This window comes from Paenibacillus artemisiicola (assembly GCF_017652985.1).
Classification (GTDB): Bacteria; Bacillota; Bacilli; order Paenibacillales; family Paenibacillaceae; genus Paenibacillus_Z; species Paenibacillus_Z artemisiicola.
On record NZ_JAGGDJ010000017.1, the window covers coordinates 1 to 57,671 of the forward strand.

Consider the following 57,671-nt stretch of genomic DNA (forward strand, 5'->3'; position numbering starts at 1 on the left):
CCAGCGCCGCATCCGGCGCTGGCCGCGACGGTGGGCGGCATGCGCGAGAAGGCGGAGCGCCTGCGCAGCAGCCGCTTCACGATCGCGCTGTTCGGCGCGTTCAGCGCGGGCAAGTCGTCGCTCGCCAACGCCCTGCTCGGCGAGTCGGTCCTGCCGGTGTCGCCGAATCCGACGACCGCCGCGGTCAACCGGATCGTGCCGCCGGCGGAGGACCGTCCGCACGGCACGGCCAGCGTCGTGATGAAAGCGCGCGACGCCATGCTGGACGATCTGCGCTACTCGCTCGGCCTGCTCGGCGAAGAAACCGCGAAGCTGAGCGAAGAGGGGCTGCTGCAGGCGATCCGGAAGCTGTCCCCGGACGGCGTCCATGCCGGCGGGCGGCCGCATTACAGCTTCTTGAAGGCGGCGGCCAAAGGCTGGGCCGAGCACGAATCGCTGCTCGGGCAGCGGCTCGCCGTGACCGGCGAGGATTACCGCCGCTACGTGGCGGAGGAATCGCGTTCCTGCTTCGTCAGCGAGATCGAGCTGCATCACGCGAATCCGCTGACCGCGCAGGGCATCGTGCTCGTCGACACGCCGGGCGCCGACTCCGTCAACGCGCGCCATACGGGCGTCGCGTTCAACTACATCAAGAACGCGGACGCGATCTTGTTCGTAACCTACTACAACCATGCCTTCTCGCAGGCCGACCGGCAGTTCCTGATGCAGCTCGGCCGCGTGAAGGATCAATTCGAGCTCGATAAAATGTTCTTCATCGTCAACGCCGCCGACCTGGCCGCGAACCGGGAGGAGCTGGAGGGCGTGCTCGCGCATGTCGAGCGCAACCTGCAGCAGCACGGCATCCGCTTCCCGCGGATGTTCCCCGTCTCGAGCCTGCAGGCGCTCGACGGCAAGCGGACCGGCGTCGCTCGGCTGGTCAAGGAATCCGGCATCGCCGCGTTCGAGGAAGCGTTCCTCGGCTTCACGCGCGGCGACCTCGGCAACCTGGCCGTCGCCTCGGCCGAGCAGGAGCTGGAACGCGCCCGCCGGACGATCGCGAACTGGCTGGAGGCCGCTTCCGGCGACGAAGCGACGCGCGCGCGCGTCCGCGAAGCGCTGGCCGCGAGCAAGGAGCAGGCGCTCCGGATCGCCGCGGCGCTAGCGGAGCCGAAGCCGCACGCGCAGCTGCAGCAGGAATTGAAGGAGCTGCTCTTCTACGTGCTGCAGCGGGTGCAGTTCCGATTCGGCGACCATTTCAATTTCGCCTTCAACCCGGCCGCGCTGCAGGACGACGGCAGAGACTTGAAGAAAGCGATGTGGACGTCGTGGCTGGAGCTGCAGCGGCTGCTGCAGATCGAGCTGGCCCAGGAGCTCGAGGCGACGTCGCTCCGGCTTGACAATACGCTTAACCGGCTCGCGGCGAAGCTGTACGCGGATGCGGCGGAAGAAGCGGCAGGCCGCTTGGAAGGCTTCGCGCCGTCGCCGTATAAGCCGGCGGAGCTGCCGGATCCAGAGGAGCGGCCGGCCTGGACGGCGCCGGAAGTCGACCTGAAGCTGCTGTGGGGCAAGTTCAAATCGCCGAAGCATTTCTTCGAGGGCGAAGGGAAGGCCGCGCTGCGCGCCGTGCTGGAGCAGGAGCTCGCGGCCCCGCTGCAGGCTTGGATCCAGGAAGCGGAGCAGGAATGGAGCGGCCGGTACGACGGCTTCATGCGGCAGGCGTCCGCCGACGGCGCCGCCGCGCTGCGGGACGATATCGCGGCGTTTGCCGAAGGCAAGCTGGCTTCGCTGACCGGCGGCGCGGATCTTGCCGGGCTGCGGCGGCTGCAGGCGGAGCTGCTCGCGATCTGATCGCTTGCTTCGCGAACCGCCCTTATCCCCGATCATCGCATACGGCCCGAAGAAGCTTGCCGGGCGCCTCCGCGAGGCGTTCGGCAAGCTTTTTTGCCGCGGGCGGGAAGAGGCTCGTCCGAGGTCCGCCCGGCCGGCTGCGAACGGCCGGGAAGCCGCGCCGCTGCGGGCTTTTTTGAAAGCCCTTACAGGTTGTGAAAAATAAATCATGCAAAAACGGAGGCAAATGTGCAAAAACCGAGGAATATGGCCCTATTTGCCATGATTTCCGACGATTTCGAAGAAACCCCCCTTACTTTCGGTCGAGATGGAAGCGGAAGCGAATATTGTCACTAATATGCCCCCGCACCCTGTTTGCCGTGCCGCAATCATGCTGTTAATATTCAGTCATATCTAGAAGAAACGGCGAAGACGCCTGCTGCGGCGCGGCTTGTTTCTCCCGGATGACGCCTTGCGATGGCCGGATGGGACCGATGCCCGTACCTGGACGCGAGGCCGATAAACAAAAGCGTCACAAAACAGCACAGGGAGAGGGTTACCCAATTGGAAGTCTTCAGGCAGCTTAAACCGTTTTACTGGGTCGAACGCAAGAGCTTGTTTGCTTCGATCATCTTCATGATGTTCGCCACCGCGCTCGGCCTCGTTTATCCGAACTTGCTTCGCGTCCTCATCGACGATGTCATCGTTCCCAAAAACTTCACGTGGGTGCCCGGGCTGTCGCTCGCCGTTGTCGGGGTCGTGTTCATTAAAGGCAGCATGTCGTTTCTGTCGGGCCTCTTCGGCGGCCGCCTGGGCAACCGGGTCGCGTTCCGCCTGCGCAACGCGTGCTACGAGAAACTGCAATCGCTGTCGTTCCAATACTACGACACCGCGAAGACCGGGGACCTCATGTCCCGCCTGACGGCGGACCTGGAGGCGGTCCGGAACTTCATCGGCTTCGGCTTCACGCAAATGCTGAACATGTTCTTGATGGTGATCTTCGGGGCGATCATGATGTTCTCGATCCATTGGCAGCTGACGCTGATCACGCTCTGCACGATGCCGTTCCTGGCGTTCACCGCCATGCGCTTCGAGAAGAAGATCCACCCGGCGTTCCGGGAAATGCGCCAAGCGATGAGCAACCTGACCACGGCGGTTCAGGAGAACATCACGGGCGTCCGCACCGTCAAATCGTTCGCGCGCGAATCGTTCGAGATGGAGAAGTTCTCGAACCGCAGCGGCATGTACAAGAGCAACCAGATCAACGCGTCGGGGCTGTGGGGCCGGTACTTCCCGGTCATGGAGCTGCTCGGCAGCCTGTGCGTCGTCATTCTGCTCGTCGCCGGCGGCCGGCTGGTCATCAACCACTCCATCACGCTGGGGCAGATGGTCGCCTTCTACTCCATGCTCTGGTACATTATCGGCCCGATGTGGAGCATCGGCTTCCAAATCAACAACTATACGCAGTCCAAGGCATCCGGCGAACGGCTCGTCGGCCTGCTGAACGAATACATTCACGTGAAGGACAACGACCATCCGGTCGATCTGGACGAACGGACCGCGCAAGGCCGCGTCGAGTTCCGGAACGTGACCTTCAATTACGCCGACAAATCGCCGGCCCTGACGAACGTCGACATCGACGCGAAGCCGGGCATGGTCATCGGGCTGCTCGGCGCGACGGGCGCCGGCAAATCGACGATCATCCAATTGTTGATGCGCGCCTACAACGTCAAAACGGGCCAAATCCTGATCGACGGCATCGACATCCGCGATCTCTCGCTCGAAAGCCTGCGCAAGCAAATCGCGATCGTATTCCAGGAAACGTTCCTGTTCTCCTGCTCGATTCGCGACAACATCGCGTACGGCATCGAGGGCGTCACGATGGAGCAGATCATTCACGCCGCCAAGCTGTCAAAAGCGCATGATTTCATCATGGAGCTGCCGGAAGGCTACGACACGGTCGTCGGCGAACGCGGCATGGGCCTCTCCGGCGGCCAGAAACAGCGGATCGCCATCGCGCGGGCGCTCATCAAGAATCCGCGGATTCTCATTCTCGACGACGCGACGAGCGCCGTCGATATGGAGACCGAGCACGAGATTCAAGCCGGCTTCAAGGAAGTCATGGCCGGCCGCACGACCTTCATCATCGCGCACCGCATCTCGTCCCTCCGCCATGCCGACGAAATCATCGTCCTCGAGGAAGGGCACGTGGCGCAGCGCGGCACGCACGATCAGCTGGTGAACGTTCCGGGACGTTACCGGGACACGTACGACATTCAATATGCCGACCGTCCTTTGACCGCTGACGAAATCATCGCAAGAGTGGAAAGAGGGGTCGTATAGTGAGCGAGCAAGAAACGAAGAAGCCCCGCGGCGCGCACGAGCGCTTCGTCTACAAGGACGACGACGCGATCGAGAAGCCGTTCAACTGGGCGCAGGTGAGACGCCTGTTTACCTACATGAAGCCGTACCGCAAGCAGCTGCTGCCGGTCATCCTCGTGACGATGGTGCTCGGCACGGCGACCCGGCTGGCCATTCCCGCGCTGTTCATCCAGGCGATCGACGAAGCGATCCAGCCGAAGGACGGCGGCGCGCCGAGCATGACGAAGCTGTACCTGTACGCCGCGGCGATGCTGGCCCTTTATCTTATTCAGTGGGCCGCTAACACGTACCGGATCCGCTACACGAACATGATCGGCCAGCAGGTCATTTACGATCTGCGCCACGATTTGTTCCGCCACATCCAGAAGCTGTCGTTCCGCTTCTTCGATAAACGGCCGGCGGGCTCCGTGCTCGTGCGGGTCACGAACGATGTCAACGCCTTGCAGGACTTATTCACGAACGGCGTCGTCAACCTGCTGATGGACTGCATCCAGCTCGTCGGCATCGTCCTCATCCTGCTGATCTGGAACTTCCAGCTCGGCATCGCGATCATGATTACGGTGCCGCTCATGTTCGTCGTCTCGACGGCGCTGCGCCGCCGGATCCGCTTCGCCTGGCAGGACGTGCGGATGAAGCAGTCGCGGATCAACGCGCACTTGAACGAGAGCATCCAGGGGATGCGCGTGACGCAGTCGTACACGCAGGAGAAGTCGAACTTCAAGTTCTTCCAGAGCATCAACGAAACGAACATCAAAGCATGGAACAAAGCTTCCGCGCTGAACCAGGCGTTCGGCCCGATCATCGAGATCACCTCCGCGATCGGCACGCTCATTCTGTTCTGGTTCGGCTCGCATCTGATCATGACCGGCGCGATCACCGTCGGCGTGCTCGTCGGCTTCGCCAACTACGTCGGCAACTTCTGGGATCCGATCAACCGGCTCGGCCAAATGTACGCGCAGCTGCTCATCGCGATGGCGTCCTCGGAGCGGATCTTCGAGTTCATCGACGAGGAGCCGACGGTCGGGGAGCTGGGCGAGGCGCGCGAGCTGCCGCGGATCTTCGGCGACGTGCAGTTCGAGAACATCGTCTTCGAATACGAGAAAGGCCGTCCGGCGCTGAAGGGCATCGATCTCCACGTCCGGGCGGGCGAGACGATCGCGCTCGTCGGCCATACGGGCTCCGGCAAGAGCACGATCATGAACCTGCTCTGCCGGTTCTACGATCCCGTGCAGGGCGCCGTGAAGGTCGACGGCGTCGACATCCGCACCGTGACGCTGGAGAGCCTTCGCTCGCAAGTCGGCGTCGTGCTGCAGGATACGTTCATCTTCTCGGGCACGATTCGCGAGAACATCCGGTTCGGCCGGTTGGACGCGACCGACGACGAGATCGTGAAAGCCGCGACCGCCGTCGACGCGCACGACTTCATCATGAATCTTCCGGACGGTTACGACACGGAGGTTCAGGAACGCGGCAACATCCTGTCCATGGGTCAGCGGCAGCTGCTGTCGTTCGCCCGCGCGCTGCTGGCCGATCCGCGCGTCCTCATTCTCGACGAGGCGACGGCGAGCATCGACACCGAGACCGAGCTGAAGATCCAGGAAGCGCTCAAGAAGCTGCTTCAGGGCCGGACCTCGTTCATCGTCGCGCACCGGCTCTCGACGATCCGCAACGCCGACCGCATCGTGGTCCTCGACCATGGCCGGATCGTCGAAATCGGCAGCCACGACGAGCTCGTTCGCCACAAGGGCACGTACAACGGGTTGATCGAAGCGCAGTATCGCTTTTTATCGGCATAATTCTTGCAATTTCGGTACGGAACCTCCACAATGGAAGAAAAAACGCGCGCCGGCGGACGTTGGAAACCGTTCGTTTCTCCTCCGCCGGCGCGCGATCTTCCCGGGAGGTTCTTTTTGTCTTATGTATGGATCGCCTTATTCCGCCAACGCCTGTAAAATCATGCTGCTCGGCTCCGGCGAGCTCGGCAAGGAAGTCGTCATCGAAGCCCAGCGGCTCGGCATCGAGACGATCGCCGTCGACCGCTACGCGAACGCGCCCGCGATGCAGGTCGCTCACCGGTCCTACGTGATCGACATGCTGGACGCCGACGCGCTCCGCGAGCTTATTCTGAAAGAAACGCCGGACCTTATCGTCCCCGAGATCGAAGCGATCGCGACGGGCGCGCTCGTCGAGCTGGAGCAGGAAGGCTGGGGCGTCATCCCGACGGCGCGCGCCGCGCTCCTCACGATGGACCGCGAAGGCATCCGCCGGCTGGCGGCGGAGACGCTCGGCCTGCCGACGGCGCCGTACAGGTTCGCCGACACGCTCGAAGAAATGAAGGCGGCCGTCGCCGAGCTGGGAACGCCGTGCGTCGTCAAGCCGATCATGAGCTCTTCCGGCAAAGGCCAGAGCGTGTGCAAAACCGAGGCGGACGCCGAAGCCTGCTGGCAGTACGCGATGGACGGCGGTCGCGCGAAGAAGCAGCGCGTCATCGTCGAAGGCTTCGTCACCTTCGAGTCCGAAATCACGCTGCTCACGGTCCGTTCCGCATCCGGCACGTCGTTCTGCGCGCCGATCGGCCACGTGCAGAAGGACGGCGACTACATCGAATCGTGGCAGCCGCACGAGATGCCGCCGCACCAGATCGCGCAAGCCGAGGAGATCGCCCGCAAAGTGACGGACGAGCTCGGCGGCTACGGCATCTACGGCGTCGAGCTGTTTCTGACGAAGGACGGCGTGCTGTTCAGCGAAGTGTCCCCGCGTCCGCACGACACCGGCATGGTCACGATGGCGACGCAGGACCTGTCGGAGTTCGCGCTGCACGCGCGCGCCATTCTGGGCTTCCCGATTCCGTCGATCCGGCTGCTGACGCCCGGCGCGACGTACACGCTGAAGGCGGACCGCGACGCCGATGCGTTCCGCATCGACGGCCTGCAGCACGCGCTCGCCGTCCCGAACACGCAGGTGCGCGTGTTCGGCAAGCCCGTCACGAAGCCGGGCCGCCGCATGGCCGTCGCGCTCAGCACGGCGGCCGACGCGGAGCAGGCGCGAGCGCTCGCGAAGCAGGCCGCGCAGTCGCTGGTCATCCGTTATGACGCCTAATCCGTTTTGATCCTTATCCGCGCATGTCCTTGATGCGGCCGCAACCCGGAAACTCCGGGCGATCGGCCGCGGGCATGCACGGATTTTTTTGTCGTCGAACGCCGTCGCGGTTTTTCCTAGAAATGGGTGGAATTTGCAAATTGACTTCGAAAGCATTACTTTAAAAAGACTAACCGTTTGTGAAAGCCATTGATTTCAAACAATCGAGGAGAGACCCCCCTGATGAGACCGTTATCCTCCGGAAGCTTATGGAAAATCATCGGCGTTTCCGCCGTTTTGTCGACCCTGCTCTTGCTTGCGGGGTTCGGGTACGCCGTCAAGGACATGCTGTATCCGAAGGGCGAGGCGTTCGCGGGAAGCGCGAACGTGCCGGCGCTGCCGGCGGGCGGCAAGCTGAGCGAAGGCAAGGACATCTCGATCACCGCCATCGGCGACTCGCTGACGAAAGGAACCGGCGACGGGTCGGGCGAAGGCTACGTCAAGCAGGTCGTCGCGCTGCTGAAGAAGAAGTACCCGGACACGTCCGTCCGGCTCAACAATAATTTGGCCGTCAACGGCTTGAAGGCCGACCGGCTGGAGCAGCTGCTGGAAACGGACAAGGGCTACGGCTTCGCGCTCCGGCAAGCGAACGTGATCCTCTTCACCATCGGCGGGAACGATCTGTTCCAAATCGCCTCGGGCACGAGTCCGGGCAAGGCGCCGGGCGAACTGAACCTGGATCAGCTGAAGGCCGAGCTGCCGCAGGGGTTGAACCGGCTCGCGCAGGTCGTGAAGCGGCTGCATGCGATCAACCCCCAAGCGCAGATCGTGTACGTCGGCTTGTACAATCCGTTTTACGATATACCGGAATACCGCGACGGCTCGCTCCAGATTCAACAGTGGAACGATCGGGCGTACGCGCTGCTTCACCGCTACCCCAACATGACGATGGTCCCGACGTTCGATCTGTTCGAGAACGCGATCGGCCGATACTTGTCGTCGGACCATTTTCATCCCAACCACGACGGGTACGCGCAGATCGCCGCCCGCATCGTGCAGTCATTGGAATAGGAGGGAACGCGCATGCAACACGCGAGGCAGGAGACCGGGCGAACGCCGAACGAGGAAGTCGTGCTGTCCGTCCGCAGCGTCAAGAAACAAATCGGCGGCAAGCCGATCATCAAGGACGTCACGTTCGAGGTGAAAGCCGGCGAAATCTTCGGGTTTCTCGGACCGAACGGGGCCGGCAAAACGACCACGATCCGCATGCTCGTGGATCTGATCAAGCCGTCTTCGGGCGAGATCCTGATCTGCGGCGAAGACATCGGCCGCCATCCGGAAGCCGCGCTCCGGCACGTCGGCTGCATCGTCGAAAATCCCGAAGCCTATTCCTACCTGACGGGCTGGGAAAATCTCGAGCATTTCGCGCGCATGCAGCGCGGCATCGACGACGCCCGCATTCGCGAGGTCGCCGCCATCGTCGGCCTCGACGCGCGCATCCACGATAAAGTGAAAACCTATTCGCTCGGCATGCGCCAGCGGCTCGGCATCGCGCAGGCGCTGCTCGGCCGGCCGAAGCTGCTCATCCTGGACGAGCCGACGAACGGGCTTGATCCGAAAGGCATCAAGGAGCTGCGGGAATTCGTCCGCATGCTGGCGGATCAGGGCATGAGCCTGTTCATTTCGAGCCATCTGCTGAGCGAGATCCAGCTGATGTGCGACCGCGTTGCCATTATCAGCCGCGGCGAGGTGCTGGCCGTCGGCACGGTGGACGAGCTGATCCACGGCGCGGACAATTACGTGGTGTGGCAGTTCGAACAGCCGGAAGCGGGGCGGCGGCTGCTTGCGGGCGAGCGCGGCGTCGAGCTCGTGCCGGAGCACGAGCACCGGATCGACGAGAGCGTGCTCGCGGGGATGAAGGAAGCGCTCATCACGGCGATGAACCCGGAGCGGATCTCGTCTCTCGTCGAGAAGGCGGTGCGCGCCGGCATCGGCATCGTGTCGGTGCAGAGCATCGCGCCGACGCTCGAGCAGTTATTTTTACGGATGACGGAAGGTGAAAGCATTGGATAGATTGCTCCCGCTCATACAAAACGAGACGCTCAAGATCTGGAAGAAGAAGCGGTTTTTCGTCATCGTGCTCGTGCTGCTGATCCTCATTCCGATCTTCACGTACGCGCAGCTTCGCATCGCCGAGACGAACAAGAAGAACTTCAAGGATTGGCGCAACCAGCTCGTGCAGCAAATCAGCGAATACCAGAACATGCTCTCGAGCGACCGGATCCCGGACGAATGGAAACGTTCGCGGCGGATCGCCGTGCAGCAGCTCCAATATTACCTGGATCACGACGTCAACCCGAATTCCCCGGACGGCGTCACGTTCACCCGCAGTTTCCTGTCGAACGCGGTTACGCTGTTCTTCCCGCTGCTCGTGCTCGCGCTCGCTTCCGACCTCGTGTCGGGCGAACGCACGTCGGGCACCATCAAGATGCTGCTGACGCGGCCCGTGCGCCGATGGAAGATCCTGTTCAGCAAACTCGTGGCGCTCAGCCTCTACGTGTCATTGACCGTTGTGGTCAGCGCCGTTCTCTGTTATCTTATATCAGGCGCGGTATTCGGCTACGCTGGATGGGACATGCCTGTGTTTACGGGTTTTGTCATTAACGGCTCCTCGGTGGAAAGCGGCTTCGTGCACGCGATTCCGCAATGGCTCTATTTGCTGATGGAGGCCGGGCTGATCTGGGTGTCGGCCATGACGGTGGCCTTGCTCGCGCTGATGGTGTCCGTGCTCGTGCGGAGCACGGCCGCGAGCATCGTGACGATGATGGCGGCCGTCATCTCCGGGACGATCTTATCGAACATGGCTTCCTCGTGGCACAGCGCGAAATTCATCTTCTCCGTCAATCTGCAGCTGACGGATTACCTGGCGGGCTCGCCGCCGCCGATCACGGGCATGACGCTCGGCTTCTCGCTTGTCATTTTGGCCTGCTGGGGGATCGCTTCCCTGGCCGTTTCGTTCTCCGTCTTTACGAAACAGGACATCTTGAATTAGAATAGCTTGAAGCGAGCGGCGATCGGATGACGCAAGATTTCGAAGCGAATCGCGGGAACGGAGCAGGATTATATGGATTCCCCGATGAAGTTATATCGCAATTCTCCAAGCAGCATCGCAAGCAACGTAAGCAGATGCTTCCGAAGCGGGTTTTTTGCTCGTAAAGAAGCGTTCCATGCAGTATTGGGAAAAAACGAAGCCTAAGCTTCCGAAGCGAGTTAATTGCTCGCAAAGCAGCAACGCAAAGCAGCAACGCAATTAAATAAGCCTAAGCTTCCGAAGCAAGTTTTTTACTTACATTGAAGCGGGGCCAGGTAGCATGCGTAAAAAACTTTTAGGAGGCTCTCTATGACTGATCAGCTGGATCTGTTTGCGGGCGGGAACAATACGGCAGCCGGCAACTACGACGCGGACGACATTCAGGTGCTGGAAGGGTTGACCGCCGTTCGCAAACGCCCTGGGATGTATATCGGGAGCACGAGCACCTCGGGTTTGCACCACCTCGTCTGGGAGATCGTCGACAACGCGGTGGACGAGCATTTGGCGAAATTTTGCAGCGCGATCGACGTCACGATCAACGGCGACGGCTCGGTCACGGTGCGCGACAACGGCCGGGGCATCCCGACCGGCATGCACAAGACCGGCATTCCGACGCCGCAGGTCGTCTTCACGATGCTGCACGCGGGCGGCAAGTTCGGCGGCGGGGGATACAAGAAATCCGGCGGCCTGCACGGCGTCGGCGCGTCCGTCACGAACGCGCTGTCGGAATGGCTGGAGGTCGAAATCTTCCGGGACGGCAAAATACATAAGCAGCGCTTCGAATATTGGGTCGACAAGAACGGCAAGGAGCATGTCGGCGAACCGGTGACCGGCCTCGAAATCATCGGCAACACGAACCGGACCGGCACGAAAATCACGTTCAAGCCCGACGGCCGGGTCTTCCACGGCAATACGTCGATCAACTACGAGACGCTGTCGGAGCGGCTGCAGGAGATCGCGTTCCTCAATTCCGGCCTGAAGGTGAACGTGAAGGACAACCGCAGCGGCAAGGAAGAACAGTTTTATTACGAGGGCGGCGCGAGCCAGTTCGTGCAGTTTTTGAACGAGGACAAGACGGTGCTGCACGACGTCATCCATTTCGCCGGCGAGAAGGACGACATCGAGGTCGAGGTGGCGCTGCAGTATAACGACGGCTACACGGAAACGATGGCCTCCTTCGTCAACGCCATCCCGACGCGGGGCGGCGGCACGCACGAGACCGGCTTCAAAACGGCGTATACGCGCGTCATGAACGATTATGCCCGCAAGAACGGCCTGCTGAAGGAGAAGGACAAGAATCTCGACGGCAACGACTTGCGCGAAGGCATGATGGCCGTCATCAACATCAAAATGGCGGACGTGGAATTCGTCGGCCAGACGAAGGACCAGCTCGGCAGCTCGTCGGCCCGCGGCGCCGTCGACGCGATCGTGTCCGAGAAAATGCAGGTCTTCCTCGAAGAAAACCCGCAGGTCGCCCAGCTGCTGCTGAAGAAAGCGGTGCAGGCGGCCAGAGCCCGCGAAGCGGCGCGCAAGGCGCGCGACGAAATCCGCAGCGGCAAGAAGAAGAGCGAAAGCTCCAACCTGAACGGCAAGCTCTCGCCGGCGCAGTCGAAGGACGTGTCGCGGACCGAGCTCTTCATCGTGGAAGGCGACTCCGCCGGCGGTTCCGCCAAGCAGGGCCGCGACTCCAAGTACCAGGCTATTCTCCCGCTCAAAGGCAAGCCGATGAACCCGGAGAAGGCGAAGCTGCTCGACATTCTCAAAAACGACGAATACAAGGCGGTCATCGCGGCGATCGGCGCCGGCATCGGGCCCGAGTTCGACGCGGAATCGTGTAATTATAGCAAAATCATCATTATGACCGACGCCGATACGGACGGCGCGCACATTCAAGTGCTGCTGCTGACGTTCTTCTACCGCTACATGAAGCCGTTGATCGACTCCGGGCGCGTCTTCATCGCCCAGCCGCCGCTCTACAAGATCACCCGCAAGTCCGGCAAGCTGGAGACGGTCCGCTACGCCTGGTCGGACGAGCAATTGCAGAACTACTTGAAGGAATTCGGCAAAAACTTCGAGCTGCAGCGGTACAAAGGACTCGGCGAAATGAACCCGGAGCAGCTGTGGGAGACGACGATGAACCAGGAATCCCGGACCTTGCTGCAGGTGCAGATCGAGGACGCCGCGAAGGCGGAACGCCGCGTCTCCACGCTGATGGGCGACAAGGTCGATCCGCGCAAGCGCTGGATCGTGGAGAACGTCGACTTTACGGAGTTTGAGGAATAACCAATGAGGAGAGGTTCGGCATGAGTACGCTCGAACAGTTTTTACCGGCGTTTCTGGAAGAGGTCGTCGGCGACCGCTTCGGACGCTATTCCAAATACATCATTCAGGACCGCGCGATTCCCGACGTCCGCGACGGGCTGAAGCCGGTGCAGCGGCGGATCCTGTACGCCATGTACGACGCGGGCAACACGCCGGACAAGGGCTACCGCAAGTCGGCCAAAACGGTCGGCGACGTCATGGGCAACTACCACCCGCACGGCGACTCGTCGATCTACGAGGGCATGGTGCGCATGGCGCAGCCGTGGAAGATGGCCCATCCGCTCATCGACGGCCACGGCAACTGGGGTTCGATCGACGACGACCCGGCCGCGGCGATGCGGTATACGGAGGCGCGCCTGTCGCCGATCGCGATGGAGCTGCTGCGCGACATCGAGAAGCGGACGGTGCTGTTCAAGGATAATTTCGACAACACGACGAAGGAACCGGTCGTGCTGCCGTCCCGTTACCCGAACCTGCTGGTCAACGGCGTCAGCGGCATTTCGTCCGGCTTCGCGACGGAAATTCCGCCGCATAACCTGCGGGAAGTCATTAACGCGTGCATGGCCATGATGGACCGGCCGGACATCGAGCTGGCGCAGCTCATGACGATCGTGAAGGGACCGGATTTCCCGACCGGCGGCCTGATCATGGGCGAGGACGGCATCCGCGACGCGTACCAGACCGGCAAGGGCCGCATTTACCACCGGTCCAAGACGGAGATCGAAGAGCTCAAAGGCGGACGCCAGCAGATCGTCATTACCGAGATTCCGTTCCAGGTCGTCAAATCCCGGCTCGTCACCGCGATGGAGAACATCCGGATCGAGAAGCGGGTGGAAGGCATCGCGGAGGTGCGCGACGAGAGCGGGCGGGGCGGTCTTCGCATCGTCGTGGAGCTGAAGAAGGAAGCCGACGCGCAGGGGATTCTGGCGTACCTGCTGAAGAAGACCGACCTGCAGGTCGCGTACAACTTCAACATGGTCGCGATCGTCAACAAGACGCCGCAGCAGCTGGGCCTCAAGGCGATGCTGAGCGCGTACATCGATCACCAGAAGGAAGTCGTCACGTTCCGTTCGCGCTACGAGCTCGAGAAGGCGGAGGACCGCGCGCACGTGCTGGAAGGATTGGCCAAGGCGCTCAACCTGCTGGACGAGGTCATCGCCACGATCAAGGCGTCGAAGAACCGCCAGGACGCGCAGAACAACCTGGTCGCCAAGTTCGCGTTCTCGGAGCGCCAGGCGGACGCTATTCTGACGCTGCAATTGTACCGTCTGACCAACCTCGAGATCACGTCGATCGAGAAAGAGCTGAAGGACATCCAGAAGCGGATCGCGTACCTGCGTTCGATTCTCGACAGCGAGAAGAAGCTGCTCGGCGTCATCAAGGACGAGCTGACGGAAATCCGCGAGAAGTACGGCATCGACCGCCGCTCCGACATTCGGGGCGAAGTGGAGGAGCTCAAGGTCAACCTGGAGGTCATCGTCGCGGCGGAGGACGTGTTCGTGACGCTCAGCCAGGACGGCTATATCAAGCGGACGTCGAAGCTGTCGTTCACCCGTTCGGGCGGGGAGCTGGCGAGCGCCGGCGTGAAAGAAGGCGACGTCATTCGCACGCTGCTCGACGTGAACACGATCGACCAGCTGCTGCTCTTCACCCGCAAGGGGCAGTACTACCAGCTGCCGGTTCATCTCATTCCGGAGTTCAAATGGAAGGATACCGGCACCGCCGTCGTGAACGTCGTGCCGATGCCGAAGGACGACAGCATCGTCAGCATCGTGCCGGTGAAGGATTTCGACGCGCCGGGACGCTCGCTCGTCTTCGTGACGAAGCGCGGGCAGGTGAAGCGGTCCGAACTGAAGGATTACAAATCGTCGCGTTCGACCGCGATCGCCGCCGTCAAAGTCGCCGAAGGCGACGACGTGCTGCGCGTCCTGCCGAGCGATAACGGCAAAGAAGTGCTGCTCATCACGAAGGGCGGCATGAGCATCCGCTTCGCGGAAACCGAAGTGAACACGATGGGCCGCGTCGCGGCCGGCGTCCGCGGCATCGCGCTGCGCGAGGACGACGAAGTCGTCGCCGCGGAGCTCGTCGGCGGGGACGAGGGCGAAGTGCTCGTCCTGACGGATCTCGGCTACGGCAAGCGCTCGCTGCTGCTGGACTATCCGGTGCAAGGCCGGGGCGGCAAAGGCGTGGCGACCTTCGAATTCAAAGAAGGCAAGCGCGTCCGCCCGAACGGCGAACGGCTCGTCGGCGGCCTGCACTGCAAGGAAGCGAAGGAGCTTGTCCTGCTGACGGCTTCGGGCGCCGCCATGGCGGTCTCGACCGAGAAGGCGCCGATCGAGGACCGCAGATCGACCGGCCGCTCGCTCGTGCCGGTCGATAAGAAAGACGGCCTCGTCACGGCGTTCGTCCGCGCGGATCTGCAGCAGCAGCCGGATCAATCGAACGGCTGATGCGGGGATTCCCGCTGTTCGAGCATCGCCACCATCATTTCCAGCACAACCCACAATGGAGCCGGCTCGTCGAGCCGGTCAAGCCATTGCGGGTCTTTTTGTATGCCGAGCCGGCTGAGTTTGCGCAGCAATTCCAGCTTGCGTTCCTCCATATCCGTTCACGCTCCTGATCGAATTTCGAGCCGGTACAACAGCCTATATCTTCAATCTATGTCTAACGGTGTCAAATGGTTCTCTTTTATCGCGATTAAGGGGACAAAATATTAACTGCGTTAACCTTAAATTCGACATCGGCGCATGGTATAATGAGGTATAAGCCTAATTCGGACAGAAAGCAGGTGATGGTCATCGTTTCTACGGAATTCGCCCGACTGTGGATGAAGATGACGAAGGAATGGAAGACGCATCTGGAGGATGAGCTGGCGCCGAACCTGACGGAGGGACAGCTGGTCGTGCTGGAGCTCATGCTGCAGCACCAGCCGATGAAGCCGTCGGACTTGCTCGGCTACTTGGAGACGACCCCGGCGGCGATCACGACGCTGCTCGACCGGATGGAGCGCGGCGGCCTCGTCGTGCGCAACCGCGACGAGAGCGACCGGCGGATCGTTTGGGTTACCTTGACCGAGAAAGGGAAAGAGGAAGCCGCGCGCGGCGTCGGGATCCGCGACGCCTACATCAGCGAGGCGCTCGACCGGATATCGCTTCATAATCAGCAGCTGCTCGTGTATTTGCTCGGCAAAGTCGCGAACGCGTAACCTAACCTGCCCGTAACGCCAAACCGCCCCTTCCGTTCAACCGAACGGAAGGGGCGGTTCATGTTGGCTCAGGGGCTTGCTTGCAGCTCGACGGGCACGCTGCGCATGGCGTCGATGCGCTTCGTTACCTGCGCGTACGTGCTCTTGAGGGCGGCATAATCGGCGGCGCTCAAGTCCTTCAGCGATTTGGCGGCCAGGACGTCCGCGAGGGGCACGACCTCGTAATGGCCGACGCCCTTGACCGATGTACGGTGCACCCAGGTCGGAATCGCCTTCACGTCGCCGATCGTCGTGACGCCATGTTCCTTGTGGATCCGGACCTTGTAGATGACGCCGTAGTCCTTGGTGTCGCCGCGCTGATTGGAGATGAAGTTGCCCATGGAATAAATGATGAGGCCCTTGCGGACGGAGCCGCCGGGCTGCGACACTTCGGCGAATTCGTAGGGCTGCACGACATGCGGGTGGGAGCCGGCGATGATGTCGGCCCCGGCGGCGACGAGGTCGCGCGCGAGCTTCTTCTGCGCGTCGTTCGGCGTCGTCTGGTATTCGATGCCGAAGTGCAGGGCGACGGCGACGAAGTCCGCGCCGGCCGCCTTCAGCCGGCCGATGTCGCGGATCATCGCCTGCTCGTCGATGAGCGAGACGGCGTACGGCTGATCCGCCGGCAGCGGAATGCCGTTCGTGCCGTACGTATACGCGAGCAGGCCCATCGCGATGCCGTTCGCCTTCACGATCGTCAGCTTGACGGCTTCGGCTTGGGAGCGGGCGGTTCCTTTCGTGGCGAAGCCGAGCTTCTGCAGCTTCGCGAGCGTCATGGCGATGCCTTGAACGCCGCGGTCCATCGCATGGTTGTTGGCGTTCGTCACCGCCGTGAAGCCGGCGTACCGGAGGGCGTCGGCCAGCTCGGGCGGCGCGTTGAAGCGGGGATAGCCGGACAGGCCGAGCGGCTTGCCCGCGACCGGCGTCTCCAAATTCGCGAGCGTCCAGTCGCCCTGCTCCAGGATCGGCTTCACCGGGGCGAAGAACGGCTTGAAATCATACCGTCCCGTCTTCGCGTCGTAGGCGCCGGGAAGCTGCGGCATATGCATCATCACGTCGCCGACGGCGATCCAGGTCGCGTCGCGGATCCCGTTGCCGGCGGGCGGCGGCGCTTCTCCGGCAGGCTGGCCGCCGCCATGACCGTCGCCTTCTCCGGCAGACTGCCCGGCGCCATCGCCGCCGCTTTGGCCGGCGTCCGCGGAGCCGTTGCCGGCCGCGCCGCCGCCGCCGGGCTGCCCGTTCCCCGGCTGGCCGGCATTCGGCTCGCCCGGGTTCGGATCGGCTCCGCCGCCCGAGCCGTCCGGGGCCGGCTCGCCGGCCGGCGGCTTCGACGCGTCCGCGGCCGGGTCGGGCTTCGCGGGCTCGTGCTTCGGCGGCGTCGCGCAGCCGCCGGCGAGCAGGAGCGCGAGCAAGGCGAGGACGGGCCAGCGGAAGCGCGCCGCGGCGCCGCGGTTCATCGGCCGCCGCCTCCTTCGGGTCCGAGGAGGGCGAGCGCTGTGGCGTAATCCTCCTCCGCGAAGCGGGTCCACGGCTCGGCCGCCGGCGGCCGAGCCACGATCGTCAGCCATTCCTTGGTGACGGGATGGGCCACGCCGACGGACGTCGACCAGAGCGCGATGTCCTGCTCGCCCTGCACGGGGGGCGCGCCGTACTTGCGGTCGAAGACGAGCGGGCAGCCGATGGCGGACAGCTGCGCCCGGATCTGATGCGAGCGGCCCGTCAGCAGCTTGACCGCGATCAGCGAATACGGGCCTTTCCGGGCGGCGACGGCGTAATCGAGCACCGCCTCCTTGGCGTCCGCGAGCGGCTTGTCGTGGACGGTCACGACGTTTCGCGCGGCGTCCTTGCGCAGGTAATGCTTCAGGCGGCCGGAAAGGGCCGCGGGAGCGCCGTGCGCGACGGCGAGGTATAACTTGTCGAAACTGCGGCTGCGAACGGCCTCCGAGAGCCTGGAGGCCGCCTTGGACGTCTTCGCGAACAGCATGGCCCCGCCGACGGGCCGGTCCAGACGATGGACAAGCCCGACATATACGTTGCCGGGCTTGTCGTATCGGTTCTTCAAATCCTGCTTCAGCAAGGTGACCATGTCGGCCTCGCCGGTCTCGTCGGCTTGCGACAGGATGCCGGGCGGCTTGACGACGGCGAGCAGGTGGTTGTCCTCGTACAGCACGGGCAGCAGGGGGGCGGGCGTCGTCCCGCCGTTGCCGCTCATGCTAGCGGCCCTCCCAGCGTCCCAGAATGCCGCAGGGCAGCGTCAGTCCCGTCGCCGTGATCGGAATGCCGATCTCGCCGCTGTGGATCGATCCCTCGAACTTGCGGCCGACCGTCAGGTGCAGCATGTTGTGCAGCACGGTCGGGGAGAGCCCCGTCGTGTAGGAATTGACGAGCACGAACAGCGGATTCTCGGACAGGATCGTCGTGCAGAACTCGAGGAACGGATACAGGTTCTGCTCCAGCTTCCACATTTCGCCGTTCGGCCCGCGCCCGTAGGACGGCGGGTCCATGATGATGGCGTCGTACTTCTTGCCGCGGCGCTCCTCGCGCTGGACGAATTTGAACACGTCGTCCGTGATGTAGCGGATCGGCGCGGTGGCGAGGCCGGACAGCTCGGCGTTTTCCTTCGCCCACTGCACCATGCCCTTGGCGGCGTCGACATGGCATACTTCCGCGCCTGCGGCCGCCGCGGCGACCGTCGCGCCGCCCGTGTAGGCGAACAGGTTCAGCACCCGGATCGGCCGGCCGGCGGAGCGGATCTTGTCCATCATCCACGTCCAGTTGACGGCCTGTTCCGGGAACAGGCCGGTATGCTTGAAGTTGGTCGGACGGATGTGGAACCGCAGCTCGCCGTACGAGATCGCCCAGCGGTCCGGCATCTTCGTGCGGAACTCCCATTCGCCGCCTCCGGAGGAGCTGCGGTGATAGTGGCCGTCGGCCGTCTTCCAGCGGCCCGTCTCGTTCGCGATCGGCCAGATGACCTGCGGGTCGGGCCGGCGGAGGACGTAGGACCCCCAGCGTTCCAGTTTTTCGCCGTTGCCGGTGTCGAGCAGTTCGTAATCTTTCCATAAATCGGCTTTATACATGCGGGCTTCCTTCCTTGATGCTGAATTTATAGCCGACGCCGCGCACCGTCACGATATACGTCGGGTTGGCGGGGTCGGGCTCGATTTTTTTGCGGAGGTTGCTGACGTGCACCATGAGCGTCCGCGTGTCGCCCATGCTGTCGTGTCCCCAGACGATCGTATACAGGTCGTCCAGGGCGAAAGCGCGGTTCGGGGACTTCGCGAGGCGAACCAGCAGCTCGAATTCCTTCGTCGACAGGAACACTTCCTTGCCGCCGACGTGGACGGTCCGCCCGGGCAGATCGATGACGAGCCGGTCGAAGCGGAGCACCTCGTCCGCCGCGCGCCGCCGGTCGTTCACCGTCTGCCGGCGCAGATGCGCTTTGACGCGCGCGACCAGCTGGCTCGGGCTGAACGGCTTCGTCATATAATCGTCGCCGCCTACGGTCAGACCATGTATAATGTCGGTATCGTCGTTTTTGCAGCTGACGAACAGGATCGGGACGTCCGACACGGACCGGACCTGCTTGCAGACGTCGAAGCCGTCCATATGCTTCAGCTGAATGTCCAAAATGATCAAATCCGGCCGGAACGAGGCCGCGAGCGCCACGGCGTCCTCGCCGTTGTCCGTCGCGCGCACGAGATAGCCTTCGCGTTCCATATATAAGCTAATCAGCTCGGTAATATCCGCCTCGTCGTCAACGACCAATATTCTGCTCCCAGACATCTTCCAGTTCCCCCTCTTCCTCGCACTATTATAGCGAATGGAGGGAGGGGTGGGCAATCTGCGTTTTCAGGAGGGTTCCGCCATTCGCCGCTTCGTCGCACTATTTTCGATCCTCTTATTGACCGCCGCCTTCCTGACCGGCTGCAAGGCAAGCGCCGGCGGCGCGCCGACGGCCAAGAACGGCGTCATCGACCTGCGGGACTGGTCCTTCGCGGACGACGGGCAGGTCGCGCTGTCGGGACGCTGGGCGTTCTACGGCGACCGGCTGCTGGCGCCGGGCGACCCTGGGCTTGCGCAGAACGCGTTATACGTGAACGTGCCCCGGTCGTGGAACAGCTACAAGGGCAAGTTCGGCCTGCAGGACGGCCAAGGCTACGCGACGTACAAGCTGACGCTGCTCCTGAAGCCCGGCGAGCGCGTGCTGGCGCTGCGGGTGCCGAATATTTTCAGCAGCTACAAGCTGTGGATCAACGGCAAGGCGGCGGCGGAGCAGGGACGGGTCGGGACGAGCCGCGAGACGTCGGTGCCGCAGCAGTATCCGCGGATCGTCTCGTTCGCGCCCGGCGCCGAGCGCGTCGAGCTCGTCGTCCAGGTGTCCAATTTTCAGCATCGCAAAGGCGGCATTTGGGTGCCCGTGATGCTCGGCGACAGCGATACGATCGTGCGCGCCCAGATGAAAACGACGGCGAAGGAGATGCTCATTCTCGGCAGTCTCGTCATCATCGGCGTCTACCATATCGGCCTCTACGCGTTCCGCCGGCAGGAACGCTTCACCATTCACTTCGGCCTGCTCTGCCTGTTCGTCGCGGCGCGGGCGAGCGTGACCGGGGAGAATTATTTGCTGCAAATGTTCCCGATCCCCTGGGAGGGCGGACTCAAGATCGAATACATCTCGTTCGCGCTGAGCGCCGTCTCCGGCTATCTGTACGTCTACCGCCTGTTTCCGCTGGACGCGTCGAAGAAGGTCATCAGGTACGTCATCGGCGCCGGCATCGCGCTCTGCGCGTTCGTGCTCGTCTGTCCGGCGGTCGTCTATTCGCGGCTGCTGTGGGCGTTCCAGCTCTACGTCATCGCGGTCAGCGTCTATACGCTGTGCGTGCTGGTCACCGCCAAGCTGCGCAGGCGGGTCGGCTCGGCGTTCGTGCTCGCGGGCGTGGCGGTCTTCGTCGTCACCGTGCTGAACGACATGCTGTTCTACAACGAATGGCTCGTGTACGCGCAGCTTGTCCCGCTCGGTCTCTTCTTCTTCATGCTGATGCAGTCGTTCATCATCTCCAAACGGTTTTCGAACGCGTTGTACCAGATCGAGCACGTCTCCCACGAGCTGCGGGAGCTGAACGTGCATCTGGAGGAGCGGATCGAGGAACGGACGGTGGCGCTGAGCGAGGTGAACGCGTCGCTCGCGCAGACGAATCGGGATTTGGAGCGGTCGGAGACGTCGCGGAGGCAGCTGATGACGAACATTTCGCATGATTTGCGCACGCCGATCACGCTGCTGCAGGGGTACTTGGAGGCCTTTCAGGACGGCGTGGTCAAAACGGAGGAGCAGCAGCAGCGGTACATCCGCATGATGCTGGGGAAGCTCGGCGGGCTCAATCGGCTCATTCGCGATCTGTTCGAGCTGACGAAGCTGGAGGCGGGGCAAACGCGGTTTGATTTCGGCGAGGTGGCGCTCGGGCAGTGGATCCGGCAGGTGCACGACCTGTACGAGATCGACATCATCAGCAGCGGGCTGCGGTTCAGCTGCGACTACCTCAGCGAGAACGTGCCCGCGGAAGGACAGACTCGCGAGATCGAGCAGCAGAACCGCATCCGGCTGAGCTTGGATCTGTCCCGCATGGATCAAGTGATGGCGAACATCATTTACAATGCGATTAAGCATACGCCGAGAGGCGGAGAGATAACGCTTTCGTTTTATTTCGAAGCGTCCACGAACCGGGTGATCGTCACCGTGAGCGACACGGGCGGCGGCATCGACGAAGAGCATCTGCCGTTCATCTTCGACCGGTTCTACAAAATCGAGGCGTCCCGCAACTCCGCCGACGGCGGCAGCGGGCTCGGGCTCGCGATCGCGAAGGAAATCGTCGAAGCCCACGGCGGCACGATCGGCGCGGTCAGCGCTAAGGATAAAGGCACCATGATCTGGTTCATGCTGCCGTGCACCGTCAAATAACTTCAATCGGCTTGTTTCAGGACGGCCATCATCCGGTCGATGGACTGCTTGCGCCGTTCCTGATCCATCCCGTTCAAAATGCGGATGATCTCGATCGCTTCCGGCGTCACGGGGGTTTCCGGCTTGGCGGGCTCGCCGCCGATAATGTAATCCAACGAGACGTTGAAGAGCGCCGCCAGCTTTTTCAGCGTTTCGTACACGGGCTGGCGGTTGTTGATTTCGTAGTGGCTGTACGCGGACCGGGTGATGCCGATTTGCTTGGCAACTTCCTCTTGCGAAATGTTCATGCGCAGTCTGAGTTCTCTTAATCGATCTCCCATCGTCATGGTTTGAGTCTCCTTACGTCAATCTAGCCAGCTCGTATTCGTACGGAAGGGCCGTTTCCTCTACTAATTTATGATACAAAATGTATCAATGTCAAGGAATTTGTAGAATCCGAAAGGCAGATTAACGTTTTCTAACCAACGGTGAGGCGAGATCGCCGCGAATTGACGGTTGAAATGAAAGCCTTCTCATCGTACAATGAGGGTAGTTCGAGGTTGTACGTACAAGTTAACCGCGGTGATTAGGCCGTAATTCAGGATGTTTCGTCTATACAAGCGCGCGCGTCTAGCGTCGAATCATGACGGTTTCCTCTCCTGTTCGTACAAGTTGACAGCACTCATCGATTTCGTGAAGGAGGAGTTGTTCATGCTTACCGCAACGCCCTATCAATTCTGGTTCGTCACCGGGAGCCAGCATCTGTACGGCCCGGAAACGCTGCTCGAGGTCGCGGCGCATTCCCGCGCCGTCGCCGAAGGGCTGGACCGCGACGAAGCGGTGCCGTACGAGGTCGCGTTCAAGCCCGTCGTGACGACGCCGGAGGACATTTACGCCCTGTGCGCCGCGGCGAACGCGGATGCCCGTTGCGCGGGAATCATCACGTGGATGCACACGTTCTCGCCCGCCAAAATGTGGATCGCCGGCCTGGCGGAGCTGCGCAAGCCGCTGCTTCATCTGCACACGCAGTTCAACCGCGACATTCCTTGGGATACCATCGACATGGACTTCATGAACCTCAACCAATCCGCGCACGGCGACCGCGAATACGGCTTCATCGGCGCCCGGATGGGCATCGCCCGCAAAGTCGTCGTCGGCTATTGGGAAGATCCGGCCGTGCGCGGCCGCGTCGCCGGCTGGATGCGCACGGCGGCGGCGTTCACGGAGAGCCGTTCGCTGAAGGTCGCGCGGTTCGGCGACAACATGCGCCAAGTGGCGGTAACGGAAGGCGACAAGGTCGAAGCGCAGGTGAAATTCGGCTGGGCGGTGAACGGCTTCGGCATCGGCGATCTGGTGGACTCCATGGCGAAGGTCACGGAGGCGCAGGTGGACGCGCTGATGGACGAGTACGCGTCGCAATACGCGATCGCGCCGGAAGTACGGGGCGACGCGGCCGCTTGGGCGGCCATCCGCGAGCAGGGCCGGACGGAGCTCGGCCTGAAGGCCTTCCTGGAGGAAGGCGGCTTCACGGCGTTCACGACGACGTTCGAGGATTTGCACGGCATGGAGCAGCTGCCGGGACTCGCCGTGCAGCGGCTGATGGAAGCGGGGTACGGCTTCGGGGGAGAGGGCGACTGGAAGACGGCCGCGCTGACCCGGGTCATGAAGCTGATCGCCGGCAACCGGGGCACGTCGTTCATGGAAGATTACACGTACCATTTCGAGCCGGGCCGGGAGATGATCCTCGGCGCGCACATGCTGGAGATTTGCCCGACCATCGCGGCGGACCGCCCGCGCCTCGAGGTGCACCCGCTCGGCATCGGCGGCAAAGCCGATCCCGCGCGCATGATTTTCAACGGCCGCAGCGGACAAGCGGTCAACGCGTGCCTCATCGACCTGGGCAGCCGGTTCCGCCTGATCGTGAACGTCGTCGACGCCGTCGACGTGCCGCACGACATGCCGAAGCTGCCGGTCGCGCGCGTCCTGTGGAAGCCGCAGCCGTCGCTGAACGAATCGGCCGAAGCGTGGATTCGCGCCGGAGGCGCGCACCATACCGTCTTCTCGTACGAGGTGACCGTGGAGCAGCTGACCGACTGGGCGGAGATGGCGGGCATCGAGTGCGTCGTCATCGACAACAAGACGGACGGGTACGCGTTCCGGAACGAGCTGCGCCTGAACGATATGTACTGGCGGATGCAGCGGTAAGACCGGCGATTGGCGGGGCGGCGTCCGGCGCGTCCGGCTCGCCGGGCGTCACGGCGCCTCGCCGGCCGTGCCGCGCGGCGGCAGCGGAAGCGGGTTCGTCCGCGTCCGCGCGTACCGCAGCCAGTGAAGGGAGATTCCCGGGAGCGCGCGCTCCGGCCCGGGGTCTCCTTTTGTTTATTGGCCGCCTTAGCCGCGGATGGACTTATTCAAGCGGTTCGGCCGGCGCGCCGCCGTATTTGTCGCGGTAATGCGCCAGCGCGAGCAGCGGCCAGACGAGCGAATAGCTGTCGTAGCGGGCGTACAGGCAGCCCGGCAGCCCGCCGCCCGTCGGGTATTCGGTCTCGGGACCGCTCCCCGCCTGCAGACGGCGCAGCAAATAATCGCAAGCCCGTTCCATCGCGGGGAGCGGCTTCGCGTGCGCGGCGGTGAGCGCGTCGAGCGCCCAGGCGGTCTGCGACAGCGTGCCGTGCGCCAGCGGCGTATAGCGCCTGACGCGGTCGCTGGCGCACGATTCGCCGAAGCCGCCGTCGGCGCGCTGGATGCCGAGCAGCCACTCCGCCGCTTTGCGGATGCGCGGATGATCGCCCGGCTCGCCGACGGCGGTCAGTCCGGTCAAGGCCGCCCACGTGCCGTAAATGTAGCAGACGCCCCAGCGGCCGTACCAGGAGCCGTCCTTCTCCTGGCGGCGATACAGCCAATCCGCCCCGCGGCGGACGTAGGCGTGCGCGGTCGTCAAGCCGGCGCACCGTCCCAGGTACTCCAGCGTCCGGCCGGTCAGATCCGGGGTGGACGGATCCGTGGCCGCGTCCTCGGCGCCGTCGAGCGGCACCCAGCGGATGAGCGGATGGTCGACGTTACGTTCGAACGCGGCCCAGCCGCCGTCGGAATTCTGCATCGCGAGCAGCCACAGCAAGCCGCGGTCCGCGGCCGCCCTTCCGCGATGGCCGGGAAGGCCGCGGACGGCGCGGAGCGCGGCGGTCGTGTCGTCCATGTCGGGGTTGATCGCGTTGACGTCCGAGAAGCCCCAGCCGCCGGCAGCGGGCCGCTTCACGCCGCGCTTCCAGTCGCCGAGCTTCACGTGCTGGCGGGCCAGCAGGTAATCGCCGGCCTTCTCAACCGCCGTGTGAGCCGCCGGGACGCCCGCGTCCTGCAGCGCGTGGCTGATCAGGGCGGTATCCCAGACCGCCGACGTCGTAATCTGCATCGATCTCCTGGAGGCGCTGGCGATATCCGGCGCCGTCAGCGATTCGAGCCCCCGCACGGCCTTCTCCACGACGGGATGCGAGGTGGAATAGCCGAGCGTCCGCAGGGCGTGCAGCATCAGCAGCGTCGCGCTGGAGTAGCTGTACAGCGTGCCGTCCGCCTCGATCCGCTCGAGGATGAAGCGCTCGGCGCGGTCCGTCGCCAGCTCGCGGATCTTGGCGGCCGGGCTCCACGGCCCTTTGCGCCGGTCTTCGGACAAGCCGCGGACGGCCGCGCCGAAATGCGCGTGCCAGCCGCGCTGCAGCCGCTTGAGCTCGGCGTCGCTGCGCGTATCCGGGGTCAGCGGCCGGATATGCGGCTGCTTGTCGACCGGCTTCCGGTCGGCGAGGATCAGCATCGGCGCCATATGGACGCGGGCATAACCCGAGAATTGAAAGAAATGAAGCGGGGACGAGGCGGGCAGCAGCAGGATTCCGATCGGGACGGGGAACCAGCGCGGCCACGGGTAGCGGCCGATGAGCGCGAGCTGGAATTTGGTCAGCAGGCTCTCGATCCGGCCCAGGCCGCCGATGTCGGCGAACGCCTTGCGCGCCTTGCGCATGAACGGCTCATCCGGCGAGATGCCGGCGTACTGGAGCGCGTAATAGCATTCCGCCGTCGCGGACGCGTTGCCGGTCTTCTCGTCGGGATAGACGCGCCAGGCGCCGTCGTCCGACTGCTTGGCGATCATCCGCTCCGCCAGCGCCTTCACGAGCTTCGGCCGGGCGATGCCCGCGTTCTGCAGCTGGAGCACGGTCGCGGCGTCGAGCGACGTGCCCTGCTCGATGAAGCCGAGCCGCCAGCTGCCGTCCGCCGCCTGGCCGCGCAGCAAGCGGGCGACGAGCGCGTCGATGCCGGCCTGCAGCCGTTGTTGCATGCGAATCCCCTCGTTTCGGCGCGAATCGCGCGTAATGGTGCCGGGATGGCCGGCATCGGTCCGCCTCCCGGGCCGAAGGATGCGGGCATGAAGCCCCGCAAGCCCCGGCACAGCGGCGCGAACCGCCTTCTCGTAGTGTATGACGGCAGACGTCCGGTTCATGATGGTTCGGCCGAAGTCGCGCGCCGGTCGCGCCGGTCGCGCAGGGGGCGCAATCGCGCGGCGTTCACGGCCGCGGCGGCGGTCTTTCGGCCTATAAAGGCATGGACAGGGCGCGTCGAACCCGATACAATTGATATTGATTCTCATTTAAGGCGAGGCTTCGGCAAAACTTCCGCCCGTATCGCCGCGCCTGCGCCCGCTCCCGCCGCCCGTAAGTTCGCAGACCGCCTTTTGCCGCCCGCTCCCGCCGCCCGTAAGTTCGCTGACCGCCTTTTGCCGCCGCACCGCATCACGAAGGAGGAAAGAATGTCATGCTGTCGCGCTTCATCGCGTATTACAAGCCGTACAAGAAATTGTTTTACCTGGATTTCTTCAGCGCGATTCTCGCCGGTTTCCTGGAGCTCGGCTTTCCCGTCGCCGTCAACCAGTTCATCGACAAGCTGCTTCCAAGCAAGGATTGGAGCCTGATCGCCTGGGCCTGCGCGGGGCTCTTGTTCATCTATGCGCTGAACGCCTTTTTGAACTACATCGTCACGTATTGGGGCCACATGCTCGGCATCAACATCGAGACGGACATGCGCCGCAAGCTGTTCGACCACATCCAGAAGCTGAGCTTCCGGTTCTTCGACAACACGAAGACGGGGCATCTCATCGCCAGATTGACCAACGACCTGATGGAAATCGGGGAAATGGCGCATCACGGGCCGGAGGATCTCTTCATCGCGGTCATGACGCTGATCGGCGCCTTCGTGCTCATGCTGCTCATCAACTGGAAGCTGGCGCTGCTGACGTTCATCGTCGTGCCGCTCATGATCTGGCTTGCCGTCTATTTCAGCGCGAAGATGACGAAGGCGTTCCACCGGCTCTTCTCGGACATCGCCGAGTTCAACGCCCGCGTCGAGGACAACGTCGGCGGCATGCGCGTCGTGCAGGCGTTCGGCAACGAAGAATTCGAGAAGAAGCTGTTCGACCAGAATAACCTGCGCTTCCGCGTCACGAAGCTGCTCTCCTACAAAATCATGGCGTTCAACACGTCCTTCAGCTATATGCTGAAGCGGCTCGTGACCTTGTTCGTCATGATCTGCGGCACGTGGTTCGTCGTCCGCGGCGAGCTGACCGCCGGCGAATTCGTCGGCTTCCTGCTGCTCGCGAACGTCTTCATCGGCCCGATCGAGAAGATCAACGCCGTTATCGAAAGCTATCCGAAAGGGTTCGCGGGCTTCAAGCGCTACGCGGAGCTGATGGACACGGCGCCGGACATCGAGGACCGCCCGAACGCGGTCGCCGTGGACAACCTGCGCGGAGACATCGTGTTCCGCGACGTCAGCTTCGGCTACGAGAACGAGAAGAAAGTGCTGCGGCATATCGGCCTTACGATCCGCGAAGGCGAGACGGTCGCGTTCGTGGGCCCGTCCGGGGCGGGCAAGACCACGCTTTGCAGCCTGCTGCCGCGGTTCTACGACGTGACCGGCGGCAGCATCGCCATCGACGGCCGCGACATCCGCGACATGAAGCTCGCTTCGCTGCGCAGAGGCATCGGCATCGTGCAGCAGGACGTGTTCCTGTTCTCCGGCACGCTGCGGGAGAACATCCTGTACGGCAAGATGGACGCCTCGGAGACGGAGCTGCGGGCGGCGGTCAAGCGCGCCCAGCTGGAAGCGTTCGTCGCGACGCTGCCGGACGGCTTGGACACGATCGTCGGCGAGCGCGGCGTGAAGCTCTCCGGCGGGCAGAAGCAGCGCGTCGCCATCGCGCGGATGTTCCTCAAGAATCCGCCGATTCTCATCCTCGACGAGGCGACCTCCGCGCTCGACACGGAGACGGAATCGGCCATTCAGCAGTCGCTGGCGGAGCTGTCGCAGGGCCGCACGACGCTCGTCATCGCCCACCGGCTCGCCACGATCAAGAACGCCGACCGGATCGTCGTCGTGACGGAGAACGGCGTGACCGAGCAGGGCAAGCACGAGGAACTGCTCGCCGCGGGCGGCCACTACAGCCGGCTGCACCGGGCGCAGTTCCAATCGTAAGCGCCGGGCAACATCGGCCGCGGGACCGTTCGAATCCGAACGGTCCCGTTTTCGCTTTGCAGGCCGCCGGGCAGCGCTGGTATAATGACTACGCAATCCGGTAAATGATGGCGATCATGCGAATATCCGCTAAAGGAGATCTGACGATGAAATCATTCCAACAACGGCTCGAGCAATACGCCGCGCTGGCGGTCGAAGTCGGCGTCAACGTGCAGCCCGGGCAGAAATTGTACGTCATCTCGCCGATCGCGGCGGCGCCGTTCGTCCGCGAGGTCGTCAAGCGCGCGTACAAGCTCGGCTCGCCCTACGTGCACGTGGACTGGAACGACGAAGGCGTGACCCGCGCCCGGCTGGAGCACGCGCCGGAAGAAGGACTCTCGATTCATCCGGCTTGGTACGTGGCCGGACGCGTCGCGATGGCCGAGGAAGGCGCCGCGTTCCTGTGGGTCGACGCGGCCGATCCCGATCTGCTGAGCGGCATCGACGCCGCGCGCGCCGGCGCCGTCTCGAAGGCGCAGCAGCAGACGCTGACGCCGTTCCGCAAGTTCACGCTGAACAACGAGGTGGCGTGGTCGATCGTCGCCGTGCCTTCGAAGGCGTGGGCGGACAAGGTGTTCCCGGAACGCGCGGAACCGGAGCGGGAGGACGCGCTGTGGGAAGCGATCTTCGCGGCCGTCCGCGTCGATGCCGCCGATCCCGTCGCCGCATGGCGGCAGCATGCGGCCGGCCTGAGAGCGAAGGCGGATCGGCTGAACGAGCGCCGCTACAAGGAGCTCCGTTACCGGAGCGCCGAGGGCACGGACGTGGCAATCGGGCTGCCGGAGGGCCATATTTGGGTGAGCGCCGGCACGCGGAACAAGCAGGGGACGACGTTCATCCCGAACATGCCGACCGAGGAAGTGTTCACGTCGCCGCTGCGCACGGCCGTGAACGGCAAGGTCGCGAGCAGCAAGCCGCTTAGCTACAACGGCAGCCTGATCGACCGGTTCGCAATCACGTTCGCGGACGGCCGCATCGTCGGCTACGAGGCGGAGACGGGCCTGGCCGCGCTCCGCGAGCTGATCGAGACCGACGAAGGCTCGCATTACTTAGGCGAAATCGCGCTCGTGCCGTTCCGTTCGCCGATCTCCGATACGAACGTGACATTCTACAACACGCTGTTCGACGAGAACGCGGCCTGCCACCTCGCGATCGGCTTCGCGTTCCCGTTCTGCCTGGAGGGCGGGCTCGCGATGAGCAAGGAGGAGCAGCTCGCGAGCGGGCTGAACCAGAGCTTGACGCATGTCGATTTCATGATCGGCACGGCGGATCTGGACATTGACGGCGTCCGGGCGGACGGCACGGTCGAGCCGGTCTTCCGCGGCGGCAATTGGGCGTTCTAAGGAGCGGAAACGAAAGGGAAGGGTGTGCCTGCGTCACGCGGTTGACGCGGGCAGGCTCTTTTTTTTGCGGAACGGATTGACAATCGGTTTTTATATGTCATAATGACAATATCAAAAAGGCGGCAACGGCCGGTTTTCGGGCGGCTCGTTTCGCGGGTTTTGATACTGTCATATTGAGAGTATTATGGCACGGGGATGCCAGGATGCGAGGAGGTATGCGCATGAACAAAGGTTGGGTACTGCCGGTCTTCGTTATCGTTATGCTCGCCGTCGCGTTCGCCACGTCGTCGTCGGCGCTGGAAATCGCCGCCACGACGACCGGGCTGCTCAGCGTCTGGCTGACGGCGCGGGAGAACATTTGGGCGTGGCCCGTCGGCCTCGCGAACGTCGCCTGCTTCTTCTGCATGTTCGAGGACGCCAAGCTGTACGCGGACATGACGCTGCAAGTGTTCTTCTTCGCGCTCAGCCTCTATGGCTGGGCCGTCTGGCTGACGGGACGGGGCACCGCCAAGGTTCGGCCGACGCGCAGCCTCGCGCCGAAACGCGCCGCGCTGCTCGGCGTGCTGCTCGTCGCCGTGACGCTGCTGTGGGGCTTCGTGCTGGAGGCCTATACCGACGCCTCGATTCCGTATGCCGACGCGCTGATCGCCACGCTCAGCCTCATCGCGCAATACTTGCTCTCGTCGAAGGTGCTGCAAAACTGGCTCTGCTGGATCGCCGTCGACGCGCTGTCGATCGGCATGTACGCCTACAAGGAGCTATATTCGCTCGCCTTCCTGTACGTCGTCTTCCTGGCGATCGCCGTCGCCGGCCATTTGTCGTGGAAGCGGGCGTACGACGCCGGCCCGAAGGAGGTGCCCGCATGAACCGCGAGAGCCGCGCAGGCCGCACGACCGGACTCACGCTCGGCAAGTTCGCGCCGCTGCACAAGGGCCATCAGCTGCTGATCGAAACCGCGATCCGCGAAACCGACGACATCATCGTCGTCATCTACGACTGTCCCGAGACGACCGACGTGCCGCTTCATGTCCGGGCGGGCTGGATTCGCGCGCTCTACCCCGGGGTCGAGGTCATCGAAGCGTGGGACGGCCCGAACGAGACCGGCGATACGCCCGAGATCAAACGGCTGCAGGAGCGGTATATTTTGGGTCTGCTGAACGGCAGGCCGGTCACGCATTTCTATTCCAGCGAATTCTACGGCGAACACATGAGCCTCGCGCTCGGCGCCGCCGACCGGCGGGTCGATCCGGACCGGCGGACCGTTCCGGTGTCGGGCACGATGGCCCGCAACGATCCGTACGGCTGCCGGCCGCACGTCAGTCCGGTCGTCTACCGGGATCTCGTCGCCAAAGCCGTCTTTCTCGGCGCGCCGTCGACGGGCAAGACGACGCTCGCGGCGCATATGGCGCAGCGGATGCATACGGTCTGGATGCCGGAATACGGCCGCGAGTATTGGGAGCGGCACCAGGTCGGCCGCCGCTTGACGCCGGGGCAGCTGGAGGAGATCGCGGCAGGGCATCTCGAGCGGGAGGACCGGCTGACGCTCGACGCGCGGGAGGTGCTGTTCGTGGATACGAACGCGCTGACGACGCACATGTTCGCCCTCGATTACCACGGCGGAGCGACGCCGGGCCTTGCCGCCATTGCGGATAAGGCGGCCTCGCGGTACGACGTCTTCTTCCTGTGCGGCGACGACATTCCGTACGACGATACGTGGGACCGCTCGGGCGACGTGCACCGCCGCGTCTTCCAAAAGCGGATCGCCGCCGACCTCCATGCGCGGCGCATTCCGTACGTTCCGCTGCGCGGTACGCTCGAAGAGCGGGCGCGTACGGCGGAAGCGGTGCTGAGCCGGCTGCGCCTCTACGGCAATCCGCGCGAGTGGATGGCCGAATCGCAGGCGCGGCCGGAACCGCCTAGCAGCTAAAAAAAAGCATGCGGACGTCAAATCGTCCGCATGCTTTTTCGTTGCCGTCAATCGCGGGCCAGCGGTTTCTCGTACAGGCAAAAGCCGCTCGGCGACGTGCCCTTGTACGCATAACCGAGACCGCGGTAGAAGTCGTTCAGCTTCGGATTGCTGGCGATGCAATCGAGCCGCATCGTCCGCTTGCCCGGGAAGGAGATGCCGGTTTCCGCCCAGCGCACGATGTCCGTGCCGAGCCCTTGGCCGGCATGCTCGCGGTTGATGGCGAGCCGGTGCAGGTACACGTTCGGCTCGTGGCCGTCCGGTCCCCAGAGGTCGAGGTCCCACTGCTTCGGCGTCTGCATGAGCAGCACGATGCCGGCAAGCGCGTCGCCGTCCTTGAACAGGAACAGCTCGCCCGCGGCGATATGGCCGACGACGTCGTGATGGTCGTCGCCGCTCAGCAGCGCGCTCCACTGCGACGAGCCCTTGCTCTGCAGCCACCGGGCCGCGCCGACGAGCAGCGCCATGACGGCGGGCGCGTCGTCCGGCTTTGCTTGGGAGACCGCGATGCGCGGGTTGGCGTGATCGTTATGAAGGATGTAATTCAGCATGTCGCATTTCCCCGTTCGCCTGAGTGATGGTCGTACAGGCTTCATTGTACCACCGGGCCGCGGCGCGGTTCAAACCGTCCGTTTCTTCACGACGAAATAGTACATGCTGAGCGGCCACCACACGACCGCGAAGATCGGATAGATCGCCCAGACGTCGTTCGGGGACGAGATCGCGTTGACGACGATGAACAGCGCGCTCGTCAGGAGCGAGCCGCACAAGGCGAACGCGAACCACTGCCGCGTGCGGGCGAAGTAGATCGACATGGGCCACCAGAGCACGGCGTACGCCGGGAACACGATCCAAGGGAACTGCGGCGAGAGCAGCACGTTGAGCATGCCGTAATACAGGATAATGCAGAAGCTGCCGGCGAACGCCATCGCGAGCGTGCCCGCGAAGCGTCCGGCATACATGAGGATGGGCCACCAGATCACGGCGAAGCCCGCGTATAGCATCCATGGATAATCCGGGCTGTGGACGACGTTCTGATAGGCCAGATACAGAAGAATGACGGCGGTCGACGCCGCGGAATAGGCCTTGATTCGGCCGGTTCCGGCGAAATAAAGGGCGATCGGCCATTGGATCAGCGCGAAGGCGGGATGAACGAACCAGATCTCGCCCGGCGTGGTCAAGTAATTGACGAGGATGAGGAAGAAGATGCTCATGAGACTGCCGGATACGGCAAAGGCGACACGGTGGTTGCGCATGGGCGGCCTCCTTATCTCCACCCGAGCCACTTGTAGAACATGACAAGCGGCCACCAGGCGACGGCGAAGGTCGGATAAACGAACCAGATGACGTCGGGCGTGTAATAGACGTTGATGAAAATAAACAGGGCGACGATGAGGCCGCTGCCCCAGAGCGAGAAGCCGAGGTGGAGCCCGAACTGCCTCCGGGAGGAGGCCGGCTTGCCGTTCTTCACGCCGAGCTCCAGCTTGATGTCCGAGATGTCGCCGAATTCGACGATCGCCTTGTTGACGGCGTCTTCCTCCGACTTGCCGCTCCGGACGAGATCGTAAACCTTTTCCTCCAGGTTCTGGGTGATCTCCTCTTGGATTTCCTGCTTCGCCTCGCTGTCCGGAATGTCCTTGAACCAGTCTTCCACGTGCGATCTGATCTTCTTCATCTTAGATACCCTCCATGAATATATTGACGATCTCTTTGATCTCGTTCCATTCCTCGACCGTTTCCTTCAAGTAGGCTCTGCCGAGCTTCGTGATCTTGTAATAGCGCCGCTTGCCGCCGTGCGAGATGTCGCCGAGATACGATTCGATCAGCTCCTTGCGTTCCAGCCGCTGGAATACCGCGTAGAGCGTCGCTTCCTTGATTTGAAACCGGTCGTCGGTCCGGACGCTGATTTCCTTGGAAATCTCGTAGCCGTAGCGGTCTTCTTCGTAAATCAACCGCAAAATAATGGCGTCGAGATGGCCGCGGATCATGTCGCTTCGGAGCATAGAGGCCCTCCCGTTCCTGCACTCGAGCCGTGCGAGTACGTTGTCTTATCGTGCTATGTCGTGCTGCTCTGCCTGGTAGTGCTCTGCCTGGTAGTGCTCTGCCTGGTAGTGCTCTGCCTGGTAGTGCTCTGTCTCGTAGTGCTCTGTCTGATAGAGCTCTATCTGATGGAGTAAATGTAGCATATCATTACTCTATGTGTCAAAGTAATTTTTCAACCGTCCGCGGACAAGAAAAAAGCGTCCGTGCGTGACGTCAAATTTGTTGAAAAATCATTTTTACGGGAAGAAGCCGAACACTGGATTTTGCAGCTGAAATCATTCGTTCAGCGTGTATACTGCCCGAATGTTGATCGATTTGAAGCGAAGGATTTTAATATTTTTTTAATTTGGCGTTGACAAAACAATTGATCTACGTCGGTTTTTTTGTAGTACGATGGCATATCCGGCATTTGTCCGTTTCTCGGATAAAGCCGGGCAAGTCAAGTGTCATTCGTTTACTTCGTCATCGAGGAGTCTGATCGCTTTCGGTTCTTAAATCGATCTGATCTTCAAAAACACCATTTGTGCATGTTCTAATTCATGTTCTCTTGGGCGCTTGTCACAAGGAACGAAAGGGAGCTTGCGGCGGATGAACTGATTTCACAATTACTTCATGTTCAGTTAACACAATCAGACTTGAGTAGGCGAAATTATGTAGTATGATGGCGTAATTTCTGTTTGTTCGTTTCTCATGAATCGGATGAGCAGGAAGGCTCAAAAACGTGTTCGGTTTTATTTACAGAATATTCTGAAATAATTTCCAAAAAGGAGTCATTGACTTGCAGCCTCAACTCATCTTCTTTGATTTTGACGACACCCTCTACAGTCATAAGACCCAACGCGTATCAAGCAGTACGCGGGATGCCTTGATCGAACTGCAGGCACGCGGCCATACGATCGTAATTGCAACAGGCCGGGGACCTGCTTCGATGGCGTTTATCCAAGAGCAATTGGCTGTTCCGTGCGATACGGTGGTCTTCCTCAACGGTCAACTGATCTTTCGCCGGCGCCAGAAAATATTCGAACGTTTTATTACGCTGCCATCCATGGACCGGATGATCGAAATCGCGAGGTCCTGCGGCATTGCTTACGGCGGGCATTATGCATACGGCGAGATCGTGGACCATGTAAACGAGCGGGTTGAAAAGGTCTGGCACGATTTCGGAAGCAAGCTTCCGCATGTGCGGAATCGTTTCGAGAGGAGCCATCCTTTATATCAAGCGCATCTCTATATCACTCGGGAAGAGGCACGACATGTCCAGGACTTTTTAGACGACTATGTGATCCACTGGTCTCACGACTATTTAGTCAATCTGATTTCAAAAGAAGCCGGCAAATCGCAGGCAGTTCGGTGGCTCTTGCAAGAGTCTGGCATCCCGACGGATCGCTCGTTTGCCTTCGGTGACGGATTTAACGATGTTGACATGCTGCTGGCAGTCGGTCACGGCGTCGCGATGGGGAATGCATCGGATGCGTTAAAGGAGGTGGCAGAGCTGATAACCGGATCGGCTGACGAAGATGGGATTCGACAGGCGTTAACCTCATACGGGCTTTTGTAATCTCGATTCACTATGGAGCGATTAGCTTCCTAATTACCGGAACCGGATTGGAATGATTAGACATGGAATTGTTCGTTGGACTCGATTTTCCGGCGGCTGTCTCGCAAGAGTTGAAACGCGTTCAACGCGCGCTGCGCGTTTTCGACCCGTCAGGCGCTTACGAACCGAAAGAAAACTTTCATTTGACGTTGCATTATATCGGGGACGTTGCTAGTCCAGACGCACTGACCGAACGATTGCTTAAGGTCAACCGCAAACCGTTTGAATTGACGCTTCATGAGCTTGGCATGTTCGATATTGTCGGCGGTAACGTGGTGTGGGTCAATGTCAGAGCGGAACCTCGTTTGCATGACCTGCATCAGCGCATAAGCGGCATTTTAGCGGAGCTGAGCACCGGCAAGAAGCAATATTCGTTCGATCCTCACATCTCGATTGCCTATGAATGCCGTGCAAACATCTCGGATGTCTTTTCATCCTGTACGGTTGCGGCGGTAACTTTTGCAGTGTCGCGCTTTTATCTATATGAAGTGAGTGACTTGCCTGAAGGCATGCGTTTCCGTAAGTTAAACGATTTCGAACTGAAGGGCTGAGGCGTAAGCATGGAGACTAAAACGATATCGATCATTGGCATCAACGATTTCCATGCCGAGATCTTCGAGACCGATTATACCCTAGGCTGCGCTAAATTGTGCGCGTTGGTGGAGCAGGAGAAAAGGGTTAATCCCCATACGATCGTCGTGTTCGGCGGCGATAATTTCAATGGAGATCCGGTATCGGAGGAGCTGGCAGGGGAACCCGTGATTGAACTGATGATGCGTCTGGGAGCAAAGGTATCCGCCGTAGGCAACCATGAGTTCGAGTATGGCGTAGAGAAGCTTCTCGATTGGTCGAGGCAAGGCGAGTTTACGTTCGCTGCGGCCAATGTCGTTGACAGAAAAACAGGAGAAATTGCGGCCGGATTCCAACCGTACGTCATGGAAGAGATCGCGGGCATCAAGATCGCGTTCATCGGGTTGTCCGCATCGGAGCAGCTGGACCGTCCCGGCCTTTCCATCCATACCCGCGCTCTGGCGATTGTGGAAGGCGCCCGCGAAGCCCGGAAATGGGTCGATTATCTAAATCGCGGCTTGGATCCGAAGGGCAGACCGGATGCTATCCTCGCGCTGACGCATTATGGATTGAAATATACCGCGGACCGTTCCGCTCTTACAGGCGAGGAAGCGATCGCGTTATGCACGCAGGTTCCCGAGCTGTCCGGGTTATTTACCGCGCACTGGCACCAATTCATCCGTTCGGAGGTCCGGCAGGTGCCCGTGGTGCAAGGGGGCAGCAATAGCAGAGGGTTTGCCAAGCTGACGATCGAGTTCTCGCCGGACAAAGAAGTGCTGCGCGTGACGCCCGATTATCTGGATGCCAGCGGCTTCGTCAGCCAAATTCCGCCGAACGAGGAGATGCAATGCAAGCTGAACGAATACAAGCGGCGGACAAGGGACAAGCTTGGGGTCGTGCTCGGCCGTTTGGAGGACGAGGTTGTGCATAAATCCCCCTTGACGGCGGAGGTGGATATGGAAGGAACGCCGCTAACGAAGGTGGTGACGGATGTGATGCGCGCTGCGACAGACAGCGATATTGCGCTCCTTTATTCGGGCCGCATGGGGCAAGGCCTTCCATCGGGAGCAGTAACCGTGTATCAAGTTCGCAAGCTGTTTTACTTTAATGACGAATTGATCACGTTGAGGCTTAAAGGTTCGGATCTGATTCGCAATATCGAGAACGGCATCAGCACGCTGCGGGTCGAACGGGCTTCGCCCCTTGCCGTAAGCGGATTACGCATTGTAGCCGACTACGCCAAGCCTCACGGGGCGAGAATCGAATCCATCGTTTTCGAGAACGGGCAGCTCATTGACCCCGATCGCTATTACAAGATCGTCATCGACGCATGGTTGGCTTCCGACGAAATGGGCTATGAGTTCTCTTCGGGCATCGAACGAAGGCATACGGGCGTATTCCTGCGAGATCGCCTGATTCAAGAGATTAGCGACCGGAAAGTGCTTAAAGCCGAGTCTCCAACGTCGATCAAAGTGAAAAACAAGCAGGGAGATGGACATGCTTAGACCCAAGCGAAAGAGATTGAACGTGCGTTATGACCATTCGGCTTACCTGTATCTACTGCCGGCCTTTTTGCTGCTCGGGCTCTTTACGGTATACCCCATCATCCATACGTTCATCACCTCCTTTAAGCCGGACTACCGGTTTTTAACCGGGGAGCACAGAGGATGGGGAATCCGTCAGTATCGCGAAGTCATGCAAGATTCTGTGTTCTGGCGAGCGCTTATGAACACCCTGTTCATCGCTTTCGTCTGCGTGCCTTGTTCAATGATCGTCTCTTTATTGCTGGCGCTTGGTCTGAACGCCGTCAAGCGGGCGAAAGGATTGTTCGTCACGATCTACTACCTGCCTCAGGTAACCAATGTCATTGCGGCGGGCATGGTTTTCACCTTTATCTTCAACACCCATTTCGGACTTATGAACTCCGTTCTCGGTTGGTTCGGAATCGAGCCGGTCGCCTGGATCAGCGGCGAAGGCATTCTAAGTTCACCGCATCGGTACAACGTCGCCTACATGCACAGCTTGTTCATCTTATTCGCGTATAGCGTATGGGACGGTTTGTCTCTGCATATCCTTCTCTTTCTGGGCGGACTTCAGAATATCGACAGGTCCTACTACGAAGCCGCGAGCTTGGACGGTGTCAGCCGATGGACGATTATTCGCAAAATCACGCTGCCGCTGTTATCGCCGACCTCTGTTTTTGTTTTCGTGACCTCCGTCATTTTTTCGTTCCGGGCGTATGCCAGCGTCATAGCCTTGTTCGGGGGTTCGTTCGGACCGCCGGGAGATAACTCCAAGATGATGATTACGCTTGTCGGTTATATTATGGATGCTTTGGGCAGCTACTTAACGCCCGGCGCGGTAAGCAGCGCAAGCGCCGCGGCGGTGATCCTGGTCCTGATGGTTATGATCGTCGTGTACCTGCAATTGAAATGGACGAAGGGAAAGGTGTTCTACCAGTGAAAGCTGCAGCAAAACTCAGTCAAGCGGCGCTGTATCTGTTTTTGGCTTTAGCGGCGGCAATGACGGTGGTACCGTATTATTGGATGATCAGCACATCCCTGAAATCGGCAGCAGAGGTTGTTCGCGTACCTCCGACTTTGTTTCCGACAGAGCCGCGGTGGCACAACTATATCGATGCCATTGTTCAGGCACCGCTGCTTACGTATGTACGCAATAACTTGATCGTGGGTATGGCGACGGTAACGACGAGTACCTTCGTATCCGTGTTGGCGGCATTCGCTTTCGCCCGGCTGCGTTTCCGCGCGAAGAACTTCCTTTTCTTCGTTGTTCTATCCATGATGATGATCCCGCAGGAAATGTTGATTATCACTAATTTCCAAACGATCGCGCACTGGGGATGGATGAATACCTGGGAGGCCCTGATCGTGCCGTACTGCGTGAACCCGTTTAATATCTATCTGCTGAGGCAGACGTTCATGCAGGTTCCCGACGAGCTGTATCAAGCGGCGAAGGTCGATGGATTAACCAACTTTCGCTACTTGACGAGCATCGTGCTCCCGCTCTCCAAATCAGCCGTGGTGACGACCCTGATCCTATCGATGATCGTGATCTGGCATACCTTTGCCTGGCCGAATTTGGTCACGACCCAAGACAGCCTAAGGCTTGTTTCGAACGGGCTGCAGAACGCCTTCACCAGCAGCGTCGGCACGATTGCTTATGAATTACAGATGGCAGCGGCGGCAATTGTCACGCTTCCCTTGATCATCATGTTCCTCTTGCTGCGCAAGCAAGTGCTCTCAGGCATGATCCGCGGGGGCATCAAAGGCTAGCGGGCGGTTTCGAACATTTATATCCCGGCGAGGTTCATCGAACCTGCCTTTATAGCAAACACAACGTTAAGGGAGAGAATACCGAACATGAAAAAAGCGATCTTATCCGTCCCTATTGCCTTATCCTTAATCACGTTGGCCGCTTGCGGCCATAATCAAACGTCCGAAAGCGGGAACGCCGGCAAACCAGCCGCTTCGTCCGCCGGTTCATCGGCCTCTCAGGGCGCTCTGGAAGCCGCCGTTGAGCACCTATTGAACGACAAAAAGGAGGTTCGTATTTCATTCTGGACGGGGACCGGGGCCGCGAACTACCCGACGCTTCAAAAGATGGTCGATGCCTTCCAAGATCGCTATCCGAATATCAAGGTAGACCTATCCAATCAGGGGGCAATCGGCGATTTAACGGACAAGTTGACGCAGAATATCGTCTCGAAATCGACACCGACGTTGTCCAATATCGACGCTGCGACGTTTCCCGAATACATCAGTAGTCAAGCGATCGTGGACTTGATGCCGTACTACCAAAATAAAGAGATTGGAATGACGGCCGGCAACAGCGGTCCTTTCCGGTATTATCTGGATGAGGTGAAGAGCTTTGGTCCGGAAGGCACGATGTTTGGATTTCCAACCAATAAAAAAACGTCCGATGTGCTGATATACAACAAATCGTACTTCGACAGCAAAGGCTGGCAGCCGCCAAAAACGTGGGACGAGGTCGCGAGCTACGCGAAATCGATCAAAGAAGAAACGGGCAAACCGGGCTTCAGCTTCGACAATTCGTATGGGGACGCTCCTTTCAAGCTGCTCTCCGAGCAATGGGGCAGTCCTTACATTAACGCTGACGGAACGATTGCTATCGACAACGAGGCCAGCAAGGCCGCGCTGAACTTCTATAAGGGAAATATGGACTCCGGCTATTTTACGATGCCCGAGCTGCTGCCCAGCACGGAAGGCAAAACGTTTACCAGTACCGCATTCGTAAAGGAAGAGACGTATATGTTCATCGGAGCGGCAGCAGGGGTGCAGTTTGCGGTACCCAAGCCGGAAGCGGGCCAGAAAAGTTTTGAAGTGGGCGTCGCGCCTTTGCCGCAGAAGGATCCCGGCCATCCTGTGAGTTTCTCCAAGGGGGAAGACTACGTCATCTTCGCTAATGCCACGGAAGATGAACGCGCCGCCGCATGGCTGCTCATCTCATTCTTGACGGATGCGAAGCAAAACGCAGATTGGCTTATCCAGACGGGGAACCTGCCCATCGGCCAAGCGATGCTGGACGACACAACCTATAAGCAATTTCTGTCGGCAAAACCGAGCGACGGTTCAACGTATTATCGGGCTGCGGCGGTCAACGCGGTTCTTGCGTCGGGGGATTTGGCTTTTAATAAAGTCATTCCGAAGTCGAGCCAACTGGCCCAAGCGGTCGGGGATATGTGGGAAGCCATCATGATCGGCGGCGGAGACGTTGATCAGCAGCTCCAAGCTGCGGCCGACAAGGTGAAGTAGCCTTACCTTATCTCATTACCCCCGGAATTCGAAAGCAATTACCGGCTGTTCCGTTGGTTAGGAGCTAGTCCGGTAATGGGGCAAATAGAGGCGAAATGGCGGTGTTGGCGTCATTCTGTGTCGCCATTTCGCCTGTATGCACATCCAAATGCATTGCGCTGGGAGAGGACGAGATGGAAGACCATGAGTGTGAAGTCATACTGCTTGAAACGAGCGATCTTCACGGCGTAGTTTTGCCAAGAAGTTATGCGGATGGAAGCGAGATCGGATATGGCCTCGCCCGCATTGCCGCGATCGTGCGGGAAATTCGGCGGAATGATCCGTATACGCTGTTAATCGATAATGGAGACTGCCTTCAGGGCACTCCGATGACGTATTATCATGCAAAGGTCGACAACACGGCTCCCAATCCGGTTATTGCCTGCATGAACGCTCTCGGATACGACGCAGCCGTACTTGGCAATCATGAATTTAACTATGGCCTGCCGTATTTGCGAAGCGCCGTCGGGGCGTCGGAATTTCCTTGGCTTTCGGCCAATACGATCGATGCCGAAACCGGAGCCCCGCTGTTCGGAAAACCCTATATGATCCGCGAGCTGCCGAACGGCTTGCGAATCGGGGTGTTAGGCTTAACCACGGCTCATATACCGAATTGGGAGCAGCCGCAGCATATTGAAGGCGTTCGGTTCGGGGACGTCGCGGAGGCTGCGCGGCAATGGGTGAACCGCTTAAGGCAGGAAGAGCGGGTTGAAGTAGTGATTTTGTCTTACCACGGCGGCTTAGAACGCGACCCGATAACGGGAGATCCGACGGAGCCGCTTACCGGCGAGAACGTCGGGTACAAAATTTGCGAGCAGGTCGGCGGTATCGACGTACTGCTGACGGGACATCAGCACCGCGCGATTGCCGATTGTGCGATCAATGGCGTTTGCGTCGTTCAGCCTGCGAACGAAGGCCGCTTTTTAGCGAAAGTAACGCTGCAGCTTGCCAAGGGAGAGGGCGGCTGGTCCGTAAAGGGCAGTCGGTCGGAGTTGATCTCCGCAGTGAACTTCCGCCCCGACGAAGCGATTATGCGATGCGTCGAAGAGGTTGAAGCTGCGACGCAAGCATGGCTGGATCAGCCGGTCGGTCTCGTCGAAGGGGACATGACGCTAACATCGCATGCGGACGCCCGGCTGCGCGAACACCCGTTAATCGAATTCATTCATCGCGTGCAAATGGAAGTTTCCGGAGCGGACATTTCCGCCACCGCTTTATTCGACGACCAATCCAAGGGATTTAGCCAATGCGTCACCATGCGCGATATCCTTTCGCATTACGTTTACCCCAATACATTGAAGGTGCTTCGTATTTCGGGGGGCGATCTACGAGCAGCATTGGAAAAGTCCGCGGAATACTTTGCGCTTGATGCCGGAGGCGAAATTGTCGTAAACCCATCCTTCCTGACGCCGAAACCGCAGCATTACAATTACGACATGTGGGAAGGCATTCATTATACGCTGGATATTTCACAGCCGGCCGGCAGGCGGGTGACGAAGCTGGAGCGCAATGGTCAATCCGTTGACGAAGACGAACGATTCGAGGTGGTCATGAATAATTACCGGGCCGGAGGCGGCGGTAATTTTACAATGTTTCGGCATAAGCCCGTCGTGAAGGATATACCGACCGATATGATAGAACTATTAGCTGATTATATCCGGAATGGCGGACGTCTCGTGGCGATGGCAAACCGAAATTGGAGCATTATTAACGGAGAGCGCCATAAATAAGATTACGATCGGAAGGACAATCATCATTTCCCGCAAAGGCCGCGAAAATCGCGGTCTTTGCGTTCGTGTGCTATCCGGCGAAATACTCATAAGAAAATTTACAAATTCGAATAAAAATTTTAACAATAGAAGAGATCTCCTCTCGAATTTAGTTAATCGTTCATAGATAAAATGAATTGTTCATTTAAGGATGATTGTTGAATGCAATCATTTATTTGAAATAAGAGGAGAGTCAACATGAGAAGGTTTAAAAGAAGCAAAAAATGGCCGGCGATGGTGCTGGCGATCGCGACGGTACTGAATCTATCCAGTTTCGGCGCTTTGACTGCCCATGCAGATCCGCTGGGCGAAGCAAACGTCCTGAAAAGCGAGAAGATTTCCTCCGGCGTCAACTTCACCTCGGAGGAATACAATAACTACTATAAAGCGAACAATCGCGTCGTCGTTAACCGTCTGGATATCAATCCGGCCGACTCGAATACGAAGATCATCACCGCCAAGGCGTACGATACCATCAGCGCCGTGGAAACGATCGGCGATCAGGCAAACCGCGAAATTTTGAAAGGCAATCAAGTCATTGCCGGAGTCGACGGAGATTTTTACGATATCGATCCGGCATCCGGAAACCCGCTAGGGTTAATGATGAAGGACGGCGAGCTGATTATCAGCCAGGCGCCGGACGAAAATGCGAGCAATTACCGCACCAGCTTTTATATGGATAACGCCAATAAACCCGGCATTGACCAGATTCATGCCGAAGGTAAATTTTCGGCAGGGGGAACCGATTATGACGTAAACCTGCTTAATCGCAACCAGGCCGTCACAAACGGTTTAGTCCTCCATACGAGCAAACTTACGAAAACGCGTAAAATGACCCATAACTACGCTGCCGACAGAGGCAAATCCGTGTTCGCGCTGATCCGCGTGGGCAACCATTTCGACGGCGTTCATCCGGGGCAAACTTACACGGGTACCGTCGTGAACGTAACGTCCACCGAAGGCTTCGATATACCTGACGATTCCGTCGTTCTGGAAGGCGTAGGCACGTCGCAACCGATCGTACAGGCGTTGGAGCCGAACGCCGAGGTGAGTTTTACATACGATTTGTATGCGGGCAAGGACGCGGACCATCACGATCTCTTGAAGAACGATATCGTGACTTCGCTTACCTCTAACGCTTGGCTTGTCCGTGACGGCGAAGCGGTGACGACCGGCGACCCGGGCGCTAACGCTCGCACGGCATTAGGCATGAAGGCGGACGGAAGCCTTGTCGTGGTAACCGTAGACAAGCCAAGCTCCAGCTATACGGGGAGCGTCGGTACAGGTCTTCCAGATCTTGCGAAATACATGCAAGAAGCGGGAGCCGTCAATGCGCTTAATCTGGACGGCGGCGGTTCAACGGAAATGATCGTACGCCAAGCGGGCAGCGATCGTCCGGTAACGATAAGCCATCCCGGCGACGTCAATGGATCGAGGCTCGTTTCGAGTTCCTTGTTATTCGTCAGCACGGCGACGAAAGGCACGACCGTCGGCAACGTGGTCGTCGATAAGAACGTGACGCTCTATACCGGCTCGAAATACGATTTCTCCTATCGGTTGGCGGATGAATTCGGCAATCCGATCTCCGGCGGCAACGGTCCCGCAACCTGGGCGTCGACCATCGGAAGCGTCGACGCGAACGGCCATTATCTCGCGAATGCCGGCATCGGCGCAGGGAAAGTATCCGCGACGGTCGACGGCGTGAAAGGCAGCGCAGAGGTATCGGTCGTGGATACCGTTTACAATGCGGCCTTTACGAGCAACAACGTGGTCATGATCAACAATCAGCAAAAGCAATTCGGTTTCACCGCGGTCGACGCCTCCGGCAATCAGGTCTACATCGATCCTTCCGTCGCGACGTGGAGCCTTTCCGGCGGCATCGGGGAAGTAGACGCGAACGGACTCGTCTCGACGAACGGGAACGGCGGCACGGGCACGCTGACGGCAACATTCGGACCGTATACGATAACGACGAACGTCACGGTCGGTCCCAAAGAGCAGATTATCGACAACTTCGACACCGTATCGGACGGTACCGGAAGCAATCCGAGCAACTTCCCGATCGAGGGTTACCATTACAGCGGAACGGCCTATCCTACGAACCCGAATGCCGCGAGCAGCCCTTATTTCAGCTTCTCTACGACGATTAAGCATTCGGGAGACCGAAGCTTTAAGATGGATTACGATATGGCCAATTGGAGTAAAGCCGCAAACGGCACGTTGAACTGGATTCCGCATTGGTATAAGGGCGCCAATTGGAGCGATGACCTTGCGGCGGCGATGGACAAGTCCTATAAAACCGATATCTATCCGAAGAAGTTCGGGATTTGGGTATACGGCGACGGCAAAGCGCCTTGGCTCAGAGTCATATTCAAAGACGGTACCAACACGAACAAAACGCTCGATCTGACTACCGAAACCCAAGATATCGATTGGGTTGGCTGGAAATATCTCGAACTCAACATTCCTCAAGGCTGGGCATTGCCGATTCGGCTGAATTACGTCTACATGGCCGAGACGACGAAAACGAAGCCGAACTATTCCGGTTCGATCTATTTCGACGATATGAAATTCATATATACCGACGAAGTTCAAGACATCAGCGGTCCCGTATTCACGAATACGCTGCCTTCGTCGGACGGCGTGTTCAGCAGCACCCTTGATTTCTCGACGACGATCAGCGATAACCTCTCTGGCGTGAAAGAGGACAGCATCATCGTCAAAGTGAACGACGCGCCTCAAGCGTATACGTACGACAAAGATTCGGGCCGTCTTGGCTTCAAACTGGAAAATCTGGCTCAAGGGGATTATCGGGTATACGTGGAAGCCAAAGACGGAGCAGGCAATCCATCCGTTCCTTGGATCGATAGAACGTATCACGTGGACTTGACTCCGGACGAGGAAGCTCCGACGATGACGGACGTAACGCCGACGAAGGACGTCAACGTCAAAATTCCGATGCCAAGGGTCACGTTCAAGCTAGTTGACAGCAAATCGCAAGTGGATCCGGAGAGCATCTCCGTAAGACTGAACAATATCGAATTGCCCGTTTATTACGACGCCGATTCGGGTTGGGGATATGCCGAGCCTGCCGGCAACTTGGCGAATGGCGCATATACCTTAAGAATCAACGCGCGGGATAATGCGGGGAACGCCATGACGACTTACAAGGATCAATTGACGCTCGAAGCGATTCCTCAGCCTGCGGACGGATCGAACTTCAGCATCTCGGTTATTCCGGATACGCAAGGCAACGCGTTTACCCAAAAGCTGTTTAGCCGTGCGGCAGCCGACGATACTTCCTTGGTGATGCACATGGGCGACATCGTCGACGACGGCTCGCAATTGCAGTACGACCAAGCGGACGACTTCACGAAGCTGTTCGGCGCCAAGCCGTTCTTCGTGCTCGCGGGCAACCACGAAGCCTTCAAGAACACGCTGGACCTCTTCTACAAGAAATTCGGCTCCCCGACGCAGCATTTCGAATACGGGGACACGGAAATCATTATGTTGAATACGGCTTATATTCAAAGCATTACCGAGTCGGATCCGACGCAGTTCCACTGGCTGGAGGACGTGCTCGCCAAGAATACGAAGAAGAACGTCCTCGTCTTCCAACATGTCATCACCAGGGACTCTTTCGGTACGGCTCACCAAATGGACCCGGAGGATGCGAAGCGATACGAATCCATTCTCGGCGAGTATAAAAAAGCGCATCCGGACACCGAGATTTACAGCTTGTTCGGACACCTTCATACGCTTCAAACTTGGGACGTAGACGGAGTAAAATACATCATTTCCGGCAATGGCGCGGATAAAACCTATGTCTCGCACGGAGACGGGGATATGCTGGGAAGCGGAAAAATCACGCTTACGGACGGCAAGATGAAATTTACCTACGATCCGCTTCTCACGAAAACGTACATTAAGAACGAAGCCATCATCGGCAATAAGATGAATGCGGTCATCGGTTCCACGGTCCAATTGGATATGTTCGGGGATTTCCGCGAGTATCCGGCCAATTACGTAACCCAAATCAACAATCACGAATTGGTCGGAATCAAGTGGAGCTCCAGTAATGAAGCGTTTGCTTCCGTGGACGAGAATGGCGCGGTGACATCCAAGTCAATCGGTTCTACGGTTATCACGGGAATTTCCGGAGGGAAAGCCAGCTCCGTCACGGTCGAGACGGTAAAGCCGGAGGACGTAAAACCGATGAAGCTCGAATTGTCCGTTCCTGCGGAACCTCAAGTCGGCGACACGTTCATCCCGACGATTAAGGCGACCAACGCGTACGGCGCGGTTTACGCCCTTGACGCGAAGGACGTTGCGTTCAGCTTTAAGAACGGCAAGGCACGCCTGCAAGAGGATGGCGTAATCGTTGCGGATGCCGAAGGCGAAGAAGAAATTACGGCGACGTTTAGCGGGCTGAAGGCGACGGCCGCCACCAAAATCACGGCCAAGCCGACGACGCCTCCGGATCCGGGTAATTCCGGCCCGATCGTGATCGCGCCTCCGACTACGCCGGACGTCGATCTCACCAAGGACAGCGTCGTGAAATCCGACGTCTTCGCGGAACTCGCGAAGGACAAGAACGCGACGATGACGTTCGCGGGCAACGGCTACAAATGGAACGTCAATGGCTCGGACATCACGAATCTCAACGGTGACGTGGACTTGGGCGTCAATGTCAGAAACCAAGCTCCGATAGGGAAAATATCGACCCCAGTTCAAGTCCATGCAAAGAAAATCGTGCTGGGCTTGTCTCTCAACCAAAACGGAACCCTTCCGGGGAAAATGACGCTTGAACTCCCGACGGGCAACGAACAAGCGGGCAAAAAGCTGTTCTTCTACGCGGTAAATTCCGCCGATCAAGCGCCTGCATTCGTAGCCGAGCTGACCGCGGACGAAAACGGAACCGTCGCGATTCCGTTCACCTCCTCGACGTCGGCCGAATACCTGCTCATGACGCAAAAGATCTTGGATTTCAAAGACGCCGATGCGCACTGGGCGAAAGCGGACATCTACTATCTGGTGGGTAAAGACATCGTCAGCGGCGTGAACGACAGCCGGTTTTTGCCGAATAACGCGATCACGCGCGGCGAATTCGTCAAGCTGATCGCCGGAGCGGCCGGAGCGGACGTGTCCGCGTTCACGAAGAGCTCGTTCGCGGACGTCAAGCCGGCAGACTGGTACTCGCCTTACGTCGAATGGGCGAAGCGGAATAACATCGTGCTCGGGGTTCAACCGGATGCGTTTGCGCCGAACGAGAAGATTACGAGGGAACAAATGGCGGTTATCCTCGTAAGACTGTCGGACTTGCTCGGCTATACCTTGGAGGGCAACGCGCAGCCGGTTCATTTCGCGGACGAAGCCAACATTTCCGCCTATGCGCGCGAAGCCGTGAAAAAGGCTCAGCAAGCCGGGATCATAAGCGGCATGCCTAATCATCAGTTTGCGCCGGCGAAGAGCGCAACTAGAGGCGAAGCGGCCAAGATGCTGGCGACGCTGCTCAAAGCCATGGAAAAGTAAAATCAATATTGTCGTCGCGAGTTCATGCGATGATGAGACAAAACGATCGCTTTCCGGCATCTTGGATGCCGGAAAGCGATCGTTTTTGGCAAAAGAAGAGAAATTCGCAAAATGGATAGTCCTGATGAGAAGCTTTCATGCGATGGACAGTGGCTGGCATAACCGGCATGAGCGATACTCCAAGAGAAGGGGGGGATGAAGAGCAGCAGGGCAGTTTGCATACCCATCGTCATGGATCAGTCAGCAGTCGAGCCAATCGAAGAGGAGCTGAAGATTGATGTGGAAGGTATTGGACAGAAAGCGAGGGCGGAAGCTGGGCAGCGCGCTGCTCGCATTCGCGACGCTGCTTCCGTTTGTTCCGGCACCGGCCGCGTATGCGGCGACGTTAAATGTAACCGCTTACGGAGCGAACGGCGGCGATACGGCCGATGACCTGCAGGGCATCACGAGCGCCATCGCGGCCGCGGCGAGCGGCGATACGGTTTATTTTCCGGCCGGCACGTATTATATCACCGGCTCAATCACGGCGAAGTCGGGCATCAAGCTAATCGGGCAAAGCAAGGACACAACGATCATCAAATACAGCGGCACGACGGACAATAACATGATTTCGCTCAGCAACACGTCGAACGTCGAAGTCGCCCAGTTGACCCTGGACGGCAACAGCAACGCGCATGTCGTCTCCGGCATTTGGGGCGAGCCTGGCAGCGGGCACAACATTCATCATAATATCATCAAGGACCTCGTTAAATCCGACGGCTTCGCGCCGTTCGGCATTCTGCTCTCGGGGACGGACAACGCGGCAATCACGGACAATACATTTACCAATATCGGCGTGAATTCCGAGTGGGGCGGCGCGATCCGTGCCGGCTGGAATTCCAACGGTACGAAGATTTTGCGCAACACGATCGCCAACACGGGACGCGGCGGCATTTTCGCCAACGACACCTGCAACAACGTTGAAGTGAAGAACAATACGATCACCGGTTCGGGCCTGCACGAGCACGGCCTTTCGATCGAGCTGCACACCAACTGCAATTACTCGGTCATCGAGGACAACAACGTCGATCACTGGATCAGCGCCGTACGCTCCAATAATATCGCGGTTAGACGCAACACGGTCCACGCGACCGACGGCACCGTGCAGGGCATGGGGCTGGAAGTCATGGTCACGCACGGCGTCACGACCGACAATCTCGTCGACGGCGGCCAGCAGGTCGGCATGCAGCAATCGCCGGGTACCGGCTACCAATATTGGGGCTACAACACGGTGCAAAACATCGTCATGTGGGGGATGCAGCTGCAGGGCGCGGATACCGGAGAAACGGAACAATACCAATACTTCTATAAGAACACGTTCAAGAACGGTCCGATCGGCAATCCGGCAGCCGCCTATCCCGGCTACGACGGCAACGCCGTCCGGATTCACGGCAACTCGCAGAATCTGACGTTCGACAGCAACCAAATTATTAATAACGGCCGTAAGGCGATCGAAATCACGACCGCTTCCGGTACGGACCGGCTCAGCTTTATCAATAACGTCATTACCGGCAACGGTGGCCCTTCGATCGATCAGTATCCGTCCTCGGCAGCAGACTTGGAGTGGAGCAATAACACGGTCAGCGGCAACGGCACCAACACGCAGCTGGTCAGCCGGGGCTTCGGGGATCCGAAGCCGGTGGCGAACTTTAGCGCGCCGCTCAGCGTCCAACTGGGTCAGCCGATCACGTTCGCGAACGCGTCCACGGACAACGGCACGATCGCTGAAAACCTATGGGATCTCGGCGAAGGACCGCCGGTCAACGCAGCCAGCCCGACGTATACGTACCAGAAGGCGGGCACGTATCGCGTGACGCTCGTCGTCTGGGATAACGGCGGCCGCGCGAGCCTCAAGGAGCAGACGGTGAACGTCTTCACCGGCCCGCCGGATACGCAGGCGCCGACGGCGCCGACGCTGACATCGCCGTCCAAATCCAACGTGACCGTCGATCTCTCGTGGTCGGGCTCGACCGATAACGTCGGCGTCGTCGGCTACGAGGTTTACAAGGGCGGCACGCTCATCGGTTCCACGACGGGCGCGTCGACCTACACCGCGACAGGCCTCACGCCAAGCACGGCCTATAGCTTCACGGTCAAAGCGAAGGACGCGGCGGGCAATGCGTCGGCAGCCAGCAATACCGTGAATGTCACCACGGCCGCAGGCGATACGCAGGCGCCGACGGCACCGACGAACCTAACCTCGACCGGCAAGACGGACACGAGCGTCAGCTTGTCTTGGTCTGCGTCGTCCGACAACGTGGGGGTTACCGGCTATAACGTCTATAACGGCACCGCGTTGGCCGGCACTACGACGGGGGCGGGCGGCACGACATTCACGGCTAGCGGACTTGCGCCGAACACGGCTTACACGTTCGCGGTCAAAGCGAAAGATGCATCGAATAACGTCTCTGCCGCCAGCAACAGCGTCACCGTTACGACGGATCCGCTCGCGAACTGGACGCTGTGCGCGGGCGAGAACAACACGTGCAGCTTCACCGGCACGAAGCAGGTACGCTTCGGAGCGAATGGCAGCTACTTCTACGGCACGTACACGAACTCCGTCATGTGCTCGACGAACCAGTTCGGAGATCCGGCACCGGGCTATTATAAAACCTGCGAGGTCAACTTGGCCGGCGGCACGGGAGATACCCAAGCACCGACGGCGCCGACGAACCTGACGTCGCCGTCGAAGACGTCTACGAGCGTCAACCTGTCCTGGACGGCGTCCACCGACAATGTCGCGGTGACCGGCTATAACATTTATAACGGATCGACGCTCGCAGGATCAGCAGCGTCCGGCACGACATTCTCCGTCACCGGCCTGACGGCGGGAACGGCATATACCTTCACGGTCAAAGCGAAGGACGCGGCCGGAAATGTCTCGTCCGCCAGCAATGCGCTGAGCGTCACGACGAGTACCGTCGGCGACACGCAGGCTCCGAGCGCTCCGAGCAGCCTGACCTCGCCGTCGAAGACGGCGACAAGCGTCAGCCTCTCGTGGACCGCGTCCACCGATAACGTCGGGGTCGCCGGTTACGACGTGTACAGCGGCAGCACGCTTGCCGGCACGACCTCTGGCACGACATTCACGGTCAGCGGATTAACCGCGAACACGGCGTATACCTTCACGGTCAAAGCGAAGGACGCGGCCGGAAATGTCTCGTCCGCCAGCAATGCGCTGAACGTCACGACCAGCGCGTCTTCGGGCGGAAGCGGATACGTCGCGCGGGAGTATTGGACGGGAATCTCGGGTTCGTCGGTAACGGCGATTCCAACCGGAACGACGCCAAGCGGAACGGAAACGCTGACCAGCCTTGAGGGCCCAACGAATTGGGCGGACAATTACGGCGACCGCATCCGCGGTTACATTACGCCGCCGACGACCGGCACGTATACGTTCTATATCGCCGGCGACGACGAAAGCCAGTTTTACCTCAGCACGAACAATAGCCCATCGAATAAAGCCTTGATTGCGTACGAATATGAATATGCGGGCGTCCGCGAGTGGAACAAACATACGACGCAGCAGTCCGCGGCGATCACCTTGACGGCCGGACAGCCGTATTATTTTGAAATTCTCCACAAAGAAGGCGGAAGCGGCGATAACCTTGCGGTCGGCTGGACCGGACCGGGCATTTCGTCGATCACGGTCATCGGCGGGTCGTACTTGTCCGCTTACTGATTGCTTTAGCGGTCGTTGGAGAACGCTTAACGCGGCATGACCGCGTTGAGCGTTTTTTTTTTGTGAGTGCGCGCGCATTCAGGGCGTACCGGATACGATGGAATCCCGCGGCTCGCAGCGCAGCGCGTACCTCAGATAAATACCTTTCCCAATCGAGCCGTTCATATTATGATAGAGCTTCAAGATATGAAGCGAAGGCGTGACGAATATGGCTAAAGCGAAAGTACCGAAGAGACCTACCAGAGACGAATTCGTGCTGGAGGAGATAGGAAATCAGCTGGTCGAGGCCTTTCAGGAAGAATCCGTGATTCTGCTGACCGTTTGGGGAAGGGAAGAGAGCGTGCGGGGACAAATCATAGCGATGGATTCCAGGACGGGCAAGGTCCATATGCAAACGGCAGACGGATTGGACAAGGTCCCTTTCATGGATATCATGAGCATGAATTATCCGAGGGATTGAGTTGGTCTGCCTAAGTAAGCTGCGTTTGCAAGTGCGCGACAAAACATGCCGGGTGACATGACATTACCCCGAAGCTGCGGAAATCGCGGCTTTTTTTTATGACATCAAGTTGTCAAAAAAATCAAATGGCAGGAACTTGATCACACGCCGAGTTGATTGCTGGTGAAGAGGCATTGACCGCCGCGTTCGCTTTACATAAGATTCACCTTCAATTAATACTCTGAACTTTCATGAGCGTTAGCATGAAGAAGGCTCTTAACAAGTGAAGTCATACGATTACCGACTGCGGAATGCAGCAACCATGGTGGATGTCAATGTGGATCATGAATAAGATCGGAACAAAAAAACAGTTTGTTTTCATCTGCATATTTAGCATATTTGTCTTGATTGTCTCCTCCGCCTTCATCATTTCCGCGTATACCCGAATCATTCTCCATAATGCCATCGAACATATCGACGGGGTTGAGAAGGAATTTCAGGATGAATTTTCGAAGAATCTGGACGCCGTCGATCAATTGGTTAACGGCTTGGTTATCAATCCCACCATTAAAGATTACTTAACGGAAACATCGACCTATCAGAAGTATTTGGTCGCGTCGGAGCTCGTGGATTACTTTATCAGCTTAAGCGGCCTACAGGCGGCGATCGTGGATATTTCCGTCTTTCGACCGGATGGAGGCAAGATTAGCTACTACTCCCCCGCTAATGCCGAGCCCGATTATTTGGACGTACTACAAGACAAGCCTTATGCCTATAACATGGGCATGATTCGATACGGCACGTCGGAAACAAAGCTGATGCTGGTGGGATCCTCCGTATTCGACCACAAGATCATCAATTCCCGGACCAACGACGATCCGCTGCTTGGCACTGTAGTAGTCGCCGTAGATCCCAGTATGCTAAGCCAACGGTTGAATAGCTTCTTAGATACGGATACGATCCGCTACATGGTTATAGACAGAGGCGGGAATGTTGTTCTCGGAAATATCGGCGATAACGATCTCAGGGATCGGCAGCTGATGGAAGCGATAGAGAAGGCGAAGAACGACAGGAAGCCATTGGAAACGAAGCAATACCGAATCAAATCGGATGAGATCGCCATTAACGGCGGCTCCATCCTTACGATCATCGATAAGGGCGCAATGTTTCGGCCCGTGCAAAAGTCATTATTATCCAGCGGCGGTATTTTGGGCTGCGCCATCATCCTTCTTGTGGTCATGTACATCGCGGCGGCGAGATCCATTATTCGGCCCATCGATTATTTGATTCGCTTCTTGCGGGGAATGCGCCATGATGATATCGGCAATCTACAGGAACGAATACCGGCCGTAGGGAATCGCGACGCCGTTCTCCTGTATACGGCATTCAATCATATGCTTGGCGAGATCCATGAGCTGACGCATCGGCTCATTGCAAACAATACGCTGCTTTATCAGAGCGAAATCGCGCAGAAGCAGTCGGAAATCGCGCTGTTACGGTCACAGATCAATCCGCATTTTTTGTACAATACGCTTGAAGTGATCCGATCGATCTCCGTCATTACGAGGGTTCCCGAGATCGAACAAACGACAAAATCGCTCGCGAAAATCATGCGCTATAGCATTAAAGGCTATGATAACGTAAGTCTTGCCGAGGAAATGTCCATTGTGAAGGACTATATCAACATTCAGAATGCGCGGTTTAAAGACCGGTTCGTGACGGAGTTTATCGTGGACGAAGCGGCTTATGCATGCGTCATTCCTAAAATGTGTTTGCAGCCTGTAGTGGAAAATGCATTCGTCCATGGACTGGAATTGCTCCCTGGCAGCGGAAGGCTCAAAATTACGGCAGAAAAGAAAGACGACATGACATTACGGATTACCGTCGAGGACAACGGCCCCGGAATGGATGAAGATCTCTTGCGACAAATCAACGAGCAACTAAGCACAAACGCTTTTATGGCACATTCCTCCCATGTGACGGGAATCGGTCTCGTGAATGTGAATGCCCGAATACGGATGGTACAGCCCAATGGCGATTATGGCATTCGAATCGGCAGCCGGGCGGGAGAAGGAACCAAGGTGACGATAACCTTTTTCTTGGAGGAGCTGAAAAAAGGTGTTTAAAGTTTTTTTGGCCGACGATGAGCCGTACATTTTGGAAGCTTTGAAAATAGGCATACCTTGGGAAAAATACGGCTTTACGGTTTGCGGAACGGCCGGCGACGGGCAAAGCGCATTCGAAACCATCGTGAAATTACGGCCTGATCTCGTTTTTACGGATATCAAGATGCCCTGTTCGGATGGCTTGGAGTTGACGTCTCGCATAAAAGAACGGTTTCCAGAAACGATATGTATCATCATAAGCGGGTATGCCGAGTTTGAATATGCCCGAACCGCGATTAGCTTCGGTGTAGACGGATATTCCTTGAAGCCTATCGAAGAAGAGGAAATCATAGAGCATCTCAGAAAATCCAACGAACTATTAATGAACCGGTCAAAGGCGAAAACCAACGAATATTTTCTGGACGTGATTGAAAATAACGATAAAGGGACGTTTAACGAGAAATTCGCAAGCGATAAAACGTGGTTTATCCTTTCCAACGGTGGCAGAATGACTGCTTTGGAGCACCGGAGCGGGGTTATTTACTGTAAAATCGCGAAAAAACAATGGTTATACCTAACCGATGCCCCTTATTCGGAAGAATCGTTGGACAAATTTGCGGGAGAAGAGGTTCTCGGGGTCGGCGTTTTAGAATACGACAGGCATACATCCGAGTTAGCGGCCTGCGTCAATGAGGTTGTCATTCGTTCTTATGGTTACTTTATGACGGCGCGAGGTCGGGTCAGGCTGGCACAATATAATGAAAACGAAATACGCCGTTACCAATGGACCCTGGGTTATCTAGCGCAGCAAGTACAACATAAGGATGCGGCCGCGGCCGAACAAACATTGAAAGCCCTGTCCGCCATGATGGAAACCGTCAGCATCGCGGAAATGACGCGATCTTTCAGGGTGCTGGAAGTTTTATCCGGTCATGAAGCCGAAAATACGGACGATGAGTGTTTGGCGGAGGGCGGAATGTCGCTTTTAGCGGAAAAATGGGAGAGCGGCCGAGCGTTTTTGGCGTACTTTCAAGAGGCCATTAGAAGTCTTCTGTATCCGGCAAGCAGCAAGGCTGCCCGATATCCGGCTAACGCTTTGATTTCCGATGTCCTTTTTTATCTTCGGGAGCATAGCAAAGAAACGATTAAGCTCGATGATTTGTCCGCTCGTTTCCATATCAATCAGGCCTATCTCTCGAAGCTATTCAAAAAAGAAATCGGGGTAACGCCCGCAAAGTACATGACGCAATTAAAAATGGAAAAGGCCTGCTCCCTTCTGGCCGGAACAAATCTGAGCATCAATGACGTGGCTCAGGAAGTCGGGTATGAAGATTACCTGTATTTTAGAAAAGTATTCAAGAATACGCTGGGGATTACCCCCTCGGCCTTTCGCGGCAAGCAGATTCCGCCGATGAAATCCCTGGTCAAATTATAACGGGGAGCGTGAACCGCCTTCGACGTTTCCCCGCACTCTACCCCGAAGATCCGCCAATCGGCGGAAGTTGGTACCTCTCGCAAATCACCGAACGTTTCACTCGCGACTACACTCGCCAATGCGTCCACGGCGAGTTTTTTTACATAAATCTGAGCGGATTTTTCTATACGAAACCAAAACGCGGTTAGCTACAATGAAGGCATCAAGGGTGAGGAGGCTTGTAATTGGCTTGCACAAAAAAAGACTGAAGCTGGAGCTTCGCAAAAATTACGATTTGTATATCATGATTTTGCCGCTGATCCTGTATTATGCCGTTTTTTATTTTTGGCCCCTTTACGGCATTCAAGTCTCATTCAGAGACTACATACCGTCCTTAGGCTTTGCCGGCAGTCCGTTTGTCGGGCTGAAGCACTTTGAAAATTTCTTTGCGTTGTCGACAAGCTGGACGCTGATCCTAAATACGCTTCGGATCAGCGCATTGACGCTCTTGTTCTCGTTTCCGGTGCCGATTATTTTGGCCTTGATGCTGAATGCCCTTGGACATCGGAAATTAAGAAGGCTTGTTCAGACGGTCATCTTTGCCCCCCATTTCGTTTCCATCGTGGTTGTCGTGGGCATGTTGAATGTCTTTTTAAACAGTCAGGTGGGCGTCGTCAATCAGCTGATCGAAAGGCTGGGTATGGAGAAGATCGACTTCATGAACAGCGCCGCTTCTTTCATCCCGGTTTATATTTTGTCGGGGCTGTGGAGTAACGCCGGCTGGAGCACCATCATATACACGGGTGCGCTAACGTCAATTGATAGCGAGTTATATGAAGCGGCCACGATCGACGGCGCCTCCAAATTTCAGACCATTCGTTATATCGATTTACCGGCGATTATCCCTACGATGTCCATCATCTTCATTATGGACATCGGGCATTTGATGAGCGTCGGATGGGAGAAGGTCTACCTGATGCAGAACTCGCTAAACCTGTCGGTGAGCGAGATCATTTCGACCTATACCTACAAAACGGGTATTCTTCACGGCCAGGTTTCGTATTCTGCCGCCATCGGCCTGTTCAATTCCGTCGTCAATGTCGTTCTTTTATTATTCGCGAACAAACTGACCAAGAAATTGTCCAATACGGGAATTTGGTAGAGGGAGCAAAGGAAGGAATGCTATGCGGTTTCTGACGGTTGATCGAAATAGCGACAGCGTATTCAAGCTGACGAACGCGTTGTTGATTGTGGCGTTCGCGGCCGCCGTCTTTTATCCGATTTACCTGGTCGCGATTGCGGCGGTCAGCACGCCGAGGGAAGTCATGAACGGGAACGTGTTGTTTTGGCCGACGGGGAATAATTTCAGCGGTTTCCAGCGCGTATTTAGCGATGCTTCCATTCTCCGAAGCTATGTCAATACCGTTTTCTATACGGCCGTGGGAACGGCCATTAATCTGGTTATTACCTTGACGAGCGCCTTTGTATTGACCAGGAAAGATTTTCTGCTTAGGAAACCTATCAATTTGCTCATTGTGTGTACGATGTTCTTCAGCGGCGGCATGATTCCAACCTTTCTTGTGGTCAGACAGCTCCATATGCTGGATACGATCTGGTCGCTGGTGCTGCCGGGAGCCGTCTCCGCATGGAATCTAATCGTAGCCAGAACGTTTTTTACCACAACCATACCGGCAGAGCTGCATGATGCGGCAAGCATCGACGGCTGCAGCAACTTTAAGTTTTATGTAAAGGTTGTCCTTCCCACATCGTCAACGGTCATTGCGGTCATCGGATTATTTTATGCGGTGGAGCATTGGAATTCCTATTGGAGCGCGCTTCTGTACATGCGGTCACCGGAAAAATACCCGCTGCAGCTTGTGTTGCGCGACATTTTATTGCAAAGCCAAATTTCCGTGCAAATGCTTCA

Annotated in this window: 41 protein-coding genes (1 of these 41 running past the window's edge); 30 read left to right on the forward strand and 11 right to left on the reverse strand. The window is 58.8% G+C overall.

What is annotated here, in order from left to right; genetic code table 11:
- The 9 genes from I8J29_RS19060 to gyrA all read left to right on the forward strand — a co-directional run.
- Positions 1 to 1,827 (forward strand): dynamin family protein (locus I8J29_RS19060; protein ID WP_208849104.1); only part of this gene is annotated, 1,827 nt, incomplete at its 5' end.
- Between the two features lie 543 nt (positions 1,828 to 2,370).
- Entirely contained in the window at positions 2,371 to 4,149 is a 1,779-nt protein-coding gene (locus I8J29_RS19065; protein ID WP_208849105.1) for an ABC transporter ATP-binding protein, read from the forward strand.
- The gene (locus I8J29_RS19070; protein ID WP_420831134.1) at positions 4,146 to 5,984 is read left to right on the forward strand and encodes an ABC transporter ATP-binding protein; all 1,839 of its coding nucleotides are present in this window, start codon (positions 4,146 to 4,148) and stop codon (positions 5,982 to 5,984) included. The genes I8J29_RS19065 and I8J29_RS19070 overlap by 4 nt, the downstream gene beginning before the upstream one ends.
- 121 nt (positions 5,985 to 6,105) lie before the next feature.
- Entirely contained in the window at positions 6,106 to 7,287 is a 1,182-nt protein-coding gene (gene purT, locus I8J29_RS19075; protein WP_208849106.1) for a formate-dependent phosphoribosylglycinamide formyltransferase, read from the forward strand.
- 222 nt (positions 7,288 to 7,509) lie between these two features.
- Positions 7,510 to 8,337, forward strand: coding sequence for a GDSL-type esterase/lipase family protein (locus I8J29_RS19080; protein ID WP_208849107.1), 828 nt, complete (start codon positions 7,510 to 7,512; stop codon positions 8,335 to 8,337).
- Between the two features lie 12 nt (positions 8,338 to 8,349).
- A complete protein-coding gene (locus I8J29_RS19085) occupies positions 8,350 to 9,339 on the forward strand; it encodes an ABC transporter ATP-binding protein (protein WP_208849108.1) in 990 nt (329 codons plus the stop codon).
- A complete protein-coding gene (locus I8J29_RS19090) occupies positions 9,332 to 10,318 on the forward strand; it encodes an ABC transporter permease (protein WP_208849109.1) in 987 nt (328 codons plus the stop codon). Before I8J29_RS19085 ends, I8J29_RS19090 begins: the two co-directional genes overlap by 8 nt.
- Positions 10,319 to 10,666: 348 nt before the next feature.
- Entirely contained in the window at positions 10,667 to 12,640 is a 1,974-nt protein-coding gene (gene parE / locus I8J29_RS19095) for a DNA topoisomerase IV subunit B (protein WP_208849110.1), read from the forward strand.
- Positions 12,641 to 12,660: 20 nt separating this feature from the next.
- Complete coding sequence (gyrA, locus tag I8J29_RS19100; RefSeq protein WP_208849111.1) at positions 12,661 to 15,129, forward strand: DNA gyrase subunit A; 2,469 nt, start codon at positions 12,661 to 12,663, stop codon at positions 15,127 to 15,129.
- On the opposite strand, the gene I8J29_RS19105 is transcribed toward gyrA, so the two are convergent.
- Positions 15,114 to 15,281: a hypothetical protein gene (locus tag I8J29_RS19105; RefSeq protein ID WP_177221942.1), complete on the reverse strand. Its 168-nt coding sequence runs from the start codon at positions 15,279 to 15,281 to the stop codon at positions 15,114 to 15,116. The genes gyrA and I8J29_RS19105 overlap by 16 nt on opposite strands.
- Positions 15,282 to 15,476: 195 nt before the next feature.
- Between I8J29_RS19105 and I8J29_RS19110 the strand changes: the two genes are divergently transcribed.
- A complete protein-coding gene (locus I8J29_RS19110) occupies positions 15,477 to 15,884 on the forward strand; it encodes a MarR family winged helix-turn-helix transcriptional regulator (RefSeq protein WP_090637044.1) in 408 nt (135 codons plus the stop codon).
- A gap of 68 nt (positions 15,885 to 15,952) precedes the next feature.
- Here the strand turns inward: I8J29_RS19110 and I8J29_RS19115 are convergent, their stop codons facing one another.
- The 4 genes from I8J29_RS19115 to I8J29_RS19130 are packed head-to-tail and all read right to left on the reverse strand — an operon-like array spanning position 15,953 to position 19,709.
- Positions 15,953 to 17,380: a CapA family protein gene (locus I8J29_RS19115; protein WP_208849112.1), complete on the reverse strand. Its 1,428-nt coding sequence runs from the start codon at positions 17,378 to 17,380 to the stop codon at positions 15,953 to 15,955.
- Positions 17,377 to 18,135: an RluA family pseudouridine synthase gene (locus I8J29_RS19120; protein WP_208849113.1), complete on the reverse strand. Its 759-nt coding sequence runs from the start codon at positions 18,133 to 18,135 to the stop codon at positions 17,377 to 17,379. The genes I8J29_RS19115 and I8J29_RS19120 overlap by 4 nt, the downstream gene beginning before the upstream one ends.
- A gap of 1 nt (position 18,136) precedes the next feature.
- Positions 18,137 to 19,003 carry a class I SAM-dependent methyltransferase gene (locus I8J29_RS19125; RefSeq protein WP_208849114.1) on the reverse strand — a complete coding sequence of 289 codons (867 nt, stop codon included), beginning with the start codon at positions 19,001 to 19,003 and terminating at the stop codon, positions 18,137 to 18,139.
- Positions 18,996 to 19,709 (reverse strand): response regulator transcription factor, encoded by a 714-nt coding sequence (locus tag I8J29_RS19130; RefSeq protein WP_090635869.1) that lies wholly within the window; start codon positions 19,707 to 19,709, stop codon positions 18,996 to 18,998. The genes I8J29_RS19125 and I8J29_RS19130 overlap by 8 nt, the downstream gene beginning before the upstream one ends.
- A gap of 49 nt (positions 19,710 to 19,758) precedes the next feature.
- On the opposite strand from I8J29_RS19130, the gene I8J29_RS19135 reads away from it, so the two are divergent.
- Positions 19,759 to 21,882: a sensor histidine kinase gene (locus tag I8J29_RS19135; RefSeq protein ID WP_208849115.1), complete on the forward strand. Its 2,124-nt coding sequence runs from the start codon at positions 19,759 to 19,761 to the stop codon at positions 21,880 to 21,882.
- A gap of 2 nt (positions 21,883 to 21,884) precedes the next feature.
- On the opposite strand, the gene I8J29_RS19140 is transcribed toward I8J29_RS19135, so the two are convergent.
- Positions 21,885 to 22,208, reverse strand: a complete 324-nt coding sequence (locus I8J29_RS19140; RefSeq protein ID WP_208849116.1) for a helix-turn-helix domain-containing protein — start codon at positions 22,206 to 22,208, stop codon at positions 21,885 to 21,887.
- A gap of 364 nt (positions 22,209 to 22,572) precedes the next feature.
- Between I8J29_RS19140 and araA the strand changes: the two genes are divergently transcribed.
- A complete protein-coding gene (gene araA / locus I8J29_RS19145; RefSeq protein ID WP_208849117.1) occupies positions 22,573 to 24,066 on the forward strand; it encodes an L-arabinose isomerase in 1,494 nt (497 codons plus the stop codon).
- A 202-nt stretch (positions 24,067 to 24,268) separates the two neighbouring features.
- On the opposite strand, the gene I8J29_RS19150 is transcribed toward araA, so the two are convergent.
- Positions 24,269 to 26,185 carry a terpene cyclase/mutase family protein gene (locus I8J29_RS19150; protein WP_208849118.1) on the reverse strand — a complete coding sequence of 639 codons (1,917 nt, stop codon included), beginning with the start codon at positions 26,183 to 26,185 and terminating at the stop codon, positions 24,269 to 24,271.
- 473 nt (positions 26,186 to 26,658) lie between these two features.
- Here I8J29_RS19150 and I8J29_RS19155 point away from each other — a divergent pair, with 473 nt between their 5' ends.
- The 4 genes from I8J29_RS19155 (at position 26,659) to I8J29_RS19170 (ending at position 31,683) form a co-directional block, all read left to right on the forward strand.
- Entirely contained in the window at positions 26,659 to 28,374 is a 1,716-nt protein-coding gene (locus tag I8J29_RS19155; RefSeq protein ID WP_208849119.1) for an ABC transporter ATP-binding protein, read from the forward strand.
- 146 nt (positions 28,375 to 28,520) lie between these two features.
- Entirely contained in the window at positions 28,521 to 29,756 is a 1,236-nt protein-coding gene (locus I8J29_RS19160) for an aminopeptidase (protein WP_208849120.1), read from the forward strand.
- A 221-nt stretch (positions 29,757 to 29,977) separates the two neighbouring features.
- Positions 29,978 to 30,622 carry a nicotinamide riboside transporter PnuC gene (pnuC, locus tag I8J29_RS19165; RefSeq protein ID WP_208849121.1) on the forward strand — a complete coding sequence of 215 codons (645 nt, stop codon included), beginning with the start codon at positions 29,978 to 29,980 and terminating at the stop codon, positions 30,620 to 30,622.
- On the forward strand, positions 30,619 to 31,683 hold the full coding sequence (locus tag I8J29_RS19170; protein WP_208849122.1) for an AAA family ATPase: 1,065 nt from the start codon (positions 30,619 to 30,621) through the stop codon (positions 31,681 to 31,683). The genes pnuC and I8J29_RS19170 overlap by 4 nt, the downstream gene beginning before the upstream one ends.
- A 47-nt stretch (positions 31,684 to 31,730) precedes the next feature.
- Here I8J29_RS19170 and I8J29_RS19175 read toward each other — a convergent pair whose 3' ends face one another.
- The 4 genes from I8J29_RS19175 to I8J29_RS19190 form a co-directional block, all read right to left on the reverse strand.
- On the reverse strand, positions 31,731 to 32,273 hold the full coding sequence (locus I8J29_RS19175) for a GNAT family N-acetyltransferase (protein WP_208849123.1): 543 nt from the start codon (positions 32,271 to 32,273) through the stop codon (positions 31,731 to 31,733).
- A gap of 69 nt (positions 32,274 to 32,342) precedes the next feature.
- Positions 32,343 to 32,978, reverse strand: a complete 636-nt coding sequence (locus I8J29_RS19180) for a hypothetical protein (RefSeq protein ID WP_208849124.1) — start codon at positions 32,976 to 32,978, stop codon at positions 32,343 to 32,345.
- Positions 32,979 to 32,989: 11 nt separating this feature from the next.
- Positions 32,990 to 33,397 (reverse strand): permease prefix domain 1-containing protein, encoded by a 408-nt coding sequence (locus I8J29_RS19185; RefSeq protein ID WP_208849125.1) that lies wholly within the window; start codon positions 33,395 to 33,397, stop codon positions 32,990 to 32,992.
- 1 nt (position 33,398) lies between these two features.
- On the reverse strand, positions 33,399 to 33,725 hold the full coding sequence (locus I8J29_RS19190; protein WP_090635889.1) for a PadR family transcriptional regulator: 327 nt from the start codon (positions 33,723 to 33,725) through the stop codon (positions 33,399 to 33,401).
- 818 nt (positions 33,726 to 34,543) lie between these two features.
- Here I8J29_RS19190 and I8J29_RS19195 point away from each other — a divergent pair.
- From I8J29_RS19195 to I8J29_RS19260, 14 genes are all read left to right on the forward strand, one after another.
- Positions 34,544 to 35,323 carry an HAD family hydrolase gene (locus I8J29_RS19195; protein ID WP_208849126.1) on the forward strand — a complete coding sequence of 260 codons (780 nt, stop codon included), beginning with the start codon at positions 34,544 to 34,546 and terminating at the stop codon, positions 35,321 to 35,323.
- 62 nt (positions 35,324 to 35,385) lie between these two features.
- Positions 35,386 to 35,913 carry an RNA 2',3'-cyclic phosphodiesterase gene (thpR, locus tag I8J29_RS19200; RefSeq protein WP_208849127.1) on the forward strand — a complete coding sequence of 176 codons (528 nt, stop codon included), beginning with the start codon at positions 35,386 to 35,388 and terminating at the stop codon, positions 35,911 to 35,913.
- Positions 35,914 to 35,922: 9 nt separating this feature from the next.
- Positions 35,923 to 37,437: a bifunctional metallophosphatase/5'-nucleotidase gene (locus I8J29_RS19205; RefSeq protein WP_208849128.1), complete on the forward strand. Its 1,515-nt coding sequence runs from the start codon at positions 35,923 to 35,925 to the stop codon at positions 37,435 to 37,437.
- Positions 37,430 to 38,395, forward strand: a complete 966-nt coding sequence (locus I8J29_RS19210; RefSeq protein ID WP_208849129.1) for a carbohydrate ABC transporter permease — start codon at positions 37,430 to 37,432, stop codon at positions 38,393 to 38,395. Before I8J29_RS19205 ends, I8J29_RS19210 begins: the two co-directional genes overlap by 8 nt.
- On the forward strand, positions 38,392 to 39,225 hold the full coding sequence (locus tag I8J29_RS19215) for a carbohydrate ABC transporter permease (protein ID WP_208849130.1): 834 nt from the start codon (positions 38,392 to 38,394) through the stop codon (positions 39,223 to 39,225). Before I8J29_RS19210 ends, I8J29_RS19215 begins: the two co-directional genes overlap by 4 nt.
- An 87-nt stretch (positions 39,226 to 39,312) precedes the next feature.
- Positions 39,313 to 40,725: an extracellular solute-binding protein gene (locus I8J29_RS19220; protein WP_208849131.1), complete on the forward strand. Its 1,413-nt coding sequence runs from the start codon at positions 39,313 to 39,315 to the stop codon at positions 40,723 to 40,725.
- 173 nt (positions 40,726 to 40,898) lie between these two features.
- Positions 40,899 to 42,494, forward strand: a complete 1,596-nt coding sequence (locus I8J29_RS19225; protein ID WP_208849132.1) for a bifunctional metallophosphatase/5'-nucleotidase — start codon at positions 40,899 to 40,901, stop codon at positions 42,492 to 42,494.
- Positions 42,495 to 42,731: 237 nt separating this feature from the next.
- Positions 42,732 to 48,065, forward strand: coding sequence for an S-layer homology domain-containing protein (locus I8J29_RS19230; protein ID WP_208849133.1), 5,334 nt, complete (start codon positions 42,732 to 42,734; stop codon positions 48,063 to 48,065).
- A 277-nt stretch (positions 48,066 to 48,342) separates the two neighbouring features.
- On the forward strand, positions 48,343 to 51,786 hold the full coding sequence (locus tag I8J29_RS34240; RefSeq protein WP_208849134.1) for a fibronectin type III domain-containing protein: 3,444 nt from the start codon (positions 48,343 to 48,345) through the stop codon (positions 51,784 to 51,786).
- 208 nt (positions 51,787 to 51,994) lie between these two features.
- Positions 51,995 to 52,246 carry a YolD-like family protein gene (locus tag I8J29_RS19240; protein ID WP_208849135.1) on the forward strand — a complete coding sequence of 84 codons (252 nt, stop codon included), beginning with the start codon at positions 51,995 to 51,997 and terminating at the stop codon, positions 52,244 to 52,246.
- A gap of 323 nt (positions 52,247 to 52,569) precedes the next feature.
- The gene (locus tag I8J29_RS19245) at positions 52,570 to 54,351 is read left to right on the forward strand and encodes a cache domain-containing sensor histidine kinase (protein WP_208849136.1); all 1,782 of its coding nucleotides are present in this window, start codon (positions 52,570 to 52,572) and stop codon (positions 54,349 to 54,351) included.
- A complete protein-coding gene (locus tag I8J29_RS19250; RefSeq protein ID WP_208849137.1) occupies positions 54,344 to 55,765 on the forward strand; it encodes a response regulator in 1,422 nt (473 codons plus the stop codon). The genes I8J29_RS19245 and I8J29_RS19250 overlap by 8 nt, the downstream gene beginning before the upstream one ends.
- Positions 55,766 to 55,994: 229 nt before the next feature.
- Positions 55,995 to 56,906 (forward strand): ABC transporter permease, encoded by a 912-nt coding sequence (locus I8J29_RS19255; protein WP_240546325.1) that lies wholly within the window; start codon positions 55,995 to 55,997, stop codon positions 56,904 to 56,906.
- Between the two features lie 22 nt (positions 56,907 to 56,928).
- Positions 56,929 to 57,671: the 5' portion of a carbohydrate ABC transporter permease gene (locus I8J29_RS19260; RefSeq protein ID WP_208849139.1), read on the forward strand. 163 nt of this gene lie beyond the right edge of the window; the window shows 743 of its 906 coding nt (coding positions 1-743); the start codon lies at positions 56,929 to 56,931; its stop codon lies off the right edge, out of view.

Bases quoted from the DNA above. Each gene is read 5' to 3' on its own strand.
- I8J29_RS34240 (WP_208849134.1), top strand. From the start codon at position 48,343: ATGTGGAAGGTATTGGACAGAAAGCGAGGGCGGAAGCTGGGCAGCGCG.
- I8J29_RS19185 (WP_208849125.1), bottom strand. From the start codon at position 33,397: ATGAAGAAGATCAGATCGCACGTGGAAGACTGGTTCAAGGACATTCCG.
- parE (WP_208849110.1), top strand. From the start codon at position 10,667: ATGACTGATCAGCTGGATCTGTTTGCGGGCGGGAACAATACGGCAGCC.
- I8J29_RS19210 (WP_208849129.1), top strand. From the start codon at position 37,430: ATGCTTAGACCCAAGCGAAAGAGATTGAACGTGCGTTATGACCATTCG.
- I8J29_RS19085 (WP_208849108.1), top strand. From the start codon at position 8,350: ATGCAACACGCGAGGCAGGAGACCGGGCGAACGCCGAACGAGGAAGTC.
- I8J29_RS19160 (WP_208849120.1), top strand. From the start codon at position 28,521: ATGAAATCATTCCAACAACGGCTCGAGCAATACGCCGCGCTGGCGGTC.
- I8J29_RS19080 (WP_208849107.1), top strand. From the start codon at position 7,510: ATGAGACCGTTATCCTCCGGAAGCTTATGGAAAATCATCGGCGTTTCC.
- I8J29_RS19140 (WP_208849116.1), bottom strand. From the start codon at position 22,208: ATGACGATGGGAGATCGATTAAGAGAACTCAGACTGCGCATGAACATT.
- I8J29_RS19155 (WP_208849119.1), top strand. From the start codon at position 26,659: ATGCTGTCGCGCTTCATCGCGTATTACAAGCCGTACAAGAAATTGTTT.
- araA (WP_208849117.1), top strand. From the start codon at position 22,573: ATGCTTACCGCAACGCCCTATCAATTCTGGTTCGTCACCGGGAGCCAG.
- gyrA (WP_208849111.1), top strand. From the start codon at position 12,661: ATGAGTACGCTCGAACAGTTTTTACCGGCGTTTCTGGAAGAGGTCGTC.
- I8J29_RS19170 (WP_208849122.1), top strand. From the start codon at position 30,619: ATGAACCGCGAGAGCCGCGCAGGCCGCACGACCGGACTCACGCTCGGC.
- I8J29_RS19240 (WP_208849135.1), top strand. From the start codon at position 51,995: ATGGCTAAAGCGAAAGTACCGAAGAGACCTACCAGAGACGAATTCGTG.
- I8J29_RS19105 (WP_177221942.1), bottom strand. From the start codon at position 15,281: ATGGAGGAACGCAAGCTGGAATTGCTGCGCAAACTCAGCCGGCTCGGC.
- I8J29_RS19230 (WP_208849133.1), top strand. From the start codon at position 42,732: ATGAGAAGGTTTAAAAGAAGCAAAAAATGGCCGGCGATGGTGCTGGCG.
- purT (WP_208849106.1), top strand. From the start codon at position 6,106: ATGTATGGATCGCCTTATTCCGCCAACGCCTGTAAAATCATGCTGCTC.
- I8J29_RS19220 (WP_208849131.1), top strand. From the start codon at position 39,313: ATGAAAAAAGCGATCTTATCCGTCCCTATTGCCTTATCCTTAATCACG.
- I8J29_RS19175 (WP_208849123.1), bottom strand. From the start codon at position 32,273: ATGCTGAATTACATCCTTCATAACGATCACGCCAACCCGCGCATCGCG.
- I8J29_RS19205 (WP_208849128.1), top strand. From the start codon at position 35,923: ATGGAGACTAAAACGATATCGATCATTGGCATCAACGATTTCCATGCC.
- I8J29_RS19150 (WP_208849118.1), bottom strand. From the start codon at position 26,185: ATGCAACAACGGCTGCAGGCCGGCATCGACGCGCTCGTCGCCCGCTTG.
- I8J29_RS19225 (WP_208849132.1), top strand. From the start codon at position 40,899: ATGGAAGACCATGAGTGTGAAGTCATACTGCTTGAAACGAGCGATCTT.
- I8J29_RS19190 (WP_090635889.1), bottom strand. From the start codon at position 33,725: ATGCTCCGAAGCGACATGATCCGCGGCCATCTCGACGCCATTATTTTG.
- thpR (WP_208849127.1), top strand. From the start codon at position 35,386: ATGGAATTGTTCGTTGGACTCGATTTTCCGGCGGCTGTCTCGCAAGAG.
- pnuC (WP_208849121.1), top strand. From the start codon at position 29,978: ATGAACAAAGGTTGGGTACTGCCGGTCTTCGTTATCGTTATGCTCGCC.
- I8J29_RS19180 (WP_208849124.1), bottom strand. From the start codon at position 32,978: ATGCGCAACCACCGTGTCGCCTTTGCCGTATCCGGCAGTCTCATGAGC.
- I8J29_RS19130 (WP_090635869.1), bottom strand. From the start codon at position 19,709: ATGTCTGGGAGCAGAATATTGGTCGTTGACGACGAGGCGGATATTACC.
- I8J29_RS19125 (WP_208849114.1), bottom strand. From the start codon at position 19,003: ATGTATAAAGCCGATTTATGGAAAGATTACGAACTGCTCGACACCGGC.
- I8J29_RS19120 (WP_208849113.1), bottom strand. From the start codon at position 18,135: ATGAGCGGCAACGGCGGGACGACGCCCGCCCCCCTGCTGCCCGTGCTG.
- I8J29_RS19115 (WP_208849112.1), bottom strand. From the start codon at position 17,380: ATGAACCGCGGCGCCGCGGCGCGCTTCCGCTGGCCCGTCCTCGCCTTG.
- I8J29_RS19245 (WP_208849136.1), top strand. From the start codon at position 52,570: ATGAATAAGATCGGAACAAAAAAACAGTTTGTTTTCATCTGCATATTT.